Source organism: Streptomyces sp. NBC_00353 (genome assembly GCF_036108815.1).
GTDB lineage: Bacteria > Actinomycetota > Actinomycetes > Streptomycetales > Streptomycetaceae > Streptomyces.
In genome coordinates, this window is sequence record NZ_CP107985.1 from 4,468,081 (window position 1) to 4,525,040 (window position 56,960).

Annotated in this window: 51 protein-coding genes (2 of these 51 only partly in view); 24 read left to right on the plus strand and 27 right to left on the minus strand. The window is 70.0% G+C overall.

Features of this window, described 5'->3' with window-relative positions; translation table 11 throughout:
• From OHA88_RS20085 to OHA88_RS20105, 5 genes are all read right to left on the minus strand, one after another.
• On the minus strand, window positions 1-1,257 hold the 5' portion of the coding sequence (locus tag OHA88_RS20085; protein ID WP_328626551.1) for an ABC transporter permease. 30 nt of this gene lie to the left of the window's left edge; only the first 1,257 of its 1,287 coding nucleotides appear in the window; its start codon is at window positions 1,255-1,257; the stop codon falls past the left edge of the window.
• The gene (locus OHA88_RS20090) at window positions 1,254-2,369 is read right to left on the minus strand and encodes an ABC transporter permease (RefSeq protein ID WP_267002713.1); all 1,116 of its coding nucleotides are present in this window, start codon (window positions 2,367-2,369) and stop codon (window positions 1,254-1,256) included. The genes OHA88_RS20085 and OHA88_RS20090 overlap by 4 nt, the downstream gene beginning before the upstream one ends.
• Window positions 2,366-3,958, minus strand: coding sequence for an ABC transporter ATP-binding protein (locus tag OHA88_RS20095; protein ID WP_267002715.1), 1,593 nt, complete (start codon window positions 3,956-3,958; stop codon window positions 2,366-2,368). Before OHA88_RS20095 ends, OHA88_RS20090 begins: the two co-directional genes overlap by 4 nt.
• Window positions 3,959-4,224: 266 nt before the next feature.
• Window positions 4,225-5,265, minus strand: coding sequence for a BMP family lipoprotein (locus OHA88_RS20100; protein ID WP_328626552.1), 1,041 nt, complete (start codon window positions 5,263-5,265; stop codon window positions 4,225-4,227).
• 138 nt (window positions 5,266-5,403) lie between these two features.
• Window positions 5,404-6,669, minus strand: a complete 1,266-nt coding sequence (locus OHA88_RS20105; RefSeq protein ID WP_328629741.1) for an amidohydrolase — start codon at window positions 6,667-6,669, stop codon at window positions 5,404-5,406.
• Between the two features lie 280 nt (window positions 6,670-6,949).
• Between OHA88_RS20105 and OHA88_RS20110 the strand changes: the two genes are divergently transcribed.
• Entirely contained in the window at window positions 6,950-8,224 is a 1,275-nt protein-coding gene (locus OHA88_RS20110) for a M48 family metallopeptidase (RefSeq protein WP_328626553.1), read from the plus strand.
• Window positions 8,225-8,301: 77 nt separating this feature from the next.
• Window positions 8,302-8,649 carry a hypothetical protein gene (locus tag OHA88_RS20115; RefSeq protein ID WP_328626554.1) on the plus strand — a complete coding sequence of 116 codons (348 nt, stop codon included), beginning with the start codon at window positions 8,302-8,304 and terminating at the stop codon, window positions 8,647-8,649.
• Window positions 8,650-8,984: 335 nt separating this feature from the next.
• Here the strand turns inward: OHA88_RS20115 and OHA88_RS20120 are convergent, their stop codons facing one another.
• The 4 genes from OHA88_RS20120 to OHA88_RS20135 are packed head-to-tail and all read right to left on the minus strand — an operon-like array spanning window position 8,985 to window position 13,623.
• Window positions 8,985-10,040, minus strand: coding sequence for a hypothetical protein (locus tag OHA88_RS20120; RefSeq protein ID WP_267002719.1), 1,056 nt, complete (start codon window positions 10,038-10,040; stop codon window positions 8,985-8,987).
• Window positions 10,041-10,051: 11 nt separating this feature from the next.
• Complete coding sequence (locus OHA88_RS20125; protein ID WP_328626555.1) at window positions 10,052-10,987, minus strand: N-acetylneuraminate synthase family protein; 936 nt, start codon at window positions 10,985-10,987, stop codon at window positions 10,052-10,054.
• A 12-nt stretch (window positions 10,988-10,999) separates the two neighbouring features.
• On the minus strand, window positions 11,000-12,244 hold the full coding sequence (locus OHA88_RS20130; RefSeq protein ID WP_328626556.1) for an acylneuraminate cytidylyltransferase: 1,245 nt from the start codon (window positions 12,242-12,244) through the stop codon (window positions 11,000-11,002).
• Window positions 12,245-12,264: 20 nt separating this feature from the next.
• Window positions 12,265-13,623, minus strand: coding sequence for a DUF6716 putative glycosyltransferase (locus OHA88_RS20135; RefSeq protein WP_328626557.1), 1,359 nt, complete (start codon window positions 13,621-13,623; stop codon window positions 12,265-12,267).
• Window positions 13,624-13,832: 209 nt separating this feature from the next.
• Between OHA88_RS20135 and OHA88_RS20140 the strand changes: the two genes are divergently transcribed.
• Together OHA88_RS20140 and OHA88_RS20145 are read left to right on the plus strand one after the other, a co-directional pair.
• A complete protein-coding gene (locus OHA88_RS20140) occupies window positions 13,833-14,816 on the plus strand; it encodes a glycosyltransferase family 2 protein (RefSeq protein WP_267002727.1) in 984 nt (327 codons plus the stop codon).
• Entirely contained in the window at window positions 14,813-16,186 is a 1,374-nt protein-coding gene (locus OHA88_RS20145; protein ID WP_328626558.1) for a polysialyltransferase family glycosyltransferase, read from the plus strand. Before OHA88_RS20140 ends, OHA88_RS20145 begins: the two co-directional genes overlap by 4 nt.
• A 189-nt stretch (window positions 16,187-16,375) precedes the next feature.
• Here OHA88_RS20145 and OHA88_RS20150 read toward each other — a convergent pair whose 3' ends face one another.
• Together OHA88_RS20150 and OHA88_RS20155 are read right to left on the minus strand one after the other, a co-directional pair.
• Entirely contained in the window at window positions 16,376-18,724 is a 2,349-nt protein-coding gene (locus OHA88_RS20150) for a glycosyltransferase (protein ID WP_328626559.1), read from the minus strand.
• Window positions 18,721-20,274, minus strand: a complete 1,554-nt coding sequence (locus OHA88_RS20155) for a hypothetical protein (protein WP_328626560.1) — start codon at window positions 20,272-20,274, stop codon at window positions 18,721-18,723. Before OHA88_RS20155 ends, OHA88_RS20150 begins: the two co-directional genes overlap by 4 nt.
• 277 nt (window positions 20,275-20,551) lie before the next feature.
• Between OHA88_RS20155 and OHA88_RS20160 the strand changes: the two genes are divergently transcribed.
• A complete protein-coding gene (locus OHA88_RS20160; RefSeq protein ID WP_443044380.1) occupies window positions 20,552-21,673 on the plus strand; it encodes an acyltransferase family protein in 1,122 nt (373 codons plus the stop codon).
• A 7-nt stretch (window positions 21,674-21,680) separates the two neighbouring features.
• On the opposite strand, the gene OHA88_RS20165 is transcribed toward OHA88_RS20160, so the two are convergent.
• Window positions 21,681-22,325 carry a TetR/AcrR family transcriptional regulator C-terminal domain-containing protein gene (locus OHA88_RS20165; RefSeq protein WP_326605395.1) on the minus strand — a complete coding sequence of 215 codons (645 nt, stop codon included), beginning with the start codon at window positions 22,323-22,325 and terminating at the stop codon, window positions 21,681-21,683.
• Between the two features lie 38 nt (window positions 22,326-22,363).
• On the opposite strand from OHA88_RS20165, the gene OHA88_RS20170 reads away from it, so the two are divergent.
• Window positions 22,364-23,797, plus strand: coding sequence for an FAD-dependent monooxygenase (locus OHA88_RS20170; protein ID WP_328626561.1), 1,434 nt, complete (start codon window positions 22,364-22,366; stop codon window positions 23,795-23,797).
• 149 nt (window positions 23,798-23,946) lie between these two features.
• Here OHA88_RS20170 and leuE read toward each other — a convergent pair whose 3' ends face one another.
• Together leuE and OHA88_RS20180 are read right to left on the minus strand one after the other, a co-directional pair.
• A complete protein-coding gene (gene leuE / locus OHA88_RS20175; protein ID WP_328626562.1) occupies window positions 23,947-24,624 on the minus strand; it encodes a leucine efflux protein LeuE in 678 nt (225 codons plus the stop codon).
• Window positions 24,625-24,696: 72 nt separating this feature from the next.
• Window positions 24,697-26,277 carry an acyl-CoA mutase large subunit family protein gene (locus OHA88_RS20180; RefSeq protein ID WP_328626563.1) on the minus strand — a complete coding sequence of 527 codons (1,581 nt, stop codon included), beginning with the start codon at window positions 26,275-26,277 and terminating at the stop codon, window positions 24,697-24,699.
• Window positions 26,278-26,498: 221 nt separating this feature from the next.
• Between OHA88_RS20180 and OHA88_RS20185 the strand changes: the two genes are divergently transcribed.
• The gene (locus OHA88_RS20185; RefSeq protein WP_443044257.1) at window positions 26,499-27,398 is read left to right on the plus strand and encodes a L,D-transpeptidase family protein; all 900 of its coding nucleotides are present in this window, start codon (window positions 26,499-26,501) and stop codon (window positions 27,396-27,398) included.
• 188 nt (window positions 27,399-27,586) lie between these two features.
• On the opposite strand, the gene OHA88_RS20190 is transcribed toward OHA88_RS20185, so the two are convergent.
• The 5 genes from OHA88_RS20190 to OHA88_RS20210 all read right to left on the minus strand — a co-directional run bounded on the left by OHA88_RS20190 (window position 27,587) and on the right by OHA88_RS20210 (window position 33,047).
• Entirely contained in the window at window positions 27,587-28,777 is a 1,191-nt protein-coding gene (locus tag OHA88_RS20190) for a hypothetical protein (RefSeq protein WP_328626565.1), read from the minus strand.
• A complete protein-coding gene (locus OHA88_RS20195) occupies window positions 28,777-29,496 on the minus strand; it encodes an RNA polymerase sigma factor (protein ID WP_267002739.1) in 720 nt (239 codons plus the stop codon). Before OHA88_RS20195 ends, OHA88_RS20190 begins: the two co-directional genes overlap by 1 nt.
• 298 nt (window positions 29,497-29,794) lie before the next feature.
• Complete coding sequence (locus OHA88_RS20200) at window positions 29,795-30,358, minus strand: hypothetical protein (RefSeq protein WP_328626566.1); 564 nt, start codon at window positions 30,356-30,358, stop codon at window positions 29,795-29,797.
• A gap of 170 nt (window positions 30,359-30,528) precedes the next feature.
• Entirely contained in the window at window positions 30,529-31,227 is a 699-nt protein-coding gene (locus OHA88_RS20205; protein WP_328626567.1) for a DUF4328 domain-containing protein, read from the minus strand.
• A gap of 215 nt (window positions 31,228-31,442) precedes the next feature.
• Window positions 31,443-33,047 (minus strand): family 20 glycosylhydrolase, encoded by a 1,605-nt coding sequence (locus OHA88_RS20210; protein ID WP_328626568.1) that lies wholly within the window; start codon window positions 33,045-33,047, stop codon window positions 31,443-31,445.
• 320 nt (window positions 33,048-33,367) lie between these two features.
• On the opposite strand from OHA88_RS20210, the gene OHA88_RS20215 reads away from it, so the two are divergent.
• The 6 genes from OHA88_RS20215 to OHA88_RS20240 all read left to right on the plus strand — a co-directional run bounded on the left by OHA88_RS20215 (window position 33,368) and on the right by OHA88_RS20240 (window position 38,482).
• The gene (locus OHA88_RS20215) at window positions 33,368-33,895 is read left to right on the plus strand and encodes a 2-oxo-4-hydroxy-4-carboxy-5-ureidoimidazoline decarboxylase (protein ID WP_328626569.1); all 528 of its coding nucleotides are present in this window, start codon (window positions 33,368-33,370) and stop codon (window positions 33,893-33,895) included.
• A 383-nt stretch (window positions 33,896-34,278) separates the two neighbouring features.
• A complete protein-coding gene (gene sdhC, locus OHA88_RS20220; protein ID WP_078852596.1) occupies window positions 34,279-34,659 on the plus strand; it encodes a succinate dehydrogenase, cytochrome b556 subunit in 381 nt (126 codons plus the stop codon).
• 5 nt (window positions 34,660-34,664) lie between these two features.
• Entirely contained in the window at window positions 34,665-35,141 is a 477-nt protein-coding gene (locus tag OHA88_RS20225) for a succinate dehydrogenase hydrophobic membrane anchor subunit (protein ID WP_030914525.1), read from the plus strand.
• Between the two features lie 29 nt (window positions 35,142-35,170).
• Complete coding sequence (gene sdhA, locus OHA88_RS20230; protein WP_267002757.1) at window positions 35,171-36,931, plus strand: succinate dehydrogenase flavoprotein subunit; 1,761 nt, start codon at window positions 35,171-35,173, stop codon at window positions 36,929-36,931.
• Entirely contained in the window at window positions 36,931-37,689 is a 759-nt protein-coding gene (locus OHA88_RS20235; protein ID WP_030914518.1) for a succinate dehydrogenase iron-sulfur subunit, read from the plus strand. The genes sdhA and OHA88_RS20235 overlap by 1 nt, the downstream gene beginning before the upstream one ends.
• A gap of 181 nt (window positions 37,690-37,870) precedes the next feature.
• Window positions 37,871-38,482 carry a hypothetical protein gene (locus OHA88_RS20240; protein WP_328626570.1) on the plus strand — a complete coding sequence of 204 codons (612 nt, stop codon included), beginning with the start codon at window positions 37,871-37,873 and terminating at the stop codon, window positions 38,480-38,482.
• A gap of 105 nt (window positions 38,483-38,587) precedes the next feature.
• Here OHA88_RS20240 and OHA88_RS20245 read toward each other — a convergent pair whose 3' ends face one another.
• The gene (locus OHA88_RS20245; RefSeq protein WP_326605383.1) at window positions 38,588-39,097 is read right to left on the minus strand and encodes a MarR family winged helix-turn-helix transcriptional regulator; all 510 of its coding nucleotides are present in this window, start codon (window positions 39,095-39,097) and stop codon (window positions 38,588-38,590) included.
• An 88-nt stretch (window positions 39,098-39,185) separates the two neighbouring features.
• Between OHA88_RS20245 and OHA88_RS20250 the strand changes: the two genes are divergently transcribed.
• From OHA88_RS20250 to OHA88_RS20265, 4 genes are all read left to right on the plus strand, one after another.
• Window positions 39,186-40,424 (plus strand): MFS transporter, encoded by a 1,239-nt coding sequence (locus tag OHA88_RS20250; RefSeq protein ID WP_328626571.1) that lies wholly within the window; start codon window positions 39,186-39,188, stop codon window positions 40,422-40,424.
• A 67-nt stretch (window positions 40,425-40,491) separates the two neighbouring features.
• Entirely contained in the window at window positions 40,492-40,926 is a 435-nt protein-coding gene (locus tag OHA88_RS20255) for a hypothetical protein (RefSeq protein ID WP_326627919.1), read from the plus strand.
• On the plus strand, window positions 40,923-41,363 hold the full coding sequence (locus OHA88_RS20260; RefSeq protein WP_326605380.1) for a thiol-disulfide oxidoreductase DCC family protein: 441 nt from the start codon (window positions 40,923-40,925) through the stop codon (window positions 41,361-41,363). The genes OHA88_RS20255 and OHA88_RS20260 overlap by 4 nt, the downstream gene beginning before the upstream one ends.
• Before the next feature lie 38 nt (window positions 41,364-41,401).
• Window positions 41,402-42,139 (plus strand): TetR family transcriptional regulator, encoded by a 738-nt coding sequence (locus tag OHA88_RS20265; RefSeq protein WP_267002768.1) that lies wholly within the window; start codon window positions 41,402-41,404, stop codon window positions 42,137-42,139.
• On the opposite strand, the gene OHA88_RS20270 is transcribed toward OHA88_RS20265, so the two are convergent.
• The 3 genes from OHA88_RS20270 to OHA88_RS20280 all read right to left on the minus strand — a co-directional run bounded on the left by OHA88_RS20270 (window position 42,126) and on the right by OHA88_RS20280 (window position 45,503).
• Window positions 42,126-43,679, minus strand: coding sequence for an ABC transporter substrate-binding protein (locus tag OHA88_RS20270; protein WP_328626572.1), 1,554 nt, complete (start codon window positions 43,677-43,679; stop codon window positions 42,126-42,128). The two genes, OHA88_RS20265 and OHA88_RS20270, sit on opposite strands and share 14 nt — an antisense overlap.
• Before the next feature lie 206 nt (window positions 43,680-43,885).
• Window positions 43,886-45,184 carry a metallophosphoesterase gene (locus OHA88_RS20275; protein WP_328629743.1) on the minus strand — a complete coding sequence of 433 codons (1,299 nt, stop codon included), beginning with the start codon at window positions 45,182-45,184 and terminating at the stop codon, window positions 43,886-43,888.
• Window positions 45,185-45,257: 73 nt separating this feature from the next.
• Window positions 45,258-45,503 carry an SCO4848 family membrane protein gene (locus tag OHA88_RS20280; protein ID WP_030969050.1) on the minus strand — a complete coding sequence of 82 codons (246 nt, stop codon included), beginning with the start codon at window positions 45,501-45,503 and terminating at the stop codon, window positions 45,258-45,260.
• A 121-nt stretch (window positions 45,504-45,624) separates the two neighbouring features.
• Here OHA88_RS20280 and OHA88_RS20285 point away from each other — a divergent pair, with 121 nt between their 5' ends.
• Complete coding sequence (locus tag OHA88_RS20285) at window positions 45,625-46,902, plus strand: D-alanyl-D-alanine carboxypeptidase family protein (protein WP_328626573.1); 1,278 nt, start codon at window positions 45,625-45,627, stop codon at window positions 46,900-46,902.
• On the opposite strand, the gene OHA88_RS20290 is transcribed toward OHA88_RS20285, so the two are convergent.
• Window positions 46,850-47,779 (minus strand): YihY/virulence factor BrkB family protein, encoded by a 930-nt coding sequence (locus OHA88_RS20290; RefSeq protein ID WP_328626574.1) that lies wholly within the window; start codon window positions 47,777-47,779, stop codon window positions 46,850-46,852. The two genes, OHA88_RS20285 and OHA88_RS20290, sit on opposite strands and share 53 nt — an antisense overlap.
• Window positions 47,780-47,954: 175 nt before the next feature.
• Here OHA88_RS20290 and OHA88_RS20295 point away from each other — a divergent pair, with 175 nt between their 5' ends.
• Together OHA88_RS20295 and OHA88_RS20300 are read left to right on the plus strand one after the other, a co-directional pair.
• On the plus strand, window positions 47,955-49,304 hold the full coding sequence (locus OHA88_RS20295) for an FAD-binding oxidoreductase (RefSeq protein WP_328626575.1): 1,350 nt from the start codon (window positions 47,955-47,957) through the stop codon (window positions 49,302-49,304).
• Between the two features lie 77 nt (window positions 49,305-49,381).
• Complete coding sequence (locus OHA88_RS20300) at window positions 49,382-50,137, plus strand: decaprenylphospho-beta-D-erythro-pentofuranosid-2-ulose 2-reductase (protein ID WP_326605376.1); 756 nt, start codon at window positions 49,382-49,384, stop codon at window positions 50,135-50,137.
• A 59-nt stretch (window positions 50,138-50,196) separates the two neighbouring features.
• Here OHA88_RS20300 and OHA88_RS20305 read toward each other — a convergent pair whose 3' ends face one another.
• Both OHA88_RS20305 and trpS read right to left on the minus strand, forming a co-directional pair.
• Window positions 50,197-50,787: a 2'-5' RNA ligase family protein gene (locus OHA88_RS20305; protein WP_328626576.1), complete on the minus strand. Its 591-nt coding sequence runs from the start codon at window positions 50,785-50,787 to the stop codon at window positions 50,197-50,199.
• 112 nt (window positions 50,788-50,899) lie between these two features.
• The gene (gene trpS / locus OHA88_RS20310) at window positions 50,900-51,913 is read right to left on the minus strand and encodes a tryptophan--tRNA ligase (protein WP_326627933.1); all 1,014 of its coding nucleotides are present in this window, start codon (window positions 51,911-51,913) and stop codon (window positions 50,900-50,902) included.
• A 232-nt stretch (window positions 51,914-52,145) separates the two neighbouring features.
• On the opposite strand from trpS, the gene OHA88_RS20315 reads away from it, so the two are divergent.
• The 4 genes from OHA88_RS20315 (at window position 52,146) to rocD (ending at window position 55,863) form a co-directional block, all read left to right on the plus strand.
• The gene (locus OHA88_RS20315) at window positions 52,146-52,730 is read left to right on the plus strand and encodes an RNA polymerase sigma factor (RefSeq protein ID WP_326608556.1); all 585 of its coding nucleotides are present in this window, start codon (window positions 52,146-52,148) and stop codon (window positions 52,728-52,730) included.
• Window positions 52,723-53,577, plus strand: coding sequence for a hypothetical protein (locus tag OHA88_RS20320; protein ID WP_328626577.1), 855 nt, complete (start codon window positions 52,723-52,725; stop codon window positions 53,575-53,577). The genes OHA88_RS20315 and OHA88_RS20320 overlap by 8 nt, the downstream gene beginning before the upstream one ends.
• Before the next feature lie 113 nt (window positions 53,578-53,690).
• A complete protein-coding gene (locus tag OHA88_RS20325; protein WP_328626578.1) occupies window positions 53,691-54,545 on the plus strand; it encodes a hypothetical protein in 855 nt (284 codons plus the stop codon).
• 112 nt (window positions 54,546-54,657) lie between these two features.
• Window positions 54,658-55,863 (plus strand): ornithine--oxo-acid transaminase, encoded by a 1,206-nt coding sequence (gene rocD, locus OHA88_RS20330; RefSeq protein ID WP_328626579.1) that lies wholly within the window; start codon window positions 54,658-54,660, stop codon window positions 55,861-55,863.
• Window positions 55,864-55,923: 60 nt separating this feature from the next.
• Here rocD and OHA88_RS20335 read toward each other — a convergent pair whose 3' ends face one another.
• Window positions 55,924-56,960: the 3' portion of a glutathionylspermidine synthase family protein gene (locus OHA88_RS20335; RefSeq protein ID WP_328626580.1), read on the minus strand. It continues 163 nt past the right edge of the window; only the last 1,037 of its 1,200 coding nucleotides appear in the window; the start codon falls outside the window, past its right edge; its stop codon occupies window positions 55,924-55,926.

Here is a 56,960-nt window from a genome sequence, read left to right on the forward strand (position 1 = left end):
GCCGTCCGCCTTCGGCATCCGCAGCCGCTGCGCGGAGAGCGAGAGGACGAGCAGCGTGACGATGTACGGGGTGGCGCTCACGAACTCGGTGGGCACCGTGTCCGTGGCGAGGTACCACACCAGCACGGCGGCGGCGACGACGGCGCTGGCCACGCCCTGGACGAAGCTCTTGCGGTAGAGCTTCAAGGCGGCGAGCGCGGCCAGCACGACGAACAGCAGGAGCAGCAGCGCGTGGACGGACTCGCCGCCGTTGCGCAGCTGGAGCGCGTCGGCGAAGCCGAACAGGCCCGCACCCATGGCGAGTCCGCCGGGCCGCCAGTTACCGAAGATCATCGCGGCGAGACCGATGTATCCGCGTCCGCCGGTCTGGCCCTCGTTGTAGATGTGCGAGGTCACCAGGGAGAGGAAGGCACCGCCGAGTCCGGCCATGCCGCCCGAGATGATCACCGCGATGTACTTGTAGCGGTAGACGTTCACGCCGAGCGATTCGGCGGCGACCGGGTTCTCGCCGCAGGAGCGCAGCCGCAGCCCGAACGAGGTCTTCCACAGGACGAAGAAGGTCACGACGAAGAGGACCGCGGCCAGGATCGTCAGCAGCGACACATTGGTGATCAGACCGCCGATGACACCGGCCACGTCGGAGACGAAGAACCAGTGATGCTTCTCGATCGAGTGCAGCCAGCCCGACAGGCCGGGAATCGTCACCGAGGTGATGTCGTCGGCCGGCGGTGACTGCTTGGGGCTGCCGCCCTTGGCCGCCGCCTCACCCGTGTTGAACCAGAGCTTGGCGAAGTAGGTGGTGAACCCGAGCGCCAGGATGTTGATGGCGATACCGGAGATGATGTGGTCGACGCCGAAGGTGACGGTCGCGACGGCGTGCAGCAGCCCGCCGAGCATGCCGCCGACGACCCCGGCCAGCACACCGAGCCAGGGGCTGGTCTGCCAGCCGGCCCAGGCACCGAAGAACGTGCCGAGGATCATCATGCCTTCGAGGCCGATGTTGACCACACCGGCCCGCTCGGCCCACAGGCCGCCGAGACCGGCGAGCCCGATCGGCACAGCCATCGCGAGCGCCGCGCTGATCTGCCCGGCAGAGGTGACGTCCTGCGCGCCGGTGATGGCGCGCACCGCGGACAGCGCGAGCAGCGCGCCCGCGACGATCAGCAGGACGACGGGGAAGGAGAGGCGGGTGCGGCCGCTGCCACCGGAGACCTTGGGGGCCGCGGGCGGCGGGGTGGAAGTCGCCGTGGCGGTCACGCCGACACCTCCTGCTGGTCGGAGTTACGGGCGGCCTGTGCGGCGAGTTCCGCGCCGACCTTGCTCTGCTGGCGCTTGAGTCCGTAGCGGCGGACGACTTCGTACGCGATGACGACGCACAGGACGATGACGCCCTGGATGACGCCGACGATCTCCTTGTCGTACCCCTCGAACTCGAGCTTTCCGGTGCCGCGCTCCAGGAAGCCCCAGAGCAGCGCGCCGAGCGCGATGCCGACGGGGTGGTTGCGGCCGAGGAGGGCGATGGCGATGCCGGTGAAGCCGATACCGATGGGGAAGTCGCCGCTGTACTCGTAGCTGTCGTTGAGCAGCGTCGGCATGCCGATGAGGCCGGCCACCGCGCCGGAGATCAGCATCGAGGTGACGACCATCTTCTTGACGTCGACACCGCTGGCCTCGGCCGCGGAGCCGGACTGGCCGACGGTACGCAGATCGAAGCCGAACCGGGTGCGCGAGAGCGTGAACCAGTAGGCGATGCCCGCGACGATCGCGACCACGATGAAGCCCCAGACGGGCGTCGGGGTGGTCGGGAACTCGAAGAAGTGCGAGGACTCCGGGAGCGGGTTGGTGGAGATCTTCGTGCCGGCCTCGTCGAGGTGACCGAGGCGGCCCTGCTGGAGCAGGTAGCCGATGACGGCGGTCGCGATGGCGTTCAGCATGATCGTCGAGACGACCTCGCTGACGCCCCGGGTGACCTTGAGGACACCGGCGATCCCGGCCCACATCGCGCCGACGATCATCGCGGTGAGGATGATCAGCGGGATCTGGAGGGCGCCCGGCAGGGTCAGCGCGCCACCGACGGCGGCGGCGAAGAAGGCGGCGAGGCGGTACTGGCCGTCGACGCCGATGTTGAAGAGGTTCATCCGGAAGCCGACGGCAACCGCGAGACCTGCGAGGTAGTACGTCGTCGCCTTGTTGAGGATGTAGACCTGGCTGTCCGACTTCACCCCGTAGTCGAACATGATGCCGAACGCGCTGAACGGTTCCTTGCCGGTGGCGGCCAGCACGAGGGCGGTCACCAGGAACGCGACCACGATCGCGAGTACGGGGGCCGCGATCCCCAGGAGCAGCCGCTCCTTGTCGAACTTCTTCATCGGTCCTCTCCCCCGTTCCGGGGGTCGGTGTCGGCGGAGTCCGGACGGGACTCCGCATCCGTACCGGACTCGGTCGGCGCCTCGAGATGGCCGCTGGCCGCTCCCGTCATCGCCGAGCCGAGCTCTTCCGGGGTGATGGTCGCCGGGTCGGCGTCCGCGACCAGCCGGCCGCGGTACATGACACGCAGGGTGTCGGAGAGCCCGATCAGCTCGTCCAGGTCGGCGGAGATCAGCAGCACCGCCAGGCCCTCGCGACGCGCCTCGCGGATCTGGTCCCAGATCTGCGCCTGCGCGCCGACGTCCACGCCCCGGGTGGGGTGCGCGGCGATCAGCAGCTTCGGGGAGTGGCTCATCTCGCGGCCGACGATCAGCTTCTGCTGGTTGCCGCCGGAGAGCGAGGCCGCTGTGACCTCGATGCCGGGGGTGCGGACGTCGTACTCGCGCACGATCCGCTCGGTGTCCGCGCGGGCCGCCTTGAGGTCGAGGAACGCGCCCTTGCTGTTGGGCCGCTCGGTGACATGACCGAGGATGCGGTTCTCCCAGAGCGGGGCCTCCAGCAGCAGTCCGTGCCGGTGGCGGTCCTCCGGGATGACCGCCATGCCGTCCTCCCGGCGCTTGCGCGTCGGGGTTCGGGAGATGTCGGCGCCGTCCAGGGTGAGCACGCCGTGGTCGAGGGCGCGCATGCCCATGATGGCGTCGACCAGTTCGGACTGGCCGTTGCCCTCGACGCCCGCGATGCCGAGGACCTCGCCCTTGTGGATGGTGAAGGTGATGCCGTCGAGCACGGCACGCACCACCCCGTCCGGGTCGGTCGCGGTCAGTCGCAGGTCGTCGACGGTGAGCATCGGCGTGTCGGTGACGGTCGACTCGCGGGTCTCCGGCGACGGCAGCTCGCTGCCGACCATCAGCTCGGCGAGCTGCTTGGTCGTGGTGTTCGCCGGGTCGGCGGTGCCCACCGTCGTACCGCGCCGGATCACCGTGATCTCGTCGGCGACGGAGAGGACCTCGCCGAGCTTGTGCGAGATGAAGATGACGGTCAGGCCTTCGGCCTTGAGCTCGCGCAGGTTGTCGAAGAGTCCGTCGACCTCCTGCGGCACGAGGACGGCGGTCGGCTCGTCGAGGATCAGCGTGCGGGCACCGCGGTAGAGGACCTTGAGGATCTCCACGCGCTGGCGGTCGGCGACGCCGAGGTCCTCGACCATGGCGTCCGGACGGACGCCGAGGCCGTACGCGTCGGAGATCTCCTTGATCCTGGCGCGGGCCCGGTCGCCGATCCCGAACAGCTTCTCGGAGCCGAGGACGACGTTCTCCAGGACGGTCAGATAGTCGGCGAGCATGAAGTGCTGGTGCACCATGCCGATGCCGCGTGCGATGGCGTCGCCGGGGTTGTGGAACGAGACCTGCTCGCCGTCCACCGCGATGGTGCCCTCGTCCGGCTTCTGCATGCCGTACAGGATCTTCATCAGAGTGGACTTGCCGGCGCCGTTCTCGCCGACAAGAGCGTGGACGGTGCCGCGGCGCACGGTGATGTCGATGTCGTGGTTGGCCACGACCCCGGGGAACCGCTTGGTGATGCCGCGGAGCTCCACGGCATGGGGACTGCTGGACGCGTTGATGACGCACTCTCCTTGGCAGGAGCGGAGGGCGGAGGCGGTGGAGGCGGTGGGGGCGAAAAAAGGTACCGCGCCCGGCGGACGCTACGCGCGTAGCGCCACCGAATCGTTGGCCACCCGGTAACAGGTGGCGGACGGTGTGCGTACGGCTACGGAGACGTGCTGCCGAAGACCGTACGCGAAATCGGGGCCCGGGCGAGCAACCGAAGCAGCTCCCCCCGGGCCCCGATCGACGGGACGGATCAGGTCGTGGTCTTGACCGTGATCGTGCCGTCGACGATCTTCTTCTTCGCCTCGTCGAGCTTGGCCTGGATGTCCGCGAGGTGGTCACCCGTGGTGGTCAGCGAGACGCCGCCCTTGGCCAGGGAGTACGTCTGGACGCCGGTGAGCGGCTTGCCGTCCTTGACCGACTTGATCAGGTCGTAGACACCGGCGTCGACGTTCTTGACGACCGAGGTCAGGATCGTGTCCTTGTACTTCGACAGCGCCGGGTCCAGGGCCTGGTCGGAGTCGACACCGATGGACCAGGCACCCTTCTGGCTCGCGACGGCCTCGATCGCACCGGCACCGGAACCGCCCGCGGCCGCGAAGATGACGTCCGCACCCTTGTCGAGCATGCCCTTGGCAGCGGCCTCGCCCTTGTCGGGGCTGCCGAAGCCGGACAGGTCCGAACCGGTGGACAGGTACTGGATCTGCACCTTGGCCTTCGGGTTCGTGTCCAGGACACCCTGCTGGAAGCCCGCGGCGAACTTCTTGATCAGCGGAAGGTCCACACCGCCGATGAAGCCGACCTGGCCGTCCTTCGACTTCAGCGCCGCCGCGACACCGGCGAGGTACGAGCCCTGCTCCTCGGTGAAGACGATGGAGGCGACGTTCTTGGCGTCGGAGACCGAGTCGACCAGACCGAAGTTGACCTTCGGGTACTTCGGGGCGATCTTGTCGACCGCGTCCTTGTACGCGAAGCCGATCGCGATGACGGGGTTGTAGCCACCCTCGGCGAGCGACTGCAGGCGCTGCTCGCGGTCGGCCGGGGTCTCACCGTTCTTGGCGGTGAGCTCCTTCGTCTGGGCCTTGAACTCGGCCTTGGCCTTGTCCAGGCCGCGAGCGGCGGAGTCGTTGAACGAGTTGTCGCCACGGCCGCCCACGTCGTAGGCCATGCCGATCTTCATCTGGCCCTTGTCGGAGCTGGTGCTCTCGTCGGACGACTCGCCACACGCGGTGGCGGTGAGCGCGAGTGCCGCGGTGACGGCACACGCGGCGGTGATCTTGGATACCCGGCGCAAGGGAAGGCTCCTTCAAACCTGACCGAAGCGCCTCTTCCGGCGCTGGTTTCGCCGCGATCGTAACGCGCGTAGATGTCAGATAAAGCCCTGTACGGAAGCCGTTATCGGATCGTCGCGAACCGGCGGTGACCTGTCCGGTTACGAGCGGTTACCGTCGAGCAAAGCTGCGGCGGTGAACAGCTCCACGCCAACAGTGATCGCCTCCTCGTCCGCATCGAAGTCTCCGCGGTGCAGGTCAAGGCGCCGGGTGTCTCCGGGCGTCCGCACGCCGAGCCGTGCCATGGCCCCCGGAACGTGCTCCAGATACCAGGAGAAGTCCTCCCCGCCGAGGCTCTGCTCGGTGTCCTCGATCGCATACGATCCGCGGCGCCCGGTCATGGCGGCGGCCAGCAGCTCGGTCGTCCCCAGGTCGTTCACGACCGGCGGGACCCCACGGACGTAGTTGATCACGGACTTGGCCCGGTACATTCCGGCCACCTCGTCGATGGCGGCATGGACCAGATCCGGCGCCTCCCGCCACGCGGCCAGATCCAGGCAGCGGACCGTCCCGGACAGTTCGGCGTGCTGCGGGATCACATTGCACGCGTGCCCGGCCACCAGTCGCCCCCAGGTGACCGCGAGCCCCCAGCGGGCGTCGACCCGGCGGGCGAGCAGCGCAGGCACCTCGGTGGCCACCTTCGCGGCGGCGGTGACCAGGTCGGTGGTCAGATGCGGACGGGCGGTGTGACCGCCGGGTCCGTCCAGGGTGACCTCCAGACGGTCGCAGGCCGAGGTGATCGGTCCGGCCCGCAGCCCGATCCTCCCCACATCGACCCTCGGGTCGCAGTGCACCCCGATGATCCGCCCGACGCCCTCCAGCACCCCGGCCTCGATGGCATCGGCCGCCCCACCGGGCAGCACCTCCTCGGCGGGCTGGAAGATCAGCCGCACGGGGTGCGGCAGCAGCCCCTGCCGGTCGAGCTCGGCGAGGACGAGCCCGGCACCGAGGACGGTCGTGGTGTGAATATCGTGCCCACAGGCATGAGCCCGGTCCGGGACGGTGGAGCGGTAGGGAACGCCGGTCTTGGTGTCCGGAATGGGCAGGGCGTCGATGTCCGCGCGCAGGGCGAGCATGGGCCGCGTGTCGCCCGCCCGCCGGTCATCGCCCTCGTCCGAGCTCCGCGCCCCTCCCGATGTGCCCACGTCGCAGATCAGCCCGGTTCCGGTGGAGAGCACCCGGGGTTCGAGCCCGGCCTTCTCCAGCCGGGCCTTGATGGCCGCGGTGGTACGGAACTCCTGGTTGCCGAGCTCGGGGTGCATGTGCAGATCGCGCCGGAAGGCGATCAGCTCTGCCCGCAGGGGTTCGGGCAGCGTGCCGGGCAGGGAGGCGTCCTCGGGCAGCTCGGGATCGGACTCGCGGGACATCAAGTGGTTCACCTGGTGAAGGGTAGGCCCCCTGCCCCCTCAACTGACCACAGATCAACAAAAGTTCAGCCGCATAGAGGAACAAAATACGGCGTCGGAGCGTGTGCCGTGAGATGGAGGTGGGTAAACTCACCCGTTTCCCCCGAAGGCGTGCGCCGCGACCCGCCGGTCGGTCCGGACTCCACACGGCTTACGCTGCGTCGCCGGCCCGCTCGGTTCGAGTGTGTCGTACAAGGGAGCGGTCCCGGGGCGGGGCCGCGGGACGAGGGGGGCCTCGACGATGCTCGACACCTTGGACCGGAGCGTCCAGCCGTGCCCGGAGTGCGGAACAGAGATCCGGACGGACCCCAGGTTCGTCGTGTGGTGCGCCGCCTGCGACTGGAACATGGATCCGGGAGAGCCCGAGGAGACCCCTGGGCGGCTGGAGCGGCTGCGGCGCAGGCTGGCCCGGCAGCACGGGGAGAAGCTGCTCGCCGAGGTGACGGCCGGTGAGACACTGCGGCCCCGACGCGATGGCGCCAGTGTCCTGGCGTACACCATCGCGCTGGCCGTCCACGGCGTTACGGCCGCTCTGGTCGTCACCGGAATCCTGCTGGTGATACTCGGCTGGGGCAGCGCGCTGCCCCTGATGGGCGCGGTTCTCCTGGGCATCGCCTGGCCCCTGCGACCCCGCTTCGCACAGCTCCCCGACGACGAGCCGGTGCTGTACCGGGCCGATGCGCCCGAGCTGTTCGCCCTGATCGCCGAGGTCGCCGAGGTCGTCGGCACGGCGGGGGTGCACGCGGTTGTCGTGACCGTCGACGTGAACGCGTCCGTGAGCACGTACGGGCTGAGGCAGCGCCGGCGGCTGGAGATCGGACTCGGTCTCTGGGAGATCCTGACGCCGCAGCAGCGGATCGCACTGCTGGGGCACGAGCTCGGACATTACGCCAACGGGGACACCCGCCACGGAGTGATCACCGCGAACGCACTGCGCTCACTGACCACGTGGTGGTATCTGCTGAGCCGGATCCCGCAGCCCACCCTTGGCGAGGTGGCGCTCAACGCGTTGTATCTGCTGCCCCGTTGCGCGTTCCAGGGTGTACTGATGCTGCTCGACCACCTGACGTCACGCGCCACGCAGCGCGGCGAGTACCTGGCCGACTCCTTCGCCGCCCGAGCCGGGTCCACCGAGGCGGCCGTGGGGCTCATGGACCGCCTGCTGGTCAGCGGCTCCGCCGCGTCCGTGCTGCTGCGCGAAGCCAACACCAAGCAGGTGGCACGGTCCGGGAACCCGGCACGCGAGGAGGCCTGGCGCGGCCTCTGGAAGCGGCTGGCCACCCACATGGACTCACTCCCGCAGAGCGAGTACGAGCGCCAGCGGCGCTGCAGTGCCCTGCGGGGACACGCCGTCGACACGACCCACCCGCCGACCCATCTGCGCCGCGCCTGCCTGCTCACCGGGGCTCCGACGGCCGCCGAGGTGGTGGCGGCTCCCGAGCGGCAGGCTGCTCTCGATGCCGAACTGGCCAACGTCCGAGAGACATTGGCGCGCGAGATCCTCAACGGCCGTTAGCGCAGGGGGGTCGGTCCGGATCGGTCGAACCTCTTCACGTACACACGGATCACCGCCGCGTCCGGGGATGATGACGCATGCACGACTTCGACTTCCTCTTCGGCAGCTGGGACGTGGCGAACCGACGCCTGTCCGAACTCTTCACCGGCTCCACCACATGGGACGAATTCCCGGGGCACGCGGTGATCCGCCCGGTTCTCGGCGGCATGGGCAACATCAACGAGATCCACTTCCCCACCAAGGACTTCCGTGGGGTGACGCTGCGCCTCTACGACCCTTCGTCAGGACAGTGGAAGCTCCACTGGGCCGACACCACGACCGGTGCACTGCTTCCCCCTGTGACCGGCGGCTTCACCGACGGACGCGGCGACTTCCACGGCGACGACACCCACGAGGGGCGGCCTGTCCGGGTCCACTTCGTCTGATCGGACATCACGGAGGACTCCGCCCGCTGAACCCAACTGTTCTCTGCGGACGACGGGGCGAGCTGGGAGACGAACTGGACGATGGACCTCACCCGCACCGGGCGGTAGCGCCTGCCGGTCCGCCGTCCCGGGAACCGCGCAAGGCGGGCGGCCGGAGCGCCGGGGAAATGACCGGCCCCGGGAGGCAGCCGGTCCACTCACTCCGCAAGCATGGGTTCCCATGCCCCTCGATGCGGGCCGCACCGCCGAAATGTATGAAAAGGGTTTCCTCCGATGGGCCGGCACTGTGGAGAGAGCCTGCTCGAAAGCGTGTGGCTCCGGCTTCGGGACAGCCCTTACGCCTCCGTGACCGCCGTCGCCCGCCACGGGGCCAGCCGCTGTACGTCGCGTGCCGTCTCCGTGACTCCGCTCAGGAATCCCTGCGCGCGCGGCGACGCCGTGTCCCGCAGCCATTCCGGGGCGATGTCGCAGACCGCGACCTTGACCTCGGTGCCGACCAGTGCGAGTGGCAGTGTGTGGACGACCGTGGACGGGAAGCTCAGGACCGTGCGGCCGATCGGGCCGCGGCGGGCGATGAGTTCCAGAGGGAGGTCCGGACGGACGATCTCCAGGCCGGTGGCGGCTTCCAGGGCGTGGAGTTTGTCGGCGGACTCCCGGCGGTGGGCGAAGTAGCGGGTCGCTCCGTGGGTCCGGGCCAGGGCGGAGACCGCCTCCAGGTACTGCTCCTGGTCGATGACGCCCGTCTCGACCAGGGATGTGCCGACCAGGTCCGCGCCCCGGGTGAGCAGCGGCGGACCGAAGCGGGCGCGGGTCCAGGCAAAGGTGTTGGGGGTGACCGTGATGCCGGCCGGAGCCTCGACCGGCATCGCTGTGAACACTTCGACCGTACGGGTCCTCGACGGGGTGAAGCGGCGGCGGGCGGTGGCCGTGACCGGGGCCAGGACCAGTTCGCGCGCACCCGATCTGCCACGCCGGTGCCAGCGCACCAGCCTTTCGCCGCGCGCCAGTTGGGCGACGAACTCCATCGTGGCCGTGCCGTCGTCGACCACCGTGAGGCGTCGGGCGCGGACCATCGTGAGGAGCAGCTGCACATAGCGGGAGAACGGGTCGCCGATCACGATCCGGTCCGCCCTGCGCAGCAGTCCCGTCAGTTCGCGCAGGGCCTTGAGCGGCGCACCCGCGCCGCCGCGTGCCTCCTGCCAGCGCACGGTGGCGCCCTCGTCGCGGGCCAGCTCCGCCATCCGGCGCAGCTGACCGCGCGACATCGGGTCGACCGGGGGGAGGACGACGACCGTCATGTCCGAGCGGACCAGGTCGTCGCCTCCCTCTGTGTAGGCCCACTCCAGGACGTTCAGGAGCTGGACCGGGCTCTCGACGAAGGCGAGGTTCACCGGTCGGCCCGTCAGACCGCGGCCGGCTCGGCGGCCGGGGCCGCCTCGGTGTTCTCGGCGACGACGCCCGCGACCCGGCGGAGCTTCTTCATCGGGCCGAGCTCGGACTCGTACACCTTCTTGACGCCGTCACCGAGGGAGGCCTCGATGGTGCGGATGTCGCGGACGAGGCGGGTGAGGCCCTGCGGCTCGACCGAGGCGGCCTGGTCGGAGCCCCACATGGCGCGGTCGAGGGTGATGTGACGCTCGACGAACGCGGCGCCGAGGGCGACGGCGGCGAGGGTCGTCTGGAGGCCGGTCTCGTGGCCGCTGTAGCCGATCGGGACGTTCGGGTACTCCTGCTGGAGGGTGTTGATGACGCGCAGGTTCAGCTCCTCCGCCTTCGCGGGGTACGTCGAAGTGGCGTGGCAGAGCAGGATGTTGTCGCTGCCGAGGACCTCGACCGCGTGCCGGATCTGGCGCGGCGTCGACATGCCGGTGGAGAGGATGATCGTGCGGCCGGTGGCACGCAGCGAGCGGAGCAGCTCGTCGTCGGTCAGCGAGGCCGAGGCGACCTTGTGGGCGGGGACGTCGAACTTCTCCAGGAAGGCGACGGCCTCGGTGTCCCACGGGGAGGCGAACCAGTCGATGCCGCGCTTGGCGCAGTGGTCGGAGATGGCCTGGTACTCGGCCTCGCCGAACTCGACGCGGTGGCGGTAGTCGATGTACGTCATCCGGCCCCACGGGGTGTCGCGCTCGATGTCCCACTGGTCGCGCGGCGTGCAGATCTCCGGGGTGCGCTTCTGGAACTTGACGGCGTCACAGCCGGCTTCGGCGGCCACGTCGATCAGCGCGAGGGCGTTGTCGAGGTCACCGTTGTGGTTGATGCCGATCTCGCCGGTGATGTAGACGGACTGACCGGGGCCGGCGGTGCGGGTGCCGAGGGTGCGCAGGCGGGAGGTGCTCATGAGGGTGTTTCCTTACTTGGTGGTGTTGTTGGTGGGGGTGGACCGGTGGTTTGTGAGGCTGGGGCCGAGCAGCCAGGCCGCGATTTCGCGGATGGCGCCGAAGCCGCCGGGGGTGGTCGTGACGGCGCGCGCGGCGGCGCGTACCGAGTCGTGGGCGCTGGCGACGGCGACGGGCCAGCCGGCGAGGGCGAAGCAGGGCAGGTCATTGACGTCGTTGCCGACGTAGAGCACCCGCTCGGGCGCGATGCCCTGCTCGTCGCACCACTGCTTGAGCGCGAGGTCCTTGCGGTCGATGCCGTGCAGGACGGGGATCCTGAGCTTGTTGGCGCGGGCGGCGACGACCGGGTTCTGCTCGGTGGACAGGATGAGGAGGTCGAGCCCGGACTTGCGCAGGGCCGCGATGCCCAGGCCGTCGCCGCGGTGGACGGCGACAATCTCGCGTCCGTCGGCGTCGATGAGGACGCGGTCGTCGGTCTGGGTGCCGTCGAAGTCGAGGACGACGGCGTCGATGTCGTCGCGGGTCGGCAGCGGCGACGGGTCGAGGAGCGGCGCGAGGGCGCGGGCGCGGGCCAGGTCGTGCGGGTCGTCGATCTCCAGGACCCGGGCGGGGTCGGTGCGGACCAGCGCGGTGTCGCCGAAGAAGCGGTGGCGGTGGGTACGGAAGCCGGCGACGTTCATCGCGTACGCGGCGCCGGTCTCCAGCAGGTCCTCGGGGCGGTCCTGCCGCATCTGCCGGACACCCTTGTCGTGATTGACGCCGTAGGCGTGGTCCTCGACGGCGGTGCCGTCGCGCCATATGAAGCCGTGGAAGGGGGCCACGGTGACGGCCGTGTCGGCGCCTTCGCGGGCGACCGCTGCGGCCACCCCGTCGATGTCCTCGCGAGTGATGAACGGGCTGGTGCACTGGACCAGCAGCACCACGTCGACGGTGCGGCCGTGCATCGCCTCGTACGCGTCGAGGGCGTGCAGCACCGCGTCCTCGCTGCTCGACCTGTCGCCCGCGATGGCGGCGGGACGCTGCACGCAGTGCAGCCGTCCGGAGGCCCCCAGCGCGTCGCCCGCGGCCCGTGCGGCGGCGGCGATGGCCGTGTCGTCGGTCGTCACGACGACGTCGGTGACCTCGCTCGATCCGAGACAGGCCTGCACCGCGCGGGCGACCAGCGGTATGCCGCCGACCTGGGCGATGTTCTTGGCCGGGACGCCCTTGGATCCGCCGCGGGCGGGGATCACGGCGAGCACGGTCGGGGTCGGGGTCATCTCTGCTCCTGAAGTGGTGTTCACAGTTCGCCCATCCGCCGGATCACGGGGGCGACCCGCTGGACTCCCTGCCGGTACGCCCCCCGCGCCGCCTCCCGAACGGCGTCGCGGACCGCGCCCCGCACCCCGCCGGTCTCGCGCGGCGCCGCGGCGCCCGGCAGCGGGTGGCCGTCCGGGGCCAGGTGGTGGCGGGCGAGGATGCCGGGGAGGTAGCCGGGGGCGGTGGCGGGTGTGTAGTACGGCGTGAGGTCGGGAAGGCGGTCCTCGGCCAGCAGCGCGTCGACCCGGGCGCGAGCGGTGTCGTAGGCCGTGTCGTACGTGCCGTCGGCGGCGACGCCCTGGCCGGCCAGCCATTTCTCGTCGGGCTCCGGGTGGGATCCGCCGTCGAGCCGGTCCCACGAGGTGAGCAGGCCCGAGCCGATGAAGTGGTGGTTGCCGAGGGTCTCGCGGACGCCGAGGTCGGTGAGGATCGCGGTCGGGATGCGCCGGTGCAGGGACTCCAGCGCGGCGGTCGAGGAGACCGTGACCAGCAGGTCGGTGCGGTCGAGGACCTCGCCCATGTGCCCGTACACGAGGCTGAAGTTGGGCGGCAGCCCGCCGGGAAGCTTCTCCGCGAGCCGCTGGTACGGAAGTTCTTCGATGTGCGTGGTGTGCTCACCCGGCTTGGAGCGCAGCTTCAGCAGCACCTCGCGGTCGGGGTGCAGCCGGGCGTGCTCGACGAGCCGGCGCAGCAGGTACGTCCGGTCGGCGCGGGAGGCCGGCACGGAGGGCTGGGCTGCGAACACGACCGTGTCGCGGCCCTCCTGCGGCCGGTGCGGCGCGCCGCCGAGGAACGGCAGTGCGGCCTCCGTGACGGCCGAGGCGTCGGCGCCCACGCCTTCGTACACCGCACGGAAGCGCTCCGCGTCGTGCCGGGAGTTGGCGAGGACGACGTCCGCGCCGTGTCGCAGCAGCAGCCCGTCGGCAAGCTTCTCGTAGACGACACCGACATAGCCGGTGACGACGACGGGCCTGGCGTCCTGCCGCAGGGCGGCGAGGCCGTGCAGCATCGCCTGGACGGCGCCGCCGACCAGGGCGAGGACCACCAGGTCGTACCCCTCGTTCCGCACGGTGTCCAGGAACTCGACGGCCGTCACCTCGCGCACCCTGCCGGTCTCGATCCCGACGTCGCCGACCTCGGCGAGCTGGCGCGGGGTCGGGGTGGCGCGGCCGCGCAGCAGCAGTCCGCTGATCTCGACCGGCCGGTCCGCTGCCCGGGACGCGTCCGGGGCCCCGGTGGTCAGGCGGCGCGCGGTGAGCGCGCCCCATTTCCACCGGGTGTCCGAGTCGGCGAGTACGGCTACCCGGAGCGCCGTCGTTTTGCTGGTACGTGGGGGCACGTCCTAGAAGTTAGGAAGGCATTTCGATTGGCGGCCCAACGTGACGGCAACAGATGGTTAACAGCCCGCCGACTGTTGGCGAATCAGCTCCCCAAATGCCCCGTAATCCTCTCGGATTTGGACCGGTTCATCATTCCGACATTCGTCGTTCACCTGCCGTCCCTCCTGGGGCCAGGGCAAATGACGAGCGCCCCCCTAGCGTGTGAAGCGTGGTTAAGCTCTCCGTAATCGTGCCGTTCTACAACGTGCAGACATACGCCCCCGACACCCTGAGAAGCCTGCGGGCCAACGCCCGCGAGGACTTCGAATTCATCCTCGTCGACGACTGTTCGACCGACGGGACCGCGGACATACTCCGCCGCGCCGAGGACGAGATTCCGGGGGTGGTCGTACGCAGACACAAGCAGAACGGCGGACTGGCCACCGCCCGGAACACCGGCCTGGACGCGGCCCGCGGCGAGTACCTCGCCTTCCTGGACGGCGACGACTGGCTCGCCCCCGGGTTCTACGCCGACCTGCTCGCCCGTACCGAGGCGCTGGGCTGCGACTTCGTCCGTACCGACCATGTCCAGGCCGACGGCAGGACCCGCACGGTCCACCGCGTCCCGCACGGCCGCAGGGGCGAGGTCATGGACCCGCGGGACGCGATCCTGCCCGCCGGGCGCACCACCTCGGTCGACTATCCGTACGCCTGGGCGGGCCTCTACCACCGCCGGCTCCTGGACCGCGGGCTGCTGCACTTCACGGACGGTCTGCGCACCGCCGAGGACCGGCCGTGGATCTGGCGGCTGCACCGCGAGGCGGATTCCTTTGCGGTGCTGGGGCTTCTCGGCATTTTCTACCGGCGTGGCGTCGCCTCGTCACTGACCCAGATCGGCGACGTGCGCCAGCTCGATTTCATCCGCTCATTTGACCAGGTCGTACGGGAAACAGCGGCGGACCGCGATGCGCAGGCACTCCTGCCGAAAGCGGTCCGTACCTATTGCGCGATCATTTCGCATCACATGAGTTCGATGGAAAGGTACGAACCTTCTGTGGCCCGTGCCCTGAAATCGATGAGCGCCGGCGCGCTCAAGCGGATGCCGCAGGACGTACTGGACGACGCCCTCGACTCGATGGACCTGCAGCGCGCGACCCTGCTGCGCCGGCTGCGCCGCCGGCCCGTCACCGCGAAGGAGGTGGCGGCCGCATGAGCAGCAGCCGGACCCGTACGACACAGATCTTTTTCGCCTCCACCCTCTACGGCGCGGCCACGCTCGCCGCCGCCCTGGACGCGGGCGTCTTCGCGGAAGCCGACCGCCGCATCCTGCTCGTCTCGAACAACGCGGCGATCCCGGAGACGACACCCGCCGTCGACGCGATGCCCGGGTTCGACGCGTTGCGCGGCCGGTTCGACGACGTCGTGTCGTGGAACGCGACCATCGCCCCCCATCACCCGAGCGGCTGGGCCCCGCGCCCCGACGACGTACCGCTGTGGGAGCGGCATCTGCGCCTCGCCTGGGGACTCGGCGACGACGACATCGAGCTCGCCATCGAGTCGATCCAGGTCAACCCGGCGATGGCGATCGCCGAGATCTTCACCGGCGTACCGATCGACGTGTACGCGGACGGGCTGATGAGCTACGGCCCGACCAGGAACAAGATCGACCCGCTGATCGGCACCCGGGTGCGGCGGCTGCTCCACCTCGACCTCGTGCCGGGGCTGAAGCCGTTGCTGCTCACGGAGTTCGGCGTGGCGTCGCAGATCGTGCCGACCGAGGCGTTCCTCAAGGTGCTCGGTGAACTGGGCGACGCGCACGATGTCGCGGCGAGCGTGCCGTCCGTGGACGCGCCCGCTCTGCTGCTCGGCCAGTACCTCTCCGCGCTCGGCCTGATCAGCGCGGCGGAGGAGGAGCAGCTGCACCTGCGGATGATGCGCGGCGCGGTCGGACTCGGCCACACCCGTCTGGTGTTCAAGCCGCATCCGACGGCCCCGGCCCAGTGGTCGCAGGCGATGGAGACGGAGGCGGCGAAACTCGGTGCGGAGCTGACCGTGCTGGACTCGGGGGTGCTGACCGCGCCGGTCCTCGCCGAGGTGCTGTACCAGCGGATGCGGCCGGCGCTGGTCGTCGGCTGCTTCTCGACCGCACTGCTCACCGCGTCCGCGTTCTACGGGCTGCCGGTGGCACGGGTCGGTACGGAGACGCTGCTGGAGCGGCTGTCCCCGTTCGAGAACAGCAACCGGGTTCCGGTCACGCTGGTGGACGCGCTGGTGCCGGACCTCGGCGGCCGGGGCGCGGTCCCGGAAGCGGTCGCGGTGGCGCCGGCCGAGTTGAACGAACTGATCACCGCGGTCGGCTTCACGATGCAGCCGAAGATCTATCCGCAGCTGCGGTCGGCCGCGGAGCGGTATCTCTCCGCCCATCTCACGGCCACGACCTGGCGCTACTTCAAGCGCAAGCGGCTGACGTCGCTGGGGCTGCCCGGCGGGGTGCCCGCACAGTTCGCGTTCCTGCCGCGGAATGCCGCGGTGCGCAGGGTCGCCCGGCGGGCGAAGTCGTTGCGGCGGGTTGTGCGACGGTAGCCGGCGCGGCCACCGGTGACCGGGCCGGTCGACCGGGGCCGTTGCCTTCTCGATCGCCGGGCGGGCTCGGTTTTCGCGCCCGCCCGGCGAGCTTCGTGCCGGTCCGGCGAGCTTCGAGCCCCCGTCGATCGAGGGCAAAAGAAAGGGGGCGGGGTGCCTGGTCGGCGCCCCGCCCCCTTCGTCGCGTCGTCAGACGCGCACGCCTCCCTGGATCACTCGGAGGTCGGCCGCGTTCGCCTCGGTGACCTTCCACAGTTCCTGCTGCCGCCCGTGCACATCGGCCACCGCCGCCGCATGGTCGTCCAGCAGTCCGGCCGCCCGCTCCACGAGTCGCGCCCCGAGGTACCGGTCGTGGACGGAGATACCCCACTCGGGCCGTTCGATGTCGGACAGGAAGTACGCCATCTTCGGGTGCGAGATCAGGCTGATGATCGGCGTACCGCAGCCGAACGGGATCATGCCCGCGTGCCCGCGCATCCCGATGACCAGCTTGGTCCGGGCGTACGTGGACCGGATCTCGTCGTTCTCGAAGTCGTACATCGGGATCACCGGCAGCGCGATGCCGTGCTCGCGCCGCAGGTCGAAGGCGATGCGCTCGTCGTCCAGCGAGTGGGCCACGCACTGCACCTCGGCGCGCTTGCCCAGCTCCTTCACCGCGGTGGCCATCTCGGCGAGGAAGTGCGCGTAGTCGTGGCCGAAGCGGAGCCCGGACCGGTCGTACGCGGCGTTGATCAGCACGGTGTTCTCGCGCTGTACGGGGTCGGTCCAGCCGTCCACCAGCTGCCGGGTGACCGTGGTCGGGCAGGGCTGGAAGCGGACCTTGTCGTGCAGCGACGCCGGCAGCAGCTCGCGGACCTTCTCGATCGAGCCGTGGTTGCGCAGCCCGAAGAACGAGGCGCGCTCCACCAGCTTCCGCAGGGAGGAGAGGAACCGGTCCCGGCCGTGGCCGTACGCCTGGCCGTCGAAGGCGTTGAACCCGACCGCGTACACCATGACGGGTACGTCGATCCGGTCCAGCAGTTCGTCGGGGACGTTCCACTGCCAGCCGCTGTTGCCGTTCGGCGCGGTGTCCGGGATGAAGAGGCCGCCGCCGCCGATGACCAGTCCGCGGCGGGCGTTGACCCGTTCCAGTGCGGCCTCGTCGAAGAGCCGGTGGGCGTGGACGGAGTGCCAGCGGGCCGGGCCGGTGTCGCGGCCGAAGGCCAACCGGACGCTCTCCGGAAGCAGCTTGTCCCCGGCGTTGCCCTGCCGGTCCATGTAGAAGGCGACGTGCGCGAGCTGCTCGGCGGCCGGTCCCTCGACCGGGGCGGCAACGTCCTTGGTCCGCTGGTACATCAGCCGGTTCGCCCGGTGGGTCGGGTCGACGCCGAGCCCTTCGAGGGCGTACTGCGCGGCGGTGGCGTCGTCACCGTGGATCCAGGCGATCTGGGCGAGGCGCGAGAAGGCGGTCGCGGCCCGGTTGGGGGCGGCGCCGGCCAGCAGGAGCTGGGCGCGGGCCTCCTCGTAGCGGGAGACGCTCATCAGCGCGTGGCCGAGCACCTCGTGCGACCAGGCCTCGTCGACGGGGATCCGGACGCCGCCGAGCAGGTCGGCCGCCTCCTGGTACTCACCGGCGCCGATGTGTGCGGCGGCGACCCGGCGGGCGCTCTCGGGGTCGGCGGTGCGCCGGACGTGCGCGGTGCCGTAGTGCACCAACAGGTCGTGGTGCTTGGCGCCGGGCAGCGCGAGGTACGCGGCGTGGAACTCGGCGTCGGACAGTTCGAATTCGCGCCAGCGGTCCTCGGCCCGGCCGTAGCCGGCCTCGCCGCCCTGCCAGGGCTTGTGCCGACCGGTGAAGTGCAGGATCGCGGTGGTGTCGGGCACCGGGAGGTCGCCGGAGAGCCGCCGCTTGACGAAGTTGTAGCGGGCGTCGAGCTGCACGAAGTCACCGTCGAGCACGGCGTTCAGGATGCCCTGGTCGTGCTTGTCGAGTTCGTACGTGCCCTTGCGGCCGACGTCGTCGATCTTCGCGCAGAACTCGTCGCTGAGGTACTCGCGCTGGATGACCAGCAGCCCGCTGTTGAGCTTGTGCTGCCCGTAGAAGAACTGCGGAACCGCGGCAAGACCGTCGCGCAGCGTCAGCAGGTCGCCCAGATCGTCGAGGACCACCATGTCGGTGTCCAGGGTGATCACGGTGTCGTAGTCGCGTACCCGGAAGACATCGAGGATGAAGTACGCCTTGCGCACCAGGTAGTTGTCCTGGTCGCCCTTGGCATACGTGTCGTAGTGCGCGGCGTCGACCTGCCGGAAGTCGATGCGCGGGTGCAGCGCCCGGATCTGTGCGACGGAGGCGGGGCGCAGCCCGTCGTGCAGGACGATGAAGTCCTCGCAGACCGCCGGGTTGGACAGGGCGAGGCTGCGCAGCAGGGCGAGGAAGCCGGGCAGATAGTTCTCGTCCACGAAGCTCGCGAAGGCGACACGGCGCTTGCCGGTGAGTGCGTTCGCGGGGGCGGGGGCCTGTGGTACGGGCGCGTCGGTCGTAGTGGGCGTCGTCGTCATCGCAGTCGGATCCTCATATCGGTGACGCTCTGGGCGCGTTCCATGACCCACGCCTTTTCGCTGGTGTACTCGTGCACGGAGGTGATGGGCATCTTCATCGCGGCGGGCAGCCGGTAGGCGCCGCTCTCGTAGAAGTCGAAGCCGATCAGGTCGAGCTGCGGGCTGACGTCCAGGTAGTCCAGCAGCCAGAGCATGTTGAAGCCGCTGGTGGGGATGGCCGGCCAGACGTCCGCGCCGACCTTGCCGATGTCGCGCAGCGGCCAGCGCAGCGATTCGTCGCCGAGGTACTGCTGGGCGCCCGGCACCAGCCGGTTGCGCAGCGAGTACTTCCAGTCGCCGGAGATGCCACCGAAGACCAGCCGGGTGTGGACCTTCTGGTCCCAGTTGAAGCCGTGCTTGTGGATGGTGGCGTGGATGTCGGTGCGCTTGCCGGTCGCCGACGGGTCGATCTTGTACGAGTTGAAGCGGACGACCAGGTCGTACGCATCGATCTCGGCACCCATCGAGCCGGTTCCGACGCGCTGCGAGTTGGCGATCAGGCAGATCGACTTGCCCGCGATGCGGTTACGGAACTCACCGAGCGTGGTCCATTCGACGCCGCCGAAGGTGGGGTCGACGATCGGACCGCGCATCCGGGTCCGGCGCTGTTCGGCGTAGAGCGCGATGAGGTCCGTGAGGAGGGCGAGATCGTCGGTGCCCGCGTTGCCGCGGGGGCTGCCGCCGCTGCCCGCCGCGCCGCTGACCTCCAGCGCGAGGCCGAGGTACTGGGCCAGGGCCTCCTGGATCTCCGGTACCGGCGCACCGACCCGGTCCTGGGTCAGAAGTGCGCCGATCAGCCGGGGTCGTGCCGCGTTCCAGTCCCCCCGCCCGTGCAGCGCCAGGCCCTCGGCCCAGGACTCGGTGACGGACCGGCCGGCGAAGGCCGCGGCCTCGGGGCAGTCGCGCTCCAGCTTCCGCAGCAGTTCGCTCTGGCGCTCCGCGCCCACCCGCAGCCCGGCCGTCTTCGCCGCGACCCCGAAGCCGTCCTCGTCGGTGAGGTCGAGGTAGTGCCCGTACGCCTCGACTGCGGCGGTCTCCGCGCCCATCGCCTCCAGCGTCCGGGCCCGCAGCCGCCAGCCCGCCCGGGAGCGCTTGCGCTGGGTGAGCACGGTGTCCGTGATGAGGATCGCGAGCTTCAGCTCGTCCTCGTAACCGCAGTCCAGCGCCTTGTTGCCGACCGCGAGCAGCGGGTCGAGCAGCTCGTCGCCGAGCACCAGAGCGGAACCCGAACCGCCCTTGGCGGTGCGCCGCAGCAGCGGGATCGGGGAGGCCCCGGAGGACGTCTGCTCCATCGTGGCGTGGGTGGCCAGCAGATTCCGCAGGGCCTCCGCGAGCGCCGTACGCCGCCGGTCGAGCCCGGCGACCAGCTTCCCGCTGTGCGCGGCGCAGGCGCGCAGGCAGGTCTCCAGTTCCGTCGGCCGGACCGTGGCGAGGTGGGACGTACCGCCTTCGGGCGGGAGCGAGTCCTCCGCGTCACGCTGCCGTGGCCAACGGGTGCGGGCTTTCGTCATGGCGCTCCAAGCGTCTGGTGCCCGTGGGGGGAAGGGGGCATATGGAGGGGTACAGATGTTCGGCAACCGTTTGAGGTTCCGTAGCACGCTAAGAAACCTGAACGGCCGCAAGATGAACTCGCCCTGTCAGCACGGGAAACTGATCCCCTCTCGTCCGTTTCGGGGCCTCGGAGCGCCCTAACCTGACCCTTCGCCACTGTGGGAAGGGAAGGCCGTGACCATCACTCCGGAGAATCCGGGCAGGACCCTCGAGCGGGTTCTCGCCGCCCCGGCGCCGGTGCCGGCGCCACCACGCCCGTCGTCGTCGCCCCTGGACCGCCGCCCGGCGCGCGCCAGGCCCCGGCTGCGCGCTCTGGACGGGCTACGGCTGGTCGCCGCGCTGATGGTCGCCGCGTACCACTACGGTGGCCGGGGCGGCGACATCACCAAGGCATGGGGAACCTCCGCCGCTTCCCTGTTCCCCACCGCCCACACCTGGTTCGCCTACGGCTGCCTCGGGGTGCAGATCTTCTTCGTCATCAGCGGCTTCGTGATCTGCATGAGCGGCTGGGGCCGCTCACTGGCCTCGTTCTTCGCCTCCCGGGCGGCCAGGCTGCTGCCCGCGTACTGGGCGGCGGTCCTGCTGGTGACACTGGTCTTCGCGCTGCCCGCGGTGGCGTACAAGGCGGTCTCCCCCAGCGATGCGCTGGTGAACCTGACACTGCTGCAGCAGCCACTGGGCGTGGACCGGGTACTCGGTGTGTGCTGGACGCTGTGGGCGGAGATCCGCTTCTACGCCCTGTTCGCCGTGTGCGTGGTGCTGCCGGGGGCCAGCAGGCGACGGATCGTGCTGTTCTGCGCCGCGTGGACGCTGGCCGCGGCGCTCGGCAAGGCATCCGGCGGGCCGCTGGCCGAGGTGGTCCTGATGCCCGAGTACGCCCCCTTCTTCATCGGCGGCATCGGGCTCTACCTGGTCCACCGAAACCGGCGGGACGTCACGGCCTGGGGCATCGTCGGCGTCAGCTGGCTGCTCGGCCAGCACTACGCGGTGGCCTCGCTGTGGCACCCGGCGGGCCCGCACGACTTCTCGTACCGCTCGTCGCTGGTCATCATCGCGATCGTGACCGCCGGATTCGCCGCGGTCGCCGCTATCGCACTCGGCGCCCTCGCCCGCTTCGACCGCCCTTGGCTGACAGTCGCGGGAGCGCTGACGTACCCCTTCTATCTCGTCCATGAACATCTGGGGTGGGTGGCGGTGAGCGCGTTGCACCGGCGGCTCGGCATACCGGCGGGAGTGACGGCGGTGCTCACGGTGGCGCTGATGCTGGCGCTGGCGTGGCTGCTGCACCGGTACGTGGAGCGGTGGTGCACCCCGCTGCTGCGCAGATCCCTGACGGGCGGGTCGGGCCGCCCCGCCTGACCACCGCTCAGCGCACCCCGTACCGTGCCTCGATCCCTGCGACGATCAGCCGCAGGCCGTCCTCGAACCGTTCCTCGTAGTGGGCGAAGATCTCGGCGCCCGCCGCGGCGGCGAGCGGGTACTGCGCCATCCGCTCGGCGCGCTCGCCGATGTCGAAACCGTCCCGCCGCTCGTCCGGCATCGGGCGGACGCCCTGCTCCTCACTGACGAAGCCCATCGTGTACGCGTACGCGGTGGTGCCCGCCCGGACGGCCTGCCAGAGTTCGAAGCCGGCGTCGACCATGGTCCGCAGATGGGCCTCCAGGCCGTCGGCGTGATCGGTGCCCGTGAACCTCGCACCGCCGTACACCTTCGCCCCGTCCCGATAGCGCAGCAGCGCGGCGCGCAGCCCGCTGTGGTACGCGACCAGCTGGTCCTGCCAGCGGTCGGGGGCCGGGCCCGGCAGATCCTCGTCGAGCATCCGGCGGTACATCACCGTGGCCATCTCGTCGAGCAGCGCCTGCTTGTCCTTGAAGTGCCAGTAGAGCGCGGGCGCCTTGACGTCCAGCTCCTTGGCGATGGCACGCAGGGTGAGCCCGTCGAGGCCCACTTCGTTCAGCAGCCGCAGCGCGGTGTCGGCCACCCGTGCCCGGTCGATCTTCGTCGTACCCACCTTGACAATTTAACAGCGTTAAGCACACACTCCCAACCATGGAACTTAACGGCGTTAAGGAAACTGAGGTGCTGATCGTCGGAGCCGGCCCCTGCGGCCTCGCGCTCGCCTGCGATCTGGCCCGCCGCGGCGTGCGCGCCCTCCTCATCGAGCAAGCGCCCACGCTCTTCCCCGGCTCGCGCGGCAAGGGCATCCAGCCGCGCACGAGAGAGGTCCTCGACGATCTCGGAGTCGGCGACGCCGTGCGTACGCACGGCGGCCCGGCACCGGTCGGGATGGTCTGGCAGGACGGGCGGCGCCAGGGCGAGCGCGACATGTTCCGCCGGGCGGCGCCGACGGAGGCCGAGCCGTACGGGGAGCCGTGGATGATGCCGCAGTGGCGCACGCAGGAGATCCTGCTGGCACGCCTGCGCGAGCTGGGCGGCGACGTCGCCTTCTCGACCGCGCTGACCGGACTCGCCCAGGACGCGGAAGGCGTCACGGCGCACCTGTCCACCGGTCCGGTGCGTGCCTCCTACCTGGTCGCGGCGGACGGCGGACGGAGCACGGTCCGGCGCGCACTCGAAATCCCGATGACCGGTGAGACCGTGGACCCGGCGCCGATGCTGGTCGCCGATGTGCGGGTCACCGATGACGCTCTCGACCGGCTCAACTGGCATATTCTGATGGGCGACGCGGGTTTCGTCACCCTCTGCCCGCTGCCCGGCACGGCGGACTTCCAGCTGGCGGCGCAGTTCAAGGAGGGCGAGCCGGACACCTCCGCGGAGGGCGTACGCGCTCTGGTCGCCGCCCGCACCCACCTCGACGCGGACGCCATCACCGAGGTGCGGTGGTCCTCCGACTTCCGGCCGCGTGCCGCGCTGGCCGACAGGTTCCGCGAGGGCCGCGTCTTCCTGGCGGGCGACGCCGCCCATGTCCACTCCCCGGCGGGCGGGCAGGGACTCAACACCAGCGTCCAGGACGCGTACAACCTGGGCTGGAAGCTCGGCCAGGTGCTGCGGCACGGCGCACCGGTCGCACTGCTCGACAGTTACGAGGCGGAGCGACGGCCGGTCGCAGCCGACATGCTGGGGCTCTCCACCCGCATCCACCGCGGTGAACAGGAGCGCGGCGCGGCAGCCCAGCAGCTGGGGCTCGGCTACCGCGAGGGCCCGCTGTCGGCCGGCCGTGCGGGCGCGCTGGTGGCGGGCGACCGGGCCCCGGACGGACCGGCCGGCGACGGCCGACGGCTCTTCGACGTGTTCCGGGGACCGCACTTCACGCTGCTGGTCGTCGGCACCGACGCGGAACCCCCCGCGTTCGACGGCCCGGCGAGCGCTGCGGTCCACGTCCACCGCACCGACGCCTACGCGGCATACGGGAAGGGCCTGTTCCTGATCCGTCCCGACGGCTACATCGGCTGGGCGGGCGAGGACGCCTCGGAGCTCGGCGCATATCTGGCACCGCTCGGCCTCGACCTCCAGCGCGGTTGATTTCCTGCGCTCGCGGTCACGGACGGGCGAGTGCGGAGATCCGCCGGGACATCCCCGCCGAGGAGTACGTACGCGCGCTCACGGTCCTGCAGCACATGATCCGCGGCATCGGAAGCAACGCGTGGCACCGGTGAGCCGGGCCACCCACCTCACACGCTGCTGAGCGAGAGCTTCGCCGCGAAACCGAGGAACAGCACACCGGCAGCCGAAGTCGCGCCCGCCGACAGCCGCTTGCGGCGGCGGAACGCGGCGGACAGCCGGGTGCCGCCGAATATCAGCGTCGACAGGTAGAGGAAGCTGGCGATCTGCAGCAGCGTGCCCAGCAGCAGGAAGGACAGCGCCGGATAGGCGTACCCGGGGTCGACGAACTGCACGAAGAAGGAGATCAGGAACAGGATCGCCTTCGGGTTGAAGAGGCTCACCACCAACGCCCGCCGGTACGGCCGCTCCGCCGCCCCGGCCGCCGTCCTCGCCCCGCCCGGTCCGGCCGCGTCGTCGGTCAGCTCGGCGATCTGCCGGTGCCGCTCGCGCCACATGGACGCCGCGGCCCGCAGCATGCCGATCGCCAGCCAGGTCAGATAGCCCGCGCCCGCGTACTTGACGATGGCGAAGAGCACCGGCGTGGTCTGCAGCAGGGAGGCGGCGCCGAGCGCGGACAGCGTCATCAGCACCGTGTCACCGGTCCACACACCGGCCGCCGCCACATACCCGGTCCGCACACCGCGGCGGGCTGCGACGGAGAGCACGTACAGCGAATTCGGCCCCGGCAGCAGAACGATCAGCACGAGGCCGACGAGGTAGGTCGGAAGATCAGTGACACCCAGCATGAAAAGGAGTGTCGCACGCGGGTACGACACTCCTCCCGGGTGGTATTCCCGCCCGGTGACCCTCGGGGTGGATCAGAACGCGTCCGTCGGCACGTACGTCCCCCACACCTCCCGCAGCGCGTTGCACACCTCGCCGACCGTCGCCCGCGCCGCCAGTGCGTCCTTCATCGGGTAGAGGACGTTGTCCGTCCCCTCTGCCGCCTTCTTCAGCCGGCCCAACGCCTCGTCGACCGCCCCCTGGTCGCGCTCGGCCCGCAGCTTCGCCAGCCGGGCCGCCTGCTGGGCCTCGATCGCCGGGTCGACGCGGAGCGGTTCGTACGGCTCCTCCTCGTCGAGCTGGAAGCGGTTGACGCCGACGACGACGCGCTCCCCGCTGTCCGTCTCCTGGGCGATCCGGTAGGCGCTGCGCTCGATCTCGCTCTTCTGGAAGCCGCGCTCGATCGCGTTGACCGCCCCACCCATGTCCTCGACCTTGAGCATGAGGTCCCTGGCCTCGGCCTCGACGGCATCCGTCATCGATTCGACGACGTACGAACCGGCGAACGGGTCGACGGTGGCCGTGATGTCCGTCTCGTACGCCAGGACCTGCTGGGTGCGCAGGGCCAGCCGCGCGGACTTGTCGGTCGGCAGCGCGATCGCTTCGTCGAACGAGTTGGTGTGCAGCGACTGCGTACCGCCGAGAACCGCGCCGAGCCCCTGGACGGCGACGCGCACCAGGTTGACCTCTGGCTGCTGGGCGGTCAGCTGGACGCCCGCGGTCTGGGTGTGGAAGCGCAGCATCAGCGACTTGGGGTTCTTCGCACCGAACTCCTCCCTCATCACCCGGGCCCAGATCCGGCGGGCGGCGCGGAACTTGGCGACTTCTTCGAGGATCGTCGTACGGGCGACGAAGAAGAAGGAGAGGCGGGGGGCGAAGTCGTCGACGTCCATGCCGGCCGCGACGGCGGTACGGACGTACTCGATGCCGTCCGCGAGGGTGAACGCGATTTCCTGCGCGGGCGAGGCACCGGCCTCCGCCATGTGGTAGCCGGAGATCGAGATGGTGTTCCACTTCGGGATCTCGGCCTTGCAGTACTTGAAGATGTCGGCGATCAGCCGCAGCGAGGGCTTGGGCGGGAAGATGTACGTGCCGCGGGCGATGTACTCCTTCAGGACATCGTTCTGGATGGTGCCGGTCAGCCGGTCGGCCGGAACGCCCTGCTCCTCACCGACCAGCTGGTACATGAGGAGGAGCAGCGCGGCGGGCGCGTTGATCGTCATCGAGGTGGAGACCTTGTCGAGCGGGATCCCGCCGAACAGGACCCGCATGTCCTCGACCGAGTCGATCGCCACCCCGACCTTGCCGACCTCTCCGGACGCGATCGGCGCGTCGGAGTCATGGCCCATCTGGGTGGGCAGGTCGAAGGCGACGGACAGGCCCATCGTGCCGTTGGCGATCAGCTGCTTGTAGCGGGCGTTCGATTCGGAGGCCGTGCCGAACCCGGCGTACTGACGCATCGTCCACGGTCGGCCCGTGTACATCGACGGATAGACACCACGGGTGAAGGGGTAGGCGCCCGGCTCGCCCAGTTTGTCGTCGGCGTTCCATCCGTCGAGTGCGTCCGGCCCGTACACCGGCTCGATGGGCAGTCCCGACTCCGACTCGCGCGTCATCTGCTGTGCCTCCCGCTGGAGCTACTTGCTGGTAACCAACGACCCTCGCGACGGACTGTAGCGGTGGGCGTGCGACCGGTGGAGAGGCACAGGCTGGGACCTTGCTCACAAGGTGCGTCCTACGGGCTTCCCCACCGCATTCACCATCATGCGCGGGCTTTGGCAACCGGGCAGAACGGGAATTCGTCCTAAGGGATACCGAAGGAAGCAGGTGGCCGAGGATGGCACAAAGAACCGGGCACAGTGCAGGAACGACAGGCCGGAGAGCAAGGCACCCGGGCGGTGCGGCGGTGGCCGCCGTCGCAGTCCTCGCGCTGACCGTCACCACCGCGGGCTGCCGGGCGCAGCCCGCCAACGGGTCCCCGGCAGCCACGTCGTCACCGCCGAAGAACTCCGCCCCGGCGACCGACGACGCCAAGCCCGCCACGACTGCCTCGAAACCGGCGGCCTCACCGACGACGTCCGCCACGCCGAAGCCCGCCCCGCAGGCGAAGACACTGATGGCGACCGGATCCCAGGGCAAGCAGGTACGGGACCTGCAGGCCCGGCTCCGTCAGATCGGCCACTTCGGCCGGACCCCCACCGGCTACTACGGCACCCTCACCGTCGCCGCCGTGCAGTCCTTCCAGGGCAAGCGCGGACTGTCCCGGACGGGCCGGACGGACACGCTCACCTGGCAGAAGCTGCTCGCCATGACCCGGACGCCGACGGCCGCCGAGCTGAACCCGCCGACCTCCCGCCCCGTCGCCAAGCCCGACAAGCGCTGCCTGACCGGCCGGGTGCTCTGCATCAGCAAGAACAGCCAGACCCTGGCCTGGATGATCGACGGCCAGGTCGTCTCGGCGATGGACGTACGGTTCGGCTCGCAGTACACGCCGACCCGCGACGGCACCTTCTCGATCTACTGGAAGTCCCGGCACCATGTGTCGACGATCTACCACACGGCCATGCCGTACGCGATGTTCTTCAGCGGCGGCCAAGCCGTGCACTACTCGGCGGACTTCGCGGCCCGAGGCTACAGCGGGGCCTCGCACGGGTGTGTGAACGTCCGGGACGAGGGGAAGATCGCCGCACTCTTCGACCAGGTCCGCACCGGCGACAAGGTCGTCATCTACTGGTGAGGGCGAAGAAAGAAAGGGGGCGCGGGCGGGACCGGGGGAACGTGTCCCGCCCGCGCCAGGTGCGCTGAGCCGAAGGTACGGGGGGAACCCCGGCTCTGTGCGCTGCCGATGACCAGTCGGCTCACTCAGTACTGCGCCGACGGCCCGGAAAATGTCACACCCGGTGGCAGCGGAGCGGCCGGCGCGGCTCAGCGAGTGGACGCAGTGGTGCCCGGGACGGCCGAGAGCGCGGGGCCCGACGGCGGCGTAGTGGCGGGTTTGAACCAGAGTGACCGGACCGCGTCCGGACCGTCGTTGCCCGTGCCCTCGTCGGATCCGCTGCCGCTGCCCTGTTGTGCGTCACCGCCGTCGCCGTCGGCTTGCTCCAGGACGCGCTTGCAGAACCGGTCCAGGTTGCCGGCGCCCCTGGCCATCGCTACGAGGCGCCGCCTGCGGTCGGCGTCGAGATCGCCCTCGCGGTAGTCGCGGCAGGCCCTGACGGTCCGGCCCAGCCATTTGCCGGACGTGCCGCCCTGGCCGCCGCCGGAGGTGCTGTCGCGGGCGGTCCCGTCAGCGGAACGGGGGGCGGCGTCGACGTCGTCCCCGTAACCGCCGTCCTTGCCGTCCGTGCCGTCCCGACCGTCCCGGCCGTTCACACCGCCGTCGCCCTTGCGGGTTCCGTCGCCGGGAGCGGACGGGCCGGCGGGGTCCGGGGAGGTGTCCGGGCCCGGGGAAGCCTGCGGCGGGACGGGCGTCCTGTCGGACGTGGGCCCGGATCCCAGCTCCCCCGGGGAGGCGGGCGCCGACACGGAGGAGGCGGGCAGCGGGTTGGCGTGCCCGCCGAACGGGCCCGGAAGCACGCCCGTACCCGCGGCGACGGCGACCCCGCCGAGCGCGCAGCCCGCGAGGGAAGCGGCAAGCCCGAAGCGGAGGGGCCGTCTCCAGCGCCGTGAACGCATGCCACCACCGGAGGAGGACGAGGAGAATGGGGCGGAGGAGGCAGGGCCGATACGGATCGCTCCGAGCATCTCGGGCAGCCCCGGATGCACACCTCGTCCCGGCTGCCCCATCTGCTCCGGCTCGCTGCTCTGCGTGGCGTGCCCCGTCGGCTGCCCCGGCTCGCTACTCCGCGTGGCGTGCCCCGTCGGCTGCGCCGCCCGCGTTTCGGACCGTTCCCGCGTACGGGTGGCGCGCGGGACCGCGCGGAAGGCGGCCAGGGCGGCGGCCTCACCCGGCAGTTCGTCGGTGGCCGGCCGGGCTTCGCGGGCGGCGGCGGCCAGCGCGGCCATGAGCCGTACGGCCTCGGTACGCGCGTGGCCGTCGACGGGATCGACCGGTTCGCCGCGGAGCAATCTCTCCGCCGCGTCCTTGTCAAGCCATTCGTGCTGTTCGTCGGCCATCACATGTTCCTCTGCGTCCACGGACGCGAATGCGTCACACCGGCGGACGCCGTCAGTCCGGTGCGCGAGACGCGCTGCGCGGGTACGGCATCGAGCTCCGCCACCTGACCTGCCGCGCTCCCGTGCGGGTGGGAAACGCCGCGCCCGTCGCCGTTCGTGCCGGTCTCGCTGTCCGCATGGAGCAGTTCCGCCAGCCGTTTCAGCCCGCGGTGCGCAGCCGTACGTACCGCCCCCGGCCGCTTGCCGAGCGTCTGCGCCGCACTCTTCGCATCCAGGCCGACCACCACACGAAGCACGACGGCCTCGGCCTGGTCCTGCGGCAGCTGGGCGATGAGGGACATGGTGCGACCGGTGGCCAGGGCCTCGATCGCCTCGTCGGCGGTGTCGGACTCGGCCGGCTTCTCGGACAGCTCCGTCTCGTCGCCGCCGACCGCGGGGCGCCTGCCGCGCATCCGCAGATGATCGAGGGCGCGGTTACGGGCTATGCGCGCCGCCCACCCCCGGAACCGGTCGGCGTCGCCGCTGAACCGGTCGAGGTCCCGCGCGATCTGCAGCCAGGACTCGGACGCCACGTCCTCGGCGTCCGGCTCCCCCACCAACGTCCGTATATAACCCAGCAGCCGCGGCTGCACTGCGCGGTACACAGTACGGAAGGCGTCTTCGTCCCCGTCCTGTGCCGCGAGCACCGCGGCGGTCAGCTCCGCGTCGTCCCCCAGCACTCCCTCAACCTGCCCTGCTGTCCTGAATCGCAGCTGGTCACCACTGCCGCGCCACCCTGCGCGACTCAGCACGCTACGTCCTTCGCGGGGGCCACGTCCATGACTTGTACAACCCGCAACATTTCACGGACACCGTGCGGTGTGACAGAAAACGCAGTCGCGGCGCTGAGATGAGTACGGGGTCGCCATGCGGCCCCGCGGAAGACGACCGGGGCCTCTCCTGTGGGGGGTGGCGGCCCCGGTCGTCCTCGTCAACTTCCCGAGCATTTCAGGCACTCCGCCGCCCGAACGGGTTCGATCACGCCGACCCGCGCCCGCGCGCCCGCCGCGACGTCGCCGCACGGAGCACGCGCTGCCCCTCGGTCGAGACGTCAAGCACCTGACGCAGCCCCGCCCCCGCGGACTCCGCCAGCATCTCCAGGATCCGGATCTGCCGGCGCACCTCCCCGGTGACCAGCGGCCCGGCCTCCGTCGGACCGTCCTCGCGGCAGCGCCGCAGCAGATCGTCCCCGGCAGCGGGTGTCGCGTCCTGCCCGAGGTGGACCTCCAGGGCCAGGAGGGAGCAGGCGTCCGCCCACGCCCGCAGCCCCGGATCCGTCCGCTCCGCAGGCGCTTCACCGAGCAGCTTTCGTATCGCCGGTATCGCCCCGTCCACCCCGGAGGGCACGTCGTTCAGCGCCGCGCGGGCCTCAGCCAGGCGGTCCGGCCATTCGTCGCCGTTGGCGCAGGCCGCCCAGAGCGGACGCAGGGGGTCGGGGTCGGCGCCCTCCGCGGGCTGCGGCAGGCATCGGTCGAGGCAGGCGGTTCCGCTCGCGACCAGTGCCCGCTCGTCCGCGGTGGCGATCAGTTCCAGCAGGCTCATCGGCTTCTCCCCCGTCGGCCTGTCCCCGTACGGGTCCGCACGGGGACGCGGCGCTTCCCGTTGCCGCATACCGCTTTCAGCGTCGAATGGCTCAAAATCGTCACTGCTGGAGTCTGAAATCGCACCCCAACGGGGGTTCGTCCCCCCGCTGAGGCTCAGCGGGTCCGTCCTCAGCTGAGCGGATACACGCCCAGAGCCGCCCGCTCCCCCTGCATCCGGGTCAGTTTGCGCACGAAGAGGATCGCGAACACCGCGGCCACGATGTCGAACGCATCGGCTGCCAGCATCCGGCCGGCCGCGTCCATGACCTCCTGCGCCTCCTCTGCCTTCATGTACTGCTGGGAGGCGTACCGGGAGAAGACCCACGAGCAGACCCATGCCCCCCACCACAGATTGACCGGGGCCACGGAAACCGTGCGCCAGCTGCCGTCGGTGTGGGTCTGGGCGCTCGCGGTCCAGATGCCGCCCGCGATCCGACGCGGCAGCACCAGGTTGGCGACCGGGACGAACCATGCGCCGACCGCCCATCCGGGCTTCATCTGCTGCATGCTCGCGTCGAACACCTCGGCGTTCAGCCGCACCCGCCGGAACCAGAGGATGAAGACGACGCCGGTGGCCAGCATCACCAGGGCTTGAAGGACCCCTGAGGCCGCATACAGGTTGTCGGCGCGATCCGCCTCGGCGTCGTCGAGCGTCGCCAGGCCGCTGTCCAGCGCATCGCCGAGCAGGCTGCGGATGTTCAGCCCCGCGAGCACGGCGAGCAGGTCGGCCGCGGCGGTGACCACGAGCAGGATGACGACGGCCTTCGCGAGCCCGTCGGGTGAGCGCAGCAGCTGCTGCGGCGACGCGAAGGACGGAGCCGCAGGCATCGGCGCCGACGCCCCGGCAGGGCCGGCGCACAGGATGCAGAGCCCCTCCGCGGTGACCGGCGGTCTGATGCGGCAGGTTGAGCACAGCATGAAGTGGACCCCCCGGGATTCTGAATCCTTCTCGCAAGAACGCGCGGCTCCACCCCCGGAGCGCGCGGCAAGCGGAATCTAGCCCCGGCCCACCGTGATGTCCATCGAGATCCGGTACGGCCCACTCAGCCCGACTTGTCGATCGTCCCGGCGAGCGCCTGGAACTGACTCCAGCTCAGCGCCGGCTTCCTCGGATCCCAGAGTTTCTGGGCCGTGGCCCGCAGCGGCATCCGGATACCCGCCGCCACCTGCGCCGGCGTCTGTGCCTGTGGCAGGTCGCCCCAGACCGCGAACCGGCCGCCCAGAATCTGGCTCGAATAACGGGCCGGGACCGGCTGGGTGCCGCGCAGGACGAGCGGCGTCCACAGCTCGTAGATCCGCTTCCCCGTCGGGTAGACGAACTGATTGGGCTGGCCGAGCACGTAGTAGAGGAACTCGTCGTTGAGGTTCACCACCCGGCGGCCCTCGCTCAGGTACTCCTCCGGCGGCCGTGCGCCGTACTCCTTGCCCGTCCAGTACTCGACCTCGATGCCCTTGTCGGCCCGGACGATGCCGCCGCGGAAGAAGCCGTCGTTCCAGGCCTTCGGCTGCAGGCCGTGCGGGCGCACCACCGCCGCCCGGTCGTTGAGCCATCCGGTGGCGAGGTCCTTGATGCCGGCCGCCGCGCCGTACTTCAGCTGGGCGGCACGCTGCAGCTGCGGGTACGAGGCGGCGGGGTTCTGGACCGTCAGCGCGCGGTATTCGTCACCGCCGAGATGCCAGTACCTACCGCCGAATAGATCCGCGAACTCGCCGATCAGCTGGTCGATGAGTTTCGCCGCGTCGGGACGGGAGATGTCGATCGACCCGGTCGAGGCCACGCCCGCCGTGTTGCGCAGCTGGAGTTCGGGGTGGGCGCGCAGGACGGCGCCGAGATGGCCCGGGGAGTCGATCTCGGGGACCACATCGATGTGCAGCCGGCCTGCGAGGGCGAGGATCTGACGGACCTCCGCCTTGGTGAGATGTTCGGGCGACACCACCTCGGGGTGGGTGTCCGACTGGATCCGGAATGCCTGGTCGTCGGAGAAGTGCAGGCCCAGCTGGTTGAGCTTGAGGTCGGCCATCTCGCGCAGCCGGTCCTCGATCCAGCCCACGCTGTAGTACTTGCGCGCGATGTCGAGGTTGAGCCCGCGCTGCGGCCGGTCGGGGCGGTCGCGCACCTCCCCCTCGGGCATGGTGCCGTCGGCGCGCAGCGCCTGTTTGAGGGTGCGGGTTCCGTAGAAGACGCCCGCCTGGTCGGGGCCGGTGATGGTGACCCGCCCGTCGTGGGTCCTCAGGGTGTACGACTCGGGGGCGCCCTTGCCGGGGGTTCCGAGGGCCAGCTCGACATCGCCCGCGCGGGCGGGGACGGCACCCCGGTAACTGATCTTCAGCTCCTTGGCGAGCAGCTGCGCCTCGTCCGCGAGTCCCCCGCTGCCGTCGCCGATCACGACGGCGCTGGTCGGCCCCGGCCGCCAGCCGGGGCCCCGGGCCGGGATGTGTTCACGTACGGCGGGGATGGTGCGGGGTGCGACGGAGAGCGGGTAGCTACGGGTCGGCGAAGGGGACGCGTGCGAGGGCGTGCTGGCCCCGGCCGTCCCCTCTTGGCGTCCGGTGTCGGACACATCCGGCCAGACGACGACGGTGATCGTCACCGCGGCCGCCGCAGTGAGGGCAGCTCCGGCCACGAGCGCACCGCGTGAGAGCGACATCGGTCAGAAACCTCCGGTATAGGGGCAATAGGGCAAAAGCATGGAGATAGCCGGGCATTCTCCCCGGAGATTCGTCCATCGGACGTTCCGAAACTCTCACTTCCGGGTGATATTCGCGCATCCGTCGGACGGTCGTTACCCCCGCTCGCTAGCGTTGGACCACATTCATCTCTCCCTCACCCTGCGTCCCCCTGGTCTCTCTCGTCCCACCACGCCAGGGTCACAGATGCCGATGATCCGAGGAGCCCACGCTGTCCAGGCCCAGCGAGTCCCACGCCGGCCTCCCCGAACCACCGCCACAACACGACGTCCGGCCCGCCGTGCCCGTCCAGAACTGCCGTCCGGCCCCGGCACGGGTCAGCGCCCCCTCCCGCGGCCTCGACCGGTTCAACACCGCATCGCCCGCCACCGCCGAAGCCGCCCTGCTCGGCTGCTGCGGCAGCCACCGCTGGGCACAGCGGCTGGCCGCCCACCGTCCGTTTCCCGATCTGGGCGCGTTGCTCGCCGCCGCCGACGAGGCGGGATACGACCTGGACCCGGCCGATCTCGCCGAGGCACTCGCCGCCGAGGACTCCCCCGGATTGCACCACGCCGCACCCCCGTCCGCGCATCTCGCGCTGAGCGCCGCGCATGCCGCGTACGAGTGCCGCTTCGGCCATGTCTTCGTGATCTGCCTGGACGGCTTCCTGCCCTCCGAGCACCCGGACCAGGTGCTGGCCGGCATCCGGGCCAGGCTGGGCCACGACCTGGACGAGGAGCGGGTGGTCACGGCGGACGAGATGCGCAGACTGGCACGGGGCCGCATCATCGAGCTGATGACGGACAAGGACCCGGCGGACACGCCCTGAAAGCCGGACACCCCTGAGGTCTTTCGTTTGGATCAGGCTGGATCAGGGAGCGGGGTCTGGCGCGTGCAGCTGCAAGGCGGAGGAAGGAGCCCACGCGGAGCGAATGGGGTCTCCCCTGCTCGAGCGAAGCCGAGAGCTTGGGGAAAACTGACGACAACGCGGCAGATGTGCGTGCCGGGCCCCGCGAGCCCAGCATGATCCAAACGAGAGGCCCTAGCCCGTCCGTGCCTGTTTGATTGCCACTTTGATCACACCAGAGGCCCCCGCGCGAACGAACCGACAAACCGTCGCTACGATGGCCGGGGCCGGTGGACCGTACCCGGCCGGGTCAGACCGACAGTCAAGCCGGCCGACCCCAATCCCCGCTCCCGGAGGGTTCTTCCGTGCCGGCTGGAACGCTGTACCGCGGCCGGGAAGGCATGTGGTCCTGGGTGGCTCATCGAGTCACCGGTGTCCTCATTTTCTTCTTCCTGTTCGTACACGTCCTGGACACCGCTCTCGTCCGCGTCTCCCCCGAGGCCTACGACGACGTCGTGGCCACGTACAAGACGCCGATCGTCGCGCTCCTCGAATACGGCCTGGTGGCCGCCATTCTCTTCCACGCGCTGAACGGTCTCCGCATCGTCGCCGTGGACTTCTGGGCCAAGGGCCCGCGCTACCAGAAGCAGATGCTCTGGTCCGCCGTGGGTATCTGGGTCGTGCTGATGGTCGGGGCCCTGTACCCCGTCCTCGGCCACGCCGTACGCGAAGTCTTCGGGAGCTGAGGCCAATGTCCACCGAGTCCTCCGCCGCGATCGGCTCCGTCGAAGGCGTCAGCCTCTACGACGTCGACCACCCGGCCCCGGTCATCGAGCCCCCGCGCAAGCGGACGGGCAAGAGCCCCAAGGCTTCGCGCACCAACTTCGAGATGTACGCCTGGCTCTTCATGCGCCTGTCGGGCATCGTTCTTGTCGTCCTGGTCATCGGCCACCTGCTGATCCAGCTCGTGCTGGACGGTGGCGTCTCCAAGATCGGCTTCGCCTTCGTGGCGGGCCGCTGGGCCTCGCCGTTCTGGCAGGTCTGGGACCTGGCGATGCTGTGGCTGGCCATGCTCCACGGCGCCAACGGCCTCCGTACGGTCATCAACGACTACGCCGAACGGGACAACACCCGCTTCTGGCTGAAGATGCTCCTGTACACCGCCACGGTGTTCACCGTCCTGCTGGGCACGCTGGTGATCTTCACCTTCGACCCGAACATCCGCTAGGCGCCGGGCCAGAGGGACCAGAGGAAATCATGCAGATCCACAAGTACGACACCGTCATCGTCGGCGCCGGCGGCGCCGGCATGCGCGCGGCCATCGAGTCGACGAAGCGCAGCCGTACCGCCGTGCTCACGAAGCTCTACCCGACCCGCTCCCACACGGGCGCCGCGCAGGGCGGCATGGCCGCCGCGCTCGCCAACGTGGAAGAGGACAACTGGGAGTGGCACACCTTCGACACGATCAAGGGTGGCGACTACCTGGTCGACCAGGACGCCGCCGAGATCCTGGCGAAGGAGGCCATCGACTCCGTTCTCGACCTGGAGAAGATGGGCCTGCCGTTCAACCGCACGCCCGAGGGCAAGATCGACCAGCGTCGCTTCGGCGGCCACAGCCGTAACCACGGCGAGGCCCCGGTCCGCCGGTCCTGCTACGCCTCGGACCGCACCGGCCACATGATCCTCCAGACGCTGTACCAGAACTGCGTCAAGGAGGGCGTGGAGTTCTTCAACGAGTTCTACGTCCTGGACCTGCTGCTGCAGGAGGACCCCGAGACCGGGCTGAAGAAGTCCGCAGGCGTCGTCGCGTACGAGCTGGCGACCGGCGAGATCCACGTCTTCCAGGCGAAGGCGATCATCTTCGCCTCCGGCGGCACCGGCAAGTTCTTCAAGGTGACGTCGAACGCCCACACCCTGACCGGTGACGGCCAGGCCGCCGCGTACCGCCGCGGTCTGCCGCTGGAGGACATGGAGTTCTTCCAGTTCCACCCGACGGGCATCTGGCGCATGGGCATCCTGCTGACGGAGGGCGCCCGTGGTGAGGGCGGCATCCTCCGCAACAAGGACGGCGAGCGCTTCATGGAGAAGTACGCGCCCGTCATGAAGGACCTCGCGTCCCGTGACGTCGTGTCCCGCTCCATCTACACGGAGATCCGTGAGGGCCGCGGCTGCGGTCCCGAGGGCGACCACGTCTACCTCGACCTCACGCACCTGCCGCCGGAGCAGCTGGACGCGAAGCTCCCGGACATCACCGAGTTCGCGCGTACGTACCTCGGCATCGAGCCCTACACGGACCCGATCCCGATCCAGCCGACCGCGCACTACGCCATGGGTGGCATCCCGACCAACGTCCAGGGCGAGGTGCTGGCCGACAACACCACCGTCGTCCCGGGCCTGTACGCCGCCGGCGAGGTCGCGTGTGTCTCCGTGCACGGCGCCAACCGTCTCGGCACCAACTCGCTGCTCGACATCAACGTCTTCGGACGCCGGTCGGGCATCGCCGCCGCCGAGTACTCCGCGAAGAACGACTTCGTCGAGCTTCCCGAGAACCCGGCGCAGCTGGTCATCGACCAGGTCGAGCGACTGCGCAATTCGACGGGCACCGAGCGGGTCGCGACGCTCCGTCTGGAGCTGCAGGAGTGCATGGACGCCAATGTGATGGTGTTCCGTACCGAGCAGACCATCAAGACGGCCGTCGACAAGATCGCCGAGCTGCGCAAGCGCTACCTGAACGTGTCCATCCAGGACAAGGGCAAGCGGTTCAACACGGACCTCCTGGAGGCCATCGAGCTGGGCAACCTGCTCGACCTGGCCGAGGTCATGGCGACCTCCGCGCTGGCCCGCAAGGAGTCCCGCGGCGGTCACTACCGCGAGGACTACCCGAACCGCGACGACGTCAACTTCATGCGCCACACCATGGCGTACCGCGAGGTCGCCGACGACGGCACCGAGTCGATCCGGCTCGACTACAAGCCGGTCGTCCAGACCCGCTACCAGCCGATGGAGCGTAAGTACTGATGGCAACCCCGACTTTGGACAAGGTGGAGGCGGAGTCCGCCGCCTCCCCGTACATCACGGTCACCTTCCGGATCCGCCGCTTCAACCCCGAGGTCTCCGACGAGGCCCAGTGGCAGGACTTCCAGATCGAGATCGACCCGAAGGAGCGTGTTCTCGACGCCCTTCACAAGATCAAGTGGGACGTCGACGGCACGCTGACCTTCCGTCGCTCCTGCGCGCACGGCATCTGCGGCTCCGACGCGATGCGGATCAACGGCAAGAACAGGCTCGCCTGCAAGACGCTGATCAAGGACATCAACCCGGAGAAGCCGATCACGGTCGAGGCCATAAAGGGCCTCACGGTCCTCAAGGACCTCGTGGTCGACATGGACCCGTTCTTCCAGGCCTACCGCGATGTCATGCCGTTCCTCATCACCAAGGGGAACGAGCCGACGCGCGAGCGTCTGCAGTCCGCCGAGGACCGCGAGCGGTTCGACGACACCACCAAGTGCATCCTGTGCGCCGCGTGCACCTCGTCGTGCCCGGTCTTCTGGAACGACGGCCAGTACTTCGGCCCGGCGGCGATCGTCAACGCGCACCGCTTCATCTTCGACTCGCGTGACGAGGGCGGCGAGCAGCGCCTGGAGATCCTCAACGACCGTGACGGTGTGTGGCGTTGCCGCACCACCTTCAACTGCACGGACGCGTGCCCGCGTGGCATCGAGGTCACCAAGGCGATCCAGGAAGTGAAGCGCGCCCTGATCACGCGTCGCTTCTGACCCTCCCGCTACGCCGGTTGCACTGGAGGCCCCGTTTTCCCGCGCCAACGCCGCGGGAAGCGGGGCCTCTTGCTGCGCTCTTCGGGGCTTGACGGTACGGTCGTGCGGAACCGTACACCGGTTCGCCGCCCCCGGCGCAGCAAGGCGCGGGGCGCACAAGCTTGATCGAGAGCGGGGAACGTTGAGCGATCCGAATCCGTACGCGGACGACTCAGGCAAGTGGGGACCTCCTCAGCAGCCGGGCAATCCGCCCACCGTCCCGGACGCCCAGGGGTACGGCTACCCGGGTGCGGGCACGCCGGGCCCGGGCACGCCGACGTACGGCTACCCGCAGCAGCTGCCCGACCCCGCGGCCCAGCAGGGCCCCGGTTACGGCTACCCGAACGCGAACCAGCCGCCCCTGCCCGGTTACGGCTTCCCGCCGCAGCAGGGCCCGGGGGCCGGCGGCGGTGCGCCGATGCTGTCGTTCGGCGACATCACCGTCATGAACGACTCGATCGTGACGCCGTCCGGCACGATGCCCCTCAAGGGCGCGGTGTGGACGGCCACCGACATGTCGCGCACAGAGGAGAAGATCCCGACGGTCGCGATCGTGCTCGCAATCATCTTCGCGCTGCTCTGCCTGATCGGGCTGCTCTTCCTCCTGATGAAGGAGAAGAAGACGACCGGCTTCATCCAGGTCTCGGTGACCAGCGGCGGCCGGCACCATTCGACGATGATCGCGGCGACGGGCCCGGAGACCTTCCAGATGGTGATGGCCCAGATCAACACGGCGCGTTCGCTGAGCATCTGACGGCCAGTGGCCGGGCGGCGGAACGGGGGCGGGGCCGGGCGCCGGCAACGCCCCTTCCGGCGTTGCGGAGCAGGGCCGTTCAGTCAGTGCGGGCCCCGGCGGCACTCAGTCCCACGGGGCGCCGTCCCGGTCCTCCGCGACGACCATGATGCGCCGCAACATGTCGTTGAGCAGGGTGCGTTCGTCCCGGTCGAGGACGCCGAGCAGCCGGTACTCCTCGTGGCCGAGGAAGTCCATCGCGCCGAGCCAGGTCGAGCGTCCCTCCTCGGTGAGCTCCACGTTGACCCGTCGCCGGTCCGTGGTCGACGGCGTACGGCGGACGAAGCCGCGCCGTTCGAGCGCGTCCAGCCGGCCGGTGACGGATGCGGGGGCCAGGTCGAGGTCGGCGGCGAGCTCGGAGGGGGCCGCCCTTCCACCGCGTCCGGCGAGCTTGTGGAGCGTGTCGAACTCCTGGCGGTCCAGATCGAAGTCGACCAGGGACTGTTCGCGTACCCGGCGCAGATGGACGGAGAGCTTCTTCATACGGGTCACCGCACCCTCGACATCGGGATCGAGGTCGGGAAGCACCGGCTTCCACCGCTCCACATGTCCGTCGGTCCAGTCGCTTCGCTCCATGAGAAAAGGGTACGCCCGGAGCCTCGACATACTTCGGTAACAGATATTTCGTTGACGAATAGTTCGGCGCCGAAATAGATTCCTGCGCATGCCGCATCCCCTGCGCACGCGCGCTTTCCGCCTGCTCTTCATCGGACGCACTCTCTCCCTCCTCGGCGACGCCGCCATTCCCACCGCGCTCTCGCTCGCCGTCTATCTGGCCACCGGCTCGACCGCCGCCCTCGCCCTGGTCCTGGCGTGCGCGATGGTGCCCAAGCTGATCCTGCTGCCGCTCGGCGGCGTCGTCGGCGACCGCTTCAACGCCCGCACGGTCGCGCTCACCACCGATCTCGTACGGTGCGCGACCCAGCTCTTCGTCGGGCTGGAGCTGCTCGGCGGCGCGCCCCAGCTGTGGCAGATCGCCGTTGCCGAGGCGATCGGCGGGGCGGCGAGCGCGTTCGCCATGCCGACCGCGTCGCCGCTGATCATCGGCACCGTGGAAGCGTCGGGACTCCTGCGCGCCAACTCCCTGATGGCCGTCGTGAACAGTGCGACCCGGGTGGCCGGCCCCGCCCTCGGGGGAACCCTGATCCTCACCGCCGGCCCGGGCTGGGCCTTCGTGCTGGACGGCGCGAGCTTCGCGGTGAGCGCCGCACTGCTGTCCGCCACCAAGGTCCGACACGTGCCGATCCCGCGCCGATCGGTGCTCAGCGACCTCAAGGAGGGCTGGAGCGAGGTCCGCAGCCGCGACTGGTACTGGACGAGCCTGATCGCCCACGCCGCCTGGAACGGCGCGGCGGCCGTGCTGATGACCCTGGGCCCGGCCCTCGCCGTACGGGAGATGGGCGGCAAGACCGTCTGGATCGCCCTGCTCCAGACCGGTGCGATCGGCCTGCTGCTCGGCTCACTGCTGGCCGGCCGCGCCCGCCCGCGCCGCCCGGTCCTGGTCGCCAACCTGGGACTCGCCACCTACGCGCTCCCGCTCGGCCTTCTCGCGGCGGGCGCGCCGGCTGCAGCGACCATCGCCGCGTACGGCATCGCACAGGCGGGCCTCGGCTTCCTCGGCCCGGTCTGGGAGACCTCGGTCCAGTCCGCGGTGCCCGCGCACGCACTGGCCCGCGTGACGTCGTACGACTGGCTGCTCTCCCTCGCCGCGATGCCGCTCGGCTACGCCCTGGCCCCGCTCGCCGCCTCGGCCTGGGGGGCCGAAGTCCCGCTCGCCGTAGCCGCGGTGGCGGTCGGCGCAGCCTGTCTGGCGACCGCGGCGGTACCGGGCGTACGGCACTTCAGGGCGCCGGCCACGAAGTCCGGGACCACGCGGGAGGACCACCCCGGAGTACCGGCTTGAACATGTTCAAATACAGGTCTACAGTCCATGACAACAGCTTTTGAACGCGTTCAAGGGAGGGTGGGGCATGGACCTCACTGTTGTCGCGTACGTCATCTACCTGCTGATCAGCGTGGCGCTCACCGTCTGGGTCGCCCGCACACTGAGCCGCAACGGCAAGGTCTTCCTCGCCGACGTCCTGCACGGGAACGAAAAGCTCGCCGACGCCGTCAACCACCTGCTGGTGGTCGGCTTCTACCTGGTCAACCTGGGCTTCGTCACCCTCTACCTGAAGAACTCCGACGGGGTCGCCGACGCCCGCGGGCTCTTCGAGGCACTCTCGGTGAAGGTCGGCGTCGTCCTGCTCGTCCTCGGAGTCATGCACCTCGGAAACGTCTACGTACTCAACAAGATCCGCCGCCGCGGTCTGATGGAGCGCAAGCAGACCCCGCCCGTACCGCCGCAGGGCTGGACGGGCCCCACCGGCCAAGGCCCGTGGGCCGCACCCGCCACCGGCCGGTGACCGGTCAGGTCACGGCCCCGTTCGACGGGCGGCTGACGCCCGTCGAACGGCTCACCGTGCTCTACGACGCGCAGTGCTCGCTCTGCGTCCATGTGCGCCACTGGCTGATGAAGCAGCGTCAGCTCGTCCCGCTCGATCTCGTCCCGGCGGCCTCCGAGGAGGCGCGGCGCCGCTTCCCCGGACTCGACCACGCGGAGACGCTCTCCGAGATCACCGTGATCGGCGACCGGGGGCAGATCTACCGCGGGACCTCCGCCTGGATCGTCTGTCTCTGGGCGCTGGCCGAACACCGGCCCAAGGCCCACTGGCTGGCCACCCCGGCAGGCCTGCCGTTCGCCCGGGCATCGGTGCTGGCCGCCGCGAAGTACCGGTCGGTGACGGCCGCCCCCTGCGGGCCCGGGGACGAGGCCTGCCAGGTCCCGGACCTCGAAGGCTAGGGACGCATCCACCGGTCCGGGCGGATACCCTCGGGGGCGTGGTGAAGGAAGTGAAGGACGTGAAGGAAGTCAAGGCTCCCAAGAGCGAGCAGACCCGCACACTCATCCTAGAAACTGCGCTCCGGCTCTTCGAGGAACGCGGTTACGACAAGACGACGATGCGGGCCATCGCGCAGGAGGCCGGGGTCTCCGTCGGAAACGCCTACTACTACTTCGCCGGCAAGGAACACCTCGTCCAGGGCTTCTACGACCGGCTCGCCGCCGAGCACGAGGCGGCGGTCCAGCCGGTCCTGGCCGGCGACAAGGACCTGGCCGTACGCATCCGCGGGGTGCTGCTCAGCTGGCTCGACGTGGCCGAGCCGTACCACCGCTTCGCCGCCCAGTTCTTCAAGAACGCCGCCGACCCGGAAAGCCCGCTCTCCCCGTTTTCGAAGGAGTCGGTCGCAGCCCGGGAGGCGGCGATCTCCATTCACGAACGGTGCCTGGTCGGCTCCAGCACCAAGACCGACCCCGACATGGCGGAAGAGCTGCCGCAGTTGATGTGGCTGATACAGATGGGTCTGGTGCTGTTCTGGGTGTACGACCGGACGGAGGGCGCCGAGCGCAGCCGCCGTCTCGTCGAACGCACCGCCCCGATCGGCGCACGAGCGATCGCGCTCTCCCGGTTCCGGGTGCTGCGACCGCTCGTGCGTCAGGTCCACGACGTACTGTCGGAGTTCCTGCCCGGGACGACGGCCGGGCAACCGGCCGCGGAACCCGGGACTAGATCCAGTTGAGTTCCCACAGCCGCCAGATGCCCGTGCCGTCCGACAGGTACTGCGAGCCGGAGACTTCGGTCGTGCTGACGACGTAGTCCTTCTTCTGCCACAGCGGTACCAGCGGCACGTCCTCGCCGACCAGGGCCTGAAGGTCCTTGAAGTCCCCCGCGGTGCGGCTGCGGTCGCTGTACTGCAGCGTGGCCGAGATGAGCTGGTCCATCCGCTTGCTGGTGTAGCCGTTGTGAAGGCTGGTGTCGCGGCCGACGAGCGGCTGGCTGAAGGTGTCGGGGTCCGGGTAGTCGGGCAGCCATCCGACGGTGTACGCGTCGTACTTGCCCGCCGCGTACCCCTTCTGGAACTCCTGCCATTCCACGGCCTTGACCGAGACCTTGAACAGTCCGTTCGCCTCCAGCTGGCGGCGCAGCTCGGCGGTCTCCTTGGTGTACGCGTCGTCGGCGCGGTAGGCGAAGTTGATGTGCAGCGGGATCTGCACCCCGGCCTCCTCCATCAGCTTCCTGGCGCGCGCCGGGTCGGGCGTCGGGTAGTCGTCGAAGAACGGCGTGCTGTGCCCGATGTAGCCCTGCGGGATCAGCGAGTAGAGCGGCTCGACGGTGCCCTTGTAGACGTCGGTCACCAGCGGTCCGCGGTCGATGATCGACGCGATGGCCTGCCGGACCTTCTTGTTGGCGAGCGGGGCCCCGGGGCGCACGTTGAAGACCATGTTGCGGATCTCGGCGCTGTCCGCCTCGGTGATGTGCAGGTCGGGGTCGCCGGGGTCGAGGTCGGCGAGCGTGGCGGGCGGCAGCTGCCGGTGCGTCACATCGATTTGCTTGGACTTCCAGGCCGCCAGGAGATCGTCCGACTGCTTGTAGTAGCGGACGTCGACCGGGACCCCGGTCTCCTTCAGCGCGCCCTTGTACTTGGGGTTCGGGACCAGCTCGGCCTTGATGCCCGGCTCGTACGACTTCAGGATGTACGGCCCCGAACCGTCGACCAGGTTTCCGGTGCGGAGCTTGTCCGCCGGGTACTGGTCGCGGTCGACGATCGAACCGGCCCCGGTGGCGAGCTTCTGCGGGAAGGTCGCGTCGCGCGAGGAGAGGTTGAAGGTGATCGTGCGGCCTTCGGACACCACGTTCTTCAGGCTGGGGAACAGCACCGAGGGGCCGACGTCCGTCTTGATCCTGATCATGCGCTCGATGGAGTACTCCACATCGGCGGCGGTGACCTTCCGGCCGCTGGCGAAGGTCAGATCGTCACGCAGCTTGCACTGGTACGTCTGCAGCTTCTGGCCGATGAACCCACAGCTCTCGGCGGCGTCCGGCTCGGGGACGATCGCCCCGGACTTGAACGTCATGAGGGACTGGTAGATATTGCTGTACATCGCCCAGGAACCGGCGTCGTAGGCGCCGGCGGGGTCGAGTGAGGTCACCTCGTCCGTCGTGCCGACCGTGATCGGATCCTTCTTCACCTCGTCCGAGGGAAGCAACTGCCAGGCGCCGACGCCTGCGATGACCAAAACCGCGAGAATCGCGAGAATCCGTACCCGGATCGACCGCATTGCCGTGCTCTCCCTTACCAGCCCCACCCGGGCAGATGTGCTCAGAAACGCACATCACCACATGCTCGAACTCACCCAATCACACGATTTTCACATCTGGAAGAGGAAATCCGTACCTGTTAGCCAATTCTTTGGCAGTTGAAACCTCCAGCGGGCCGAACGGCCGAAAAAGGTGGAGGTGCTGTGAGGTTGTGCAGGGGCCGCGACTACGCCTGTCGGGAAGCGAGCTGCACGACGGTGATGTCGGAGGGGGCGCCGACCCGCACCGGCGGACCCCAGGCGCCCGCGCCCCGCGAGACGTACAACTGGGTGTCGCCGTAGCGTTCGAGCCCGGCAACCGTCGGGTTGGCCAGTTCGGCGAGGTAGTTGCCCGGCCAGAGCTGGCCGCCGTGGGTGTGGCCGGAGAGCTGGAGGTCCACCCCGTGCGCGACCGCGTCGTCGATGACGACGGGCTGGTGGGCGAGGAGGACGGAGGCGCGGGTACGGTCCCGGTCACCGAGGGCGCGCTCGAAATCGGGGCCCTGCCCCTCGCTCTCCCCGGCAATGTCGTTGACCCCGGCCAGATCGAAGCCGTCCATCTCGACCCGTGCGTTCTCCAGTGGGTGAAGCCCCAATTCCCTTACGTGATCAATCCATTGGGCCGCACCGGAGAAGTACTCGTGATTTCCGGTGACGAAGAACGCCCCATGACGGGCAGTCAGGCCCGCCAGCGGTTCGGCAGCCGGTCCGAGGTCGGCGACGGTTCCGTCGATGAGATCGCCGACGACAGCGATCAGATCGGGCTGGGTCCGGTTGATCGTGTCGACGATCCGCTGGGTGTGGGCGCGGCCCAGGATGGGGCCGAGATGGATGTCGCTGACGACGGCGATCCGGAAGCCGTGCGCTGACCGGGGCAGTTTGGCGAGCGGGACGGTGACCCGCTTGACGCGCGGGCCGCGGAGCACGCCGAACGTGCCGTATCCGACGGTACCGAGACCGGCGACGGCGGCAGCGCCCCCTACGGCCCGCGCCACGAACAGGCGACGGGACGGGTGGGTGGCCGCCGACGGCGGGGCGGGGGCTTCGACGACCAGGGTGGCCGGGGCCGCAGGGGTCCCACTCGCGGGCGCTTCAGCCGGAGATGAGCCCATATCAGCCGCATCGCTGCCGACAGCGGCACCGGTCCTGCCGGCCGCACTGCCATCCGTCGCGCGGCGCGCGAGCACCCACCGCAGAACCGGCCGCACCGCCTCGCCCACCAGCAGAGCCGGCGTCAGATACAGGAGCGCCGCCAGCCAGAGATAGCCCGGCCAGGCCAGCGTCTGCTGCAGCCAGAACGGCGCGCCCGCACGCCCGGAGACCAGAGCGCCGATGCTCAGCAGCGGCAGCAGCCAGACCGCCACGGTGCCCGCCCGGCGCAGCGCGCTGCCCGGCGCCGTCGTGTCGCCGACAAAACGACGCCACACATAGCGGTGCACGCCGGCCAGCAGCGCGAGGACCGCGACCGCCGCCAGAACGAAGACCAGTGCCACTTGCGCTCCCACTCCGGTTCCGCACGCCTGTGTTTCGTACGCCTATGTCCGGTCGCCGCGCGGCCGGTTATGCACGTTCGCGGCGCAGAGCCCTGAGTCCGCGCAACCCGATCACGCCGACCGCCGTCCCCAGAAGAAAGGACGTGATGGCGAGCAGCAGATGCACCCAGAAGTACGCAGTCGGGTCACCCGCGTCGTCGAAGGCAAGTCCACTGCCGTCTTTCCATAGATTTTTGGCGAAAGTGACCCAAATGCACCAGCTCCACACCCCGAAGGCGAGCAGGAACCAGGAGACGGGACGGGTGAGCTTCATGAATCCAGTATCGCCACCGCGCTCCGGCCGGGGCGCTCGGGGTGGGCTGTCCCGGCGGTCCGGTTGGCCGGTCCGGCGGTCCGCATCCCCCTCCACATCATCAGCCTGTACGTTTCCGACCGTGCCTGCTCTGAAAAAGACCGCGCTGACGGTCACCTCTGCCGTCCTGCTGTCCACCTTTGTCGTCGGCCCCGCGTCAGCGGTCGGCAAGGACACCACAGACGACCCGAAGCCGACCGCCCCGATGTCGAAGGTCGGCGGCAGCCGGCTCGGTCTCGTCGGCACCCAGGTCGAACTGGGGCCGGACGCCCCGGTGCTGCCGAAGGACCTCACCGGACGGTCCTGGATCGTCGCGGACGCGGAGAGCGGCGAGGTGCTCGCCTCGCACAACTCGCACTGGCGGCTGCCCCCGGCTTCCACGCTGAAGATGCTGTTCGCGGACACGGTCATGGACGCGCCCGAGCTCCAGCCGAAGACCCTGAAGCACAAGGTGACGAACAAGGATCTCGCCGACGTCGGTGAGGGCAGCAGCCTGGTCGGCGTCAAGGAGCGCCTGACGTACACGGTCCACGACCTGTGGCTCGGCGTCTTCCTGCGCTCCGGCAACGACGCGGTGCATGTGCTGTCCTCGATGTACGGCGGCGTCCCCAGGACCGTCACCGCCATGCAGGAGCACGCCGAGGAGTTGCAGGCCCTCGACACGCACGTCGTGTCGCCCGACGGCTACGACGCCCCGGGCCAGGTCTCCAGCGCGTACGACCTCACGCTGTTCGCCCGCAGCGGACTGCAGAAGGAGGACTTCCGCGAGTACTGCTCGACTGCCACGGCCGAATTCCCCGGCGAGAAGAAGGCCGGCAAGAAGCGCGAGGCCTTCCAGATCCAGAACACCAACCGGCTGCTCACCGGCGACGTCGGCGTCGAGCCGTACAAGGGCATCGCGGGCGTCAAGAACGGCTACACCACGCACGCGGGCAACACCTTCACCGGCGTCGCCGAGCGCAACGGCAAGGTGCTGCTCGTCACCGTCATGAACCCGAAGTCCGACGAGAGGCACGCCGTCTACAAGGAGGCCGCGAGCCTGCTCGACTGGGGCTTCGACGCGGCCGGCAAGGTGACCCCGGTCGGCGAACTGGTCCCCCCGAAGTCCGCGCAGACCGGAACCGGCAAGGGCATGGAATCGGGCGGCGGACAGGGCACGGCGGGCGCCAACGGCGCGGCGAACAAGGGCAAGCACGGTTCGGGCACCACCAAGGCGGCCGCGGCCGGTGCGGGCTCCAGCGGGGTCGGGATCGCGCTCGGGATCGTCGGCGGGGTCCTGGCGCTGCTGGCCGGCGGGGTGTTCCTGGTCAACCGGCGCTGGCCGCTGCCGGACCTGGTGCGCCGCCTTCCTCGCCGCTGACGTCCGCGGCGCCCTCCTTCGTCTGCCGCCTGCTCGGCGTCGCCGTCCAGGCGGCGCAGAACAGCAGCAGTTTCGCGGTGAAGTTGATCCACAGCAGGAGGGCGATCGGTACGCCGAAGGCGCCGTACATGCTCTTCGACGCGACGCCCTTCATATAGCTGCCGAGCAGCAGCTTGAGGAGTTCGAAGCCGATCGCGCCGATCACCGCGGCGGTCACCAGCCTGCGGTGCGGCGGCTTGACGCCGGGCAGCAGCGTCAGCAGATAGAGCAGCAGCAGGAAGTCGGCCAGGGCCGCCACCAGCAGGGCGGCGGTCTGCAGCAGCACCCCGCCGGCCCCGCGGTCGGAGATGCCCACCAGCCGGGCGGTCCAGCCGACCGCGGTGGAGCCGGCCGTGGAGGCGGCGAGGGTGACGAGCGCCGCTCCGCCGAGGCCGACCAGCAGTCCGGCGTCCTTGAGCTTACGGACGACCGGATTGCCCTGGTCCACGTCGTCCATCTCCCAGACCGCGCGCAGACAGTCGCGCATCGCACCGATCCAGCCGACACCGGTGAAGAGCAGCAGCACACCGGCGACCAGCCCGACCGTCCCCGCGTGGGCCACCAGACCGGCGATGCCGAGCTGGTCGGAGATGCCGGGCACCTGCTCGGCGACCTTGTCCTCGATCTTGTTCAGCTGCTCGGTGGAGAGCATCGCGGCGCCGATCGCCGCGGCGACCGCGATCAGCGGGAAGAGCGCCAGGAAGCTGATGAAGGTGATCGCAGCGGCGAGCCTGGTCCAGTGGACCCGGTCGAGCCTTTCGTACGAGCGCCAGGCGTGCGTCGTCATCAGCCAGGAGACCAGTGGCCCGATGACGGGGAATTTCTTCAGCCAGTCCATGACGTGCGCGTACCCTCCTGGGCGCGAAAAACCGGTGGGTGGCCCCCACTGCACTCTTCTGGTCGGCGGCGGACGTTTCGCATCCTGAATGGCTGACACTCTTTCAACCACCCATTTCGGTGAGTGTTGTAACAAATCCCTCAAAGGTGTTTTCCCGGGCGATACGGTCACCACCATGTCCGTCGACACCGTGTCCCTGACCGGCTGGGGCCGCACCGCCCCGACGACCGCACTGCGGTTCCGCCCCCGTACGTACGAGGAGGCGGCTGTCGCGGTACGCGGCTGCGGACCCCGTGGTTCCATCGCCCGCGGCCTCGGCCGGGCCTACGGCGACGCGGCGCAGAACGCGGGCGGCTCCGTACTCGACATGACCGCGCTGAACCGGATCCGTACCATCGACGCCGCAGCCGGCCTGGTGGTGTGCGACGCGGGCGTGAGCCTGCACCGGCTGATGGAAGTGCTGCTGCCGCTCGGCTGGTTCGTGCCGGTGACCCCGGGGACCCGTTACGTCACGGTGGGCGGCGCGATCGGCGCAGACATCCACGGCAGGAACCAGCACGTCTCCGGCTCCTTCTCCCGACACGTACGGGCCATGGAACTGCTCACCGCCGACGGCACGATCCGTACGGTCCGACCCGGCACCGACCTCTTCGACGCGACCGCGGGAGGCCTGGGACTGACCGGGGTGATCCTGTCGGCCACGCTCCAGTTCCACCCCGTCGCGACGTCGCTCATGTCGGTCGACACCGAACGGGCCGTCGATCTGGACGACTTGATGGCCCGGCTCACCGCCTCCGACCACCGCTACCGCTACTCGGCCGCCTGGATCGACCTCCTCGCCCGCGGCCGGGCGACCGGGCGCTCCGTACTCACCCGCGGGGAGCACGCACCCCTGCATGTGCTCCCGGCGCGCGACCGGCGCGGACCGCTCATGTTCCGCCCCGGCCGGCTGCCCGCGGCGCCTGCGTTCGTACCGGACAGGCTGCTCGGCCGTACCTCCGTCGCCTTGTTCAACGAGCTCTGGTACCGCAGAGCCCCCAAGTTCCGCACCGGTGAACTCCAGAAGCTGTCCACGTACTTCCACCTGCTGGACGCCGTACCGCACTGGAACCGGGTCCACGGCCGCGGCGGCTTCGTGCGGTACCAGTTCGTCGTCGGACTCGGACAGGAGGAGGCGCTGTGCCGCATCGTCCGGCGGATCTCGCAGCGCCGCTGCCCGTCGTTCCTCGCCGTGCTCAAGCGGTTCGGGGACGGTGATCCGGGCTGGCTGTCCTTCCCGATGCCGGGCTGGACGCTCGCCCTCGATCTGCCTGCCGCCCTGCCGGGCCTGGCCCGCTTCCTCGACAAGCTGGACGAGGAGGTGGCAGCGGCGGGCGGCCGCGTCTGCCTGGCAAAGGACTCCAGGCTGCGCCCCGAGACGCTGGCCGCCATGTATCCGCGACTGCCCGAATTTCTGGCGCTGCGCGCCGAATTGGACCCGAACGGGGCGTTCCGCTCAGACCTCTCCCGCCGCCTCGCGCTCTGAACCCGTGCTACGCCCGCCGGCTCTTCTTCTCCCCTCTCACCAACTCGCTGCCCGCCGCCCCCGCTAGGAGTGTTTTCGTGAAGGACGCCTTCGGTGCCCCGCAGTCCCTGCTCTTGCTCGGTGGCACGTCCCGGATCGGGCTGGCGACCGCGCGCCGTCTGATCGCCCGCCGCACCCGCACGGTCTGGCTGGCCGGACGCCCCTCGCCCGGACTGGAGTCGGCCGCGGCGGAACTGCGCGCCCTGGGCGCGTACGTCCGTACCGTCGACTTCGACGCCCTGGACTCCGAGTCCCATGAGACCGCCCTCGGCAAGATCTTCACCGAGGGCGACATCGACATGGTGCTGCTCGCGTTCGGCATCCTCGGGGACCAGGAGCGCGACGAGGAGGAGCCGCTCTCCGCGGTACGGGTCGCCCAGACCAACTACACGGGGGCCGTCTCCGCCGGCCTGGTGTGCGCCGGCGCGCTCCAGGAGCAGGGTCACGGATCGCTGGTGGTGCTGTCCTCGGTGGCGGGCGAGCGGGCCCGCCGCGCCGACTTCATCTACGGATCGAGCAAGGCGGGACTGGACGCGTTCGCCCAGGGGCTGGGCGACGCTCTGCACGGCACCGGGGTGCATGTGATGGTCGTACGCCCCGGCTTCGTACGGTCGAGGACGACGGCGGGGGTGGCCGGGGCGCGGCTCGCGACGACCCCGGAGGCGGTCGCGGACGCGATCGTGACAGGGCTGCGGCGGCGCTCGGAGACGGTGTGGGTACCGGGCGCGCTGCGGGTCGTGATGTCGGCGCTGCGCCATGTGCCGCGGCCGCTCTTCCGGCGTCTTCCGGTCTGAGCGGTGCGGTTACGGGGTCCGGCAGACCGTGGGAGCGCGGTCGGCCGGCACCTGCGGCCTCAGGGCTGCAGGGACGGCTCGTCCACGGAACTGCCGCCCTGCGCGGGTACCGCGGGAGCGGATCCCTCCGCCCCGAACGGGAACTCGTTGATCTTGCGCCAGACGGCGTCCGGACCCTGCTCGTACAGCGCGAAGGAACCGCAGGTCCAGGACGCCTCGTAGTCGGAGAGCTCCGCGTACGCCCGGTCCATCGCCTCCTCGGCGATGTCGTGCGCCACGGTCACGTGCGGGTGGTACGGGAACTGCAGCTCGCGCATCAGCGGGCCGGACGCGTCGCGCACCCGCTTCTGCAGCCAGGCGCACGCCGAGGCGCCCTCGACGACCTGGACGTAGACGACCGGCGACAGGGGCCGGAAGGTCCCCGTCCCGGACAGCCGCATCGGAAAGGGGCGGCCGCCGGTCGCGATCCGGGCAAGATGCCGTTCGACCGCGGGCAGGTCGGCCGCCTCGGCCTCGGTCGGCGGGAGAAGGGTGACGTGGGTGGGAATGCCGTATGCGGCAGGGTCCCCGAAGCTCGCGCGCCGCTCCTGGAGCAGGCTGCCGTAGGGCTCCGGGACCGCGATCGAAACGCCGAGCGTTACGGTCCCCACGTCGTTCTCCTCAATCTTCGAAGGTCGATGGCCGGCTTCGCGCCGTCACCGGAGTCGGTTTCCCGTCGCCAGTGTGCCGCCTGCGGCCACCGTCCCGCCAGGGTCCTTGGACTCAGTGCTTCGCGGGCAGAAAGCCCATCCGGTCGTAGGTCAGCGCCAGGGTCTCGGCGGCCACCGCTCGGGCCTTCTCCGCGCCCTTGGCCAGGATCGAGTCCAGCGACTCGGGGTCGTCGAGGTATTCCTGGGTGCGGGTCCGGAACGGTGTGACGAACTCGACCATCACCTCTGCGAGGTCGGTCTTCAACGCACCGTAACCCTTGCCCTCGTACTTCTGCTCCAGATCCTCGATACCGGATCCGGTGAGGGTGGAGTAGATGGTCAGGAGGTTGCTGACGCCCGGCTTCTCGGCGCGGTCGAAGCGGATGACCGTGTCCGTGTCGGTGACCGCGCTCTTGACCTTCTTGGCCGTGGCCTTCGGCTCGTCGAGGAGGTTGATCAGCCCCTTCGGGGTGGCCGCCGACTTGCTCATCTTGGACGACGGGTCCTGAAGATCGAAGATCTTCGCCGTCTCCTTGAGGATGTACGGGTCCGGGATGGTGAAGGTCTCACCGAACCGGGCGTTGAAGCGCTCGGCGAGGTCGCGGGTGAGCTCGATGTGCTGGCGCTGGTCCTCGCCGACCGGGACCTGGTTGGCCTGGTACAGCAGGATGTCCGCGACCTGGAGGACCGGGTAGGTGAAGAGGCCGACGGTGGCCCGGTCGGCGCCCTGCTTTGCGGACTTGTCCTTGAACTGCGTCATCCGGGATGCCTCGCCGAAGCCCGTGAGGCAGTTCATCACCCAGCCGAGCTGAGCGTGCTCGGGGACATGGCTCTGGACGAAGAGCGTGCAGCGTTCCGGGTCGAGTCCGGCGGCGAGCAGCTGGGCGGCGGCGAGCCGGGTGTTCGCACGAAGCTCGACGGGGTCCTGCGGAATGGTGATCGCGTGCAGGTCCACGACCATGTAGAAGGCGTCGTGGGACTCCTGCAGCGCCACCCACTGGCGGACCGCACCGAGGTAGTTGCCGAGGTGGAACGAGCCTGCGGTGGGCTGGATTCCGGAGAGCACGCGGGGGCGTTCAGAGGCCATGAAACTCATTGTCTCAGGTACGGAACCGATCTCCGGCAGCCGGTGTATGAAAGGTGTGAGGACGCAGGAGGGGGCCCTGCAGAGGGGCCGGGAGGGGGGCCGCGCCGTCGACGACGGGGGTACGGACCGCGCTCTCGGGCGTGCCGAGGGGCAGGTGGAGGGGCGGGCCGGGCAGCAGGCCGGGGCCCGGGCCGAGGCGGCGGCGAGAGCGCCGGCCGAGGGCGAGGCGGCGGTGATCGCTCGTGTGCGCGCCGGGGAGGCGGAGGCATACGCGCAGCTCGTGCGTGCCCACACAGGCGTCGCCCTGCGGGCCGCGGTCGCCTTCGGGGCGGGGCCCGACGCCGAGGATGTGGTGCAGTCGGCGTTCTTCAAGGCGTACCAGTCGCTGGGCCGTTTCCGGGAGGGGGCGGCATTCCGGCCTTGGCTGCTGCGGATCGTGGTGAATGAGACGAGGAACACAGTCCGGTCGGCGGGCCGGGCGCGGGCGGTGGCCGGGCGCGAGGCGATACTGCGGGGCGCCGATCCGGTGATACCGGAGTCGGCGGATCCGGCGGTGGCGGCGCTCGCGGAGGAACGGCGGACGCTGCTGACAGCCGCGCTCGACGAGCTGAGCGAGGAGCATCGGCGGGTCGTCACGTACCGCTACCTGCTGGAGATGGACGAGGCGGAGACGGCACAGGCCCTGGGCTGGCCACGGGGGACGGTGAAGTCCCGGCTGAACCGCGCCCTGAAAAAGCTGGAGAAGAAGCTCGGGACGACTGCGGACGGTCGAGGGACGGACAGGCGAGAGGCGGGAGGGGGTGAGGGGCATGAGTGACGCTGAGCGAGGGCGCGACGGTGACCGGGCGCGCCTGCGGGCGGAGCTGCTGGCGCTGGGGCGCGGGATGGGTGTGCCGGAGCAGGATCCGGAGGGCGCCGGGCTGACGATGGCGGAGCGGGTGCTGGCGCAGATCGTCGCGGAGGCGGTCCCGGCGCCCGTCCCCGTTCCTCCGGGGCGGCTGAAGCGGGCCGGGGCGTGGGTGCGGAGGCGGGCCCGCCTGCTGGCCGCGGCCCTCTCGGGGCTCCTGGTCGTGCTGGTGCTGACGCCTCCGGTGCGGGCGACGGTCGCGGACTGGTTCGGCTTCGGCGGGGTCGAGGTGCGGTACGACCCGTCCGCGCCGGCCCCCGAGCGGCCGGCTGAGCCGGTGCCTGGCTGTGACACCCCGGTGACGCTGTCGGAGGCGGCACGGCGGTCGGGCTTCCGGCCGGTCGTACCGCCGACGCTCGGCGCACCGGCCGCGGTGGCCCTGACGGAACTGCCGGAAGGCCGGTCCATGGTCACGCTGTGCTGGCGGGAGAACGGGCGAACGATACGGCTCGACGAGTTCTTGTCGAGGCTCGATCCGTACTTCACGAAGCAGGTGCGGGAGCAGCCGGAGTGGCTGAAGGTCCATGACGGCCGGGGCGGCCGGGTGGACGGGCTGTGGTTCGCCCGGCCTCATGTGCTGCGCTTCGGCATGGTCGACGGGGACGGCAACCGGTGGACGCGGTCGCAACGGACGGCTGGGCCCACCCTGTTGTGGGTCAAGGACGATCGGCTGACACTGCGGCTGGAGGGCGTGGACGCGCGGGAGCGGGCCCGCGCGGTGGCCAGGTCCACGCTCGGTCGGGCCGACGATCGATAGGCCTGGGATCGGTGGGCGCCGGAGCGGAACCTTCGGGGCTCGAGCGGTGTACCAGAAGTGACGCGGTACGGACGGGCCGTAGCGCACAGGACGACAGCACAAAAGGGGACGTCATGGGAAAGCCAGGAAGCCTGTCGGCGCGAGGGCCGCGGCTGCGTTCCGTGCAACGGCAGGAGGGCCGGTTCAGACGGCGGCCGGGGGCCCGGTTCCTGCGGCTGTCGGCCGTGCTGGCGGTGGTGTGGGGGCTGAGTCTCTGCCTCGCACCGGGTGCGGTGGCAGGCGGATCGACGACCGTGCTCGTCTCTTCGCCCGACAGCGGGGAGGCAACCGCACTCTCCGTCTCGGATCCGAGATTCGCCGAGCTGGAGGCCCTGCTGGGCCCGGCCGGAAAGGGCGCCAAGCAGCGGCCGCAGAGCATGGACGCGGCGATGGGGACCCGGCAGATCAATGTGACCTGGATGGTCCTGGATCTGGAGCCGATGCGGACCGACCGCGTCTTCCCGGGCGACGATCCGGACACCATATGGATACACACGGCGTCCGAAGTCCCCTATACCTTCCGCGGGTACTGGCACCGGGCGAAGGATCCGGCGGGGCTGGTCAAGCTGTTCACGGAGCTCGGGCTGATGGGGAGGACGAGCAACCAGGACGCGTACGCGAGGGTGTTCCCACAGGCCTGGGACAACAAGAAGATGTCCGCCCCGATGGACCCGCTGGCCGGCCTCGCGTCGGAACCGGAGACTTCCCCGTCCGCTCCCCCGTCGGCCTCTGCGGACACCGCCAGGGCCTCCGGCTCCTCCGACCGCTTCAACGGCGTGTGGTGGGCCGTACCCGGGCTGGTGGCGGGGGCGGCGCTCGCTCTGGCCCTGCGCCCCCTGGCAGCTCGCCGGAGTGGTGACGGCGGGGGTGGCGGAGGCTGGGGCGGCGGCCGCGAGAGCGGCCCACGTCAGGAGCTCCTGGATCTCTGACTGCGCTATCTCACGGGCGCGCCATGGATTGAAGGTTTCCTCCCCGGAGATCCGACCGACGATACAAAGTGGGCAGCACCCCAGCCCACGCCGCACGACGAACGGAGATCCCGTGTCGACCACGGAAACCGCCATCGCCTCCGCCGAGGCGCACAGCGCGCACAACTACCATCCGCTTCCGGTCGTCGTCGCCTCGGCGGAAGGCGCCTGGATGACCGATGTCGAAGGCCGGCGCTATCTCGACATGCTCGCGGGCTACTCGGCGCTCAACTTCGGACATGGCAACCGACGCCTGATCGAGGCGGCCAAGGCACAGCTGGACCGGGTGACCCTGACCTCGCGCGCCTTCCATCACGACCGGTTCGCCGACTTCTGTACGCAGCTCGCCGAGTTGTGCGGCATGGAGATGGTGCTGCCCATGAACACCGGGGCGGAGGCCGTGGAGACCGCGGTGAAGACCGCCCGCAAGTGGGGTTACCGGGTGAAGGGCGTCCCGGACGGCATGGCGAAGATCATCGTTGCGTCGAACAACTTCCACGGCCGGACGACGACCATCATCAGTTTCTCCACGGACCAGGAGGCGCGGACGGACTTCGGCCCCTACACGCCGGGGTTCGAGATCGTGCCGTACGGGGACCTGACCGCGCTGCGTGCGGCGATGACGGACAACACCGTGGCGGTGCTGCTGGAGCCGATCCAGGGCGAGGCCGGGGTGCTGGTGCCACCGCCCGGCTACCTCCCACGGGTGCGCGAGCTGACCCGCGAGCGGGATGTGCTCTTCATCGCGGACGAGATCCAGTCGGGTCTGGGCCGGACGGGCAAGACCTTCGCCTGCGAGCACGAGGGTGTCGTGCCGGACATGTATGTGCTCGGCAAGGCGCTGGGCGGCGGCGTGGTACCGGTGTCGGCCGTGGTCTCGTCGGCCGCGGTGCTCGGGGTGTACCGGCCGGGTGAGCACGGCTCGACGTTCGGCGGCAACCCTCTCGCCTGTGCGGTCGCGCTGGAGGTCATCGCGATGCTGCGCACCGGCGAGTTCCAGCAGCGGGCCACGGAGTTGGGCGACCACCTCCATCAGGAGCTGGGACTGATGGTGGGTGGCGGCGCGGTGGAGACGGTGCGGGGCCGCGGGCTGTGGGCGGGAGTCGACATCGCCCCGGGTCATGGCACGGGTCGGGAGGTCTCCGAGAAGCTGATGGACCGCCGGGTGCTGGTCAAGGACACCCACGGTTCGACGATCCGGATCGCTCCGCCTCTGGTGATCAGCAAGGAGGACCTGGACTGGGGCCTGGAGCAACTGCGCGAAGTACTGCGCGGCTGACGGCGCCGGACCGGTGGGGCCGGACCGGTGGGGCCGGGGCGGCCGGCCCCACCGGTGTCGCTAAAGGATGACGTGAGGCAGGAAGCGTGCGTACTCGTCCGTCACCAGCCCCGCCGATTCCCGGATGCCGAGCCCCGCGGACTCGTCCTCGACGACCCAGGCGCCCAGCACGACCCGGTTGCCGTCGAAGTCCGGCAGCGGGGCGAGCTCCTGGTAGCAGCACGGCTCGTCCCGTGTCACCACGGGACTTCCCGGCTCATGGATCGTGACGCCGGCGCCCTCACGGCCGAGCAGTGGCTTGGCGACATAGCCGATGCCACCTCCACCGTTCCCGTCCCCGGCCAGTTCGCGAGGACCGTCGAGATAGGAGGGCAGCAGATTCGGGTGCCCCGGATAGAGCTCCCAGAGGACGGCCAGCAGCGCCTTGTTGGACAGGAGCATCTTCCAGGCGGGCTCGATCCAGCAGGTGGTGCCCGTGCCGCCGCCGTTGTCGAGGGTGTCCAGGACATGGGGGCCGAAGCGATCGGTCGCCAGCCACTCCCACGGGTAGAGCTTGAAGCAGCTACGGATGAAGCGGAGCCGGTCGTCGACGAACCGTCCGGTCAGCCGGTCCCAGCCGATCTTTTCCACGGAGAGCGCCTCCGTGTCGAGCCCGGCCTGTTCGGCGGTCTCGCGGAGATACGCGACCGTCATCAGGTCCTCGCCGAGTTCGTCCCCCTCGGAGTGGGCGAAATGCAGCGGCCCCGGTGGCAGCAGTGCGGCCTGCCGCTTCCATGCCGCGACGAGGCGTTCGTGAAGGGAGTTCCACTGGTCGGCGTCCGGGAAGCGGTCCTCCATCCAGAACCACTGGGCACTGGCCGCCTCCACGAGTGAGGTGGGGGTGTCGGCGTTGTACTCCAGCATCTTCGCCGGGCCGGTTCCGTCGTAGCTCAGGTCGAACCGGCCGTACAGGGACGGCAGTTCGGCGCGACGCCGCCACGACTCGGTGATCAGAGCGGCCAGTCGCCGGTCGGTGATGCCGAGGTCGGCGAAGCGGTCCTGCTCGACGATGTGCGCGGCGGCAGCCAGGCACATCGTGTGCAGCTCCTCGACCACGT

Bases quoted from the DNA above. Each gene is read 5' to 3' on its own strand.
- OHA88_RS20090 (WP_267002713.1), bottom strand. From the start codon at position 2,369: ATGAAGAAGTTCGACAAGGAGCGGCTGCTCCTGGGGATCGCGGCCCCC.
- OHA88_RS20105 (WP_328629741.1), bottom strand. From the start codon at position 6,669: ATGTCCCGCGAGTCCGATCCCGAGCTGCCCGAGGACGCCTCCCTGCCC.
- OHA88_RS20110 (WP_328626553.1), top strand. From the start codon at position 6,950: ATGCTCGACACCTTGGACCGGAGCGTCCAGCCGTGCCCGGAGTGCGGA.
- OHA88_RS20115 (WP_328626554.1), top strand. From the start codon at position 8,302: ATGCACGACTTCGACTTCCTCTTCGGCAGCTGGGACGTGGCGAACCGA.
- OHA88_RS20125 (WP_328626555.1), bottom strand. From the start codon at position 10,987: ATGAGCACCTCCCGCCTGCGCACCCTCGGCACCCGCACCGCCGGCCCC.
- OHA88_RS20130 (WP_328626556.1), bottom strand. From the start codon at position 12,244: ATGACCCCGACCCCGACCGTGCTCGCCGTGATCCCCGCCCGCGGCGGA.
- OHA88_RS20145 (WP_328626558.1), top strand. From the start codon at position 14,813: ATGAGCAGCAGCCGGACCCGTACGACACAGATCTTTTTCGCCTCCACC.
- OHA88_RS20150 (WP_328626559.1), bottom strand. From the start codon at position 18,724: ATGACGACGACGCCCACTACGACCGACGCGCCCGTACCACAGGCCCCC.
- OHA88_RS20155 (WP_328626560.1), bottom strand. From the start codon at position 20,274: ATGACGAAAGCCCGCACCCGTTGGCCACGGCAGCGTGACGCGGAGGAC.
- OHA88_RS20170 (WP_328626561.1), top strand. From the start codon at position 22,364: ATGGAACTTAACGGCGTTAAGGAAACTGAGGTGCTGATCGTCGGAGCC.
- leuE (WP_328626562.1), bottom strand. From the start codon at position 24,624: ATGCTGGGTGTCACTGATCTTCCGACCTACCTCGTCGGCCTCGTGCTG.
- OHA88_RS20180 (WP_328626563.1), bottom strand. From the start codon at position 26,277: ATGACGCGCGAGTCGGAGTCGGGACTGCCCATCGAGCCGGTGTACGGG.
- OHA88_RS20185 (WP_443044257.1), top strand. From the start codon at position 26,499: ATGGCACAAAGAACCGGGCACAGTGCAGGAACGACAGGCCGGAGAGCA.
- OHA88_RS20190 (WP_328626565.1), bottom strand. From the start codon at position 28,777: ATGGCCGACGAACAGCACGAATGGCTTGACAAGGACGCGGCGGAGAGA.
- OHA88_RS20200 (WP_328626566.1), bottom strand. From the start codon at position 30,358: ATGAGCCTGCTGGAACTGATCGCCACCGCGGACGAGCGGGCACTGGTC.
- OHA88_RS20205 (WP_328626567.1), bottom strand. From the start codon at position 31,227: ATGCCTGCGGCTCCGTCCTTCGCGTCGCCGCAGCAGCTGCTGCGCTCA.
- OHA88_RS20210 (WP_328626568.1), bottom strand. From the start codon at position 33,047: ATGTCGCTCTCACGCGGTGCGCTCGTGGCCGGAGCTGCCCTCACTGCG.
- OHA88_RS20225 (WP_030914525.1), top strand. From the start codon at position 34,665: ATGTCCACCGAGTCCTCCGCCGCGATCGGCTCCGTCGAAGGCGTCAGC.
- sdhA (WP_267002757.1), top strand. From the start codon at position 35,171: ATGCAGATCCACAAGTACGACACCGTCATCGTCGGCGCCGGCGGCGCC.
- OHA88_RS20235 (WP_030914518.1), top strand. From the start codon at position 36,931: ATGGCAACCCCGACTTTGGACAAGGTGGAGGCGGAGTCCGCCGCCTCC.
- OHA88_RS20245 (WP_326605383.1), bottom strand. From the start codon at position 39,097: ATGGAGCGAAGCGACTGGACCGACGGACATGTGGAGCGGTGGAAGCCG.
- OHA88_RS20250 (WP_328626571.1), top strand. From the start codon at position 39,186: ATGCCGCATCCCCTGCGCACGCGCGCTTTCCGCCTGCTCTTCATCGGA.
- OHA88_RS20255 (WP_326627919.1), top strand. From the start codon at position 40,492: ATGGACCTCACTGTTGTCGCGTACGTCATCTACCTGCTGATCAGCGTG.
- OHA88_RS20270 (WP_328626572.1), bottom strand. From the start codon at position 43,679: ATGCGGTCGATCCGGGTACGGATTCTCGCGATTCTCGCGGTTTTGGTC.
- OHA88_RS20280 (WP_030969050.1), bottom strand. From the start codon at position 45,503: ATGAAGCTCACCCGTCCCGTCTCCTGGTTCCTGCTCGCCTTCGGGGTG.
- OHA88_RS20290 (WP_328626574.1), bottom strand. From the start codon at position 47,779: ATGGACTGGCTGAAGAAATTCCCCGTCATCGGGCCACTGGTCTCCTGG.
- OHA88_RS20295 (WP_328626575.1), top strand. From the start codon at position 47,955: ATGTCCGTCGACACCGTGTCCCTGACCGGCTGGGGCCGCACCGCCCCG.
- trpS (WP_326627933.1), bottom strand. From the start codon at position 51,913: ATGGCCTCTGAACGCCCCCGCGTGCTCTCCGGAATCCAGCCCACCGCA.
- OHA88_RS20320 (WP_328626577.1), top strand. From the start codon at position 52,723: ATGAGTGACGCTGAGCGAGGGCGCGACGGTGACCGGGCGCGCCTGCGG.
- OHA88_RS20325 (WP_328626578.1), top strand. From the start codon at position 53,691: ATGGGAAAGCCAGGAAGCCTGTCGGCGCGAGGGCCGCGGCTGCGTTCC.